Annotated in this window: 57 protein-coding genes (1 of these 57 running past the window's edge); 40 read left to right on the top strand and 17 right to left on the bottom strand. The window is 43.1% G+C overall.

Annotated features, from left to right (window positions below; all coding sequences use genetic code 11):
- Window positions 1–74, top strand: the end of a protein-coding gene (locus G541_RS0101260) for a DeoR/GlpR family DNA-binding transcription regulator (RefSeq protein ID WP_051012840.1). It extends 694 nt beyond the left edge of the window; the window shows 74 of its 768 coding nt (coding positions 695–768); its start codon lies beyond the left edge, outside the window; it ends in the stop codon at window positions 72–74.
- Window positions 71–700, top strand: coding sequence for an HAD family hydrolase (locus tag G541_RS0101255; RefSeq protein WP_027826218.1), 630 nt, complete (start codon window positions 71–73; stop codon window positions 698–700). The genes G541_RS0101260 and G541_RS0101255 overlap by 4 nt, the downstream gene beginning before the upstream one ends.
- Before the next feature lie 72 nt (window positions 701–772).
- On the opposite strand, the gene G541_RS0101250 is transcribed toward G541_RS0101255, so the two are convergent.
- The 7 genes from G541_RS0101250 to rpmH form a co-directional block, all read right to left on the bottom strand.
- The gene (locus G541_RS0101250; RefSeq protein WP_009552621.1) at window positions 773–1,036 is read right to left on the bottom strand and encodes a hypothetical protein; all 264 of its coding nucleotides are present in this window, start codon (window positions 1,034–1,036) and stop codon (window positions 773–775) included.
- Window positions 1,037–1,047: 11 nt separating this feature from the next.
- Window positions 1,048–1,314 carry a hypothetical protein gene (locus G541_RS0101245; protein ID WP_027826217.1) on the bottom strand — a complete coding sequence of 89 codons (267 nt, stop codon included), beginning with the start codon at window positions 1,312–1,314 and terminating at the stop codon, window positions 1,048–1,050.
- 65 nt (window positions 1,315–1,379) lie between these two features.
- Window positions 1,380–2,540, bottom strand: coding sequence for an MFS transporter (locus tag G541_RS0101240; protein ID WP_081654754.1), 1,161 nt, complete (start codon window positions 2,538–2,540; stop codon window positions 1,380–1,382).
- Window positions 2,541–2,970: 430 nt separating this feature from the next.
- Window positions 2,971–3,864 carry an alpha/beta hydrolase gene (locus G541_RS0101235; protein ID WP_027826215.1) on the bottom strand — a complete coding sequence of 298 codons (894 nt, stop codon included), beginning with the start codon at window positions 3,862–3,864 and terminating at the stop codon, window positions 2,971–2,973.
- A gap of 145 nt (window positions 3,865–4,009) precedes the next feature.
- Complete coding sequence (gene yidC, locus G541_RS0101230) at window positions 4,010–4,843, bottom strand: membrane protein insertase YidC (RefSeq protein ID WP_009552628.1); 834 nt, start codon at window positions 4,841–4,843, stop codon at window positions 4,010–4,012.
- A gap of 21 nt (window positions 4,844–4,864) precedes the next feature.
- The gene (gene rnpA / locus G541_RS0101225) at window positions 4,865–5,209 is read right to left on the bottom strand and encodes a ribonuclease P protein component (RefSeq protein WP_009552630.1); all 345 of its coding nucleotides are present in this window, start codon (window positions 5,207–5,209) and stop codon (window positions 4,865–4,867) included.
- Window positions 5,210–5,297: 88 nt separating this feature from the next.
- Window positions 5,298–5,435, bottom strand: a complete 138-nt coding sequence (gene rpmH / locus G541_RS0101220; protein ID WP_009552632.1) for a 50S ribosomal protein L34 — start codon at window positions 5,433–5,435, stop codon at window positions 5,298–5,300.
- A gap of 523 nt (window positions 5,436–5,958) precedes the next feature.
- Between rpmH and dnaA the strand changes: the two genes are divergently transcribed.
- The 16 genes from dnaA to gyrA all read left to right on the top strand — a co-directional run bounded on the left by dnaA (window position 5,959) and on the right by gyrA (window position 23,149).
- Window positions 5,959–7,314 (top strand): chromosomal replication initiator protein DnaA, encoded by a 1,356-nt coding sequence (gene dnaA, locus G541_RS0101210; protein WP_009552635.1) that lies wholly within the window; start codon window positions 5,959–5,961, stop codon window positions 7,312–7,314.
- Between the two features lie 190 nt (window positions 7,315–7,504).
- Window positions 7,505–8,647, top strand: a complete 1,143-nt coding sequence (gene dnaN / locus G541_RS0101205) for a DNA polymerase III subunit beta (protein ID WP_027826213.1) — start codon at window positions 7,505–7,507, stop codon at window positions 8,645–8,647.
- Between the two features lie 298 nt (window positions 8,648–8,945).
- Window positions 8,946–9,509 carry a hypothetical protein gene (locus tag G541_RS0101200; RefSeq protein ID WP_027826212.1) on the top strand — a complete coding sequence of 188 codons (564 nt, stop codon included), beginning with the start codon at window positions 8,946–8,948 and terminating at the stop codon, window positions 9,507–9,509.
- 20 nt (window positions 9,510–9,529) lie between these two features.
- A complete protein-coding gene (locus G541_RS0101195; RefSeq protein WP_027826211.1) occupies window positions 9,530–10,117 on the top strand; it encodes a GGDEF domain-containing protein in 588 nt (195 codons plus the stop codon).
- The gene (locus G541_RS09100) at window positions 10,114–10,920 is read left to right on the top strand and encodes a Firmicu-CTERM sorting domain-containing protein (protein ID WP_009552641.1); all 807 of its coding nucleotides are present in this window, start codon (window positions 10,114–10,116) and stop codon (window positions 10,918–10,920) included. Before G541_RS0101195 ends, G541_RS09100 begins: the two co-directional genes overlap by 4 nt.
- A 31-nt stretch (window positions 10,921–10,951) precedes the next feature.
- Window positions 10,952–11,728 carry a Firmicu-CTERM sorting domain-containing protein gene (locus G541_RS09095; protein WP_056941535.1) on the top strand — a complete coding sequence of 259 codons (777 nt, stop codon included), beginning with the start codon at window positions 10,952–10,954 and terminating at the stop codon, window positions 11,726–11,728.
- Window positions 11,718–13,265 carry a TIGR03766 family XrtG-associated glycosyltransferase gene (locus G541_RS0101180; RefSeq protein ID WP_027826210.1) on the top strand — a complete coding sequence of 516 codons (1,548 nt, stop codon included), beginning with the start codon at window positions 11,718–11,720 and terminating at the stop codon, window positions 13,263–13,265. The genes G541_RS09095 and G541_RS0101180 overlap by 11 nt, the downstream gene beginning before the upstream one ends.
- Window positions 13,262–13,864 carry an exosortase family protein XrtG gene (gene xrtG, locus G541_RS0101175; protein ID WP_009552647.1) on the top strand — a complete coding sequence of 201 codons (603 nt, stop codon included), beginning with the start codon at window positions 13,262–13,264 and terminating at the stop codon, window positions 13,862–13,864. Before G541_RS0101180 ends, xrtG begins: the two co-directional genes overlap by 4 nt.
- Window positions 13,857–15,194, top strand: a complete 1,338-nt coding sequence (locus tag G541_RS0101170; RefSeq protein ID WP_027826209.1) for a TIGR03111 family XrtG-associated glycosyltransferase — start codon at window positions 13,857–13,859, stop codon at window positions 15,192–15,194. The genes xrtG and G541_RS0101170 overlap by 8 nt, the downstream gene beginning before the upstream one ends.
- Window positions 15,194–15,568 (top strand): 6-carboxytetrahydropterin synthase, encoded by a 375-nt coding sequence (locus G541_RS0101165; RefSeq protein ID WP_009552651.1) that lies wholly within the window; start codon window positions 15,194–15,196, stop codon window positions 15,566–15,568. Before G541_RS0101170 ends, G541_RS0101165 begins: the two co-directional genes overlap by 1 nt.
- On the top strand, window positions 15,565–16,284 hold the full coding sequence (locus G541_RS0101160; protein ID WP_027826208.1) for an EAL domain-containing protein: 720 nt from the start codon (window positions 15,565–15,567) through the stop codon (window positions 16,282–16,284). The genes G541_RS0101165 and G541_RS0101160 overlap by 4 nt, the downstream gene beginning before the upstream one ends.
- Before the next feature lie 180 nt (window positions 16,285–16,464).
- The gene (locus G541_RS0101155) at window positions 16,465–16,725 is read left to right on the top strand and encodes a hypothetical protein (protein ID WP_009552655.1); all 261 of its coding nucleotides are present in this window, start codon (window positions 16,465–16,467) and stop codon (window positions 16,723–16,725) included.
- Window positions 16,726–16,986: 261 nt separating this feature from the next.
- Complete coding sequence (yaaA, locus tag G541_RS0101150) at window positions 16,987–17,208, top strand: S4 domain-containing protein YaaA (RefSeq protein ID WP_027826207.1); 222 nt, start codon at window positions 16,987–16,989, stop codon at window positions 17,206–17,208.
- A gap of 15 nt (window positions 17,209–17,223) precedes the next feature.
- Complete coding sequence (recF, locus tag G541_RS0101145; protein ID WP_027826206.1) at window positions 17,224–18,501, top strand: DNA replication/repair protein RecF; 1,278 nt, start codon at window positions 17,224–17,226, stop codon at window positions 18,499–18,501.
- Between the two features lie 55 nt (window positions 18,502–18,556).
- The gene (gene gyrB / locus G541_RS0101140) at window positions 18,557–20,521 is read left to right on the top strand and encodes a DNA topoisomerase (ATP-hydrolyzing) subunit B (protein WP_009552661.1); all 1,965 of its coding nucleotides are present in this window, start codon (window positions 18,557–18,559) and stop codon (window positions 20,519–20,521) included.
- Between the two features lie 51 nt (window positions 20,522–20,572).
- Complete coding sequence (gene gyrA / locus G541_RS0101135; RefSeq protein ID WP_027826205.1) at window positions 20,573–23,149, top strand: DNA gyrase subunit A; 2,577 nt, start codon at window positions 20,573–20,575, stop codon at window positions 23,147–23,149.
- A 117-nt stretch (window positions 23,150–23,266) separates the two neighbouring features.
- On the opposite strand, the gene G541_RS0101130 is transcribed toward gyrA, so the two are convergent.
- Together G541_RS0101130 and G541_RS0101125 are read right to left on the bottom strand one after the other, a co-directional pair.
- Window positions 23,267–24,253 carry a LacI family DNA-binding transcriptional regulator gene (locus G541_RS0101130; RefSeq protein ID WP_027826204.1) on the bottom strand — a complete coding sequence of 329 codons (987 nt, stop codon included), beginning with the start codon at window positions 24,251–24,253 and terminating at the stop codon, window positions 23,267–23,269.
- Between the two features lie 18 nt (window positions 24,254–24,271).
- Entirely contained in the window at window positions 24,272–25,762 is a 1,491-nt protein-coding gene (locus G541_RS0101125) for a sucrose-6-phosphate hydrolase (protein ID WP_027826203.1), read from the bottom strand.
- 242 nt (window positions 25,763–26,004) lie between these two features.
- Between G541_RS0101125 and G541_RS0101120 the strand changes: the two genes are divergently transcribed.
- Both G541_RS0101120 and G541_RS0101115 read left to right on the top strand, forming a co-directional pair.
- Window positions 26,005–27,936 (top strand): sucrose-specific PTS transporter subunit IIBC, encoded by a 1,932-nt coding sequence (locus G541_RS0101120; RefSeq protein WP_027826202.1) that lies wholly within the window; start codon window positions 26,005–26,007, stop codon window positions 27,934–27,936.
- Between the two features lie 190 nt (window positions 27,937–28,126).
- Window positions 28,127–28,831 carry a B3/B4 domain-containing protein gene (locus G541_RS0101115; protein WP_027826201.1) on the top strand — a complete coding sequence of 235 codons (705 nt, stop codon included), beginning with the start codon at window positions 28,127–28,129 and terminating at the stop codon, window positions 28,829–28,831.
- A gap of 47 nt (window positions 28,832–28,878) precedes the next feature.
- Here G541_RS0101115 and G541_RS09090 read toward each other — a convergent pair whose 3' ends face one another.
- Window positions 28,879–29,433 carry an NUDIX hydrolase gene (locus tag G541_RS09090; protein ID WP_009552673.1) on the bottom strand — a complete coding sequence of 185 codons (555 nt, stop codon included), beginning with the start codon at window positions 29,431–29,433 and terminating at the stop codon, window positions 28,879–28,881.
- A gap of 161 nt (window positions 29,434–29,594) precedes the next feature.
- Between G541_RS09090 and G541_RS0101105 the strand changes: the two genes are divergently transcribed.
- The 10 genes from G541_RS0101105 (at window position 29,595) to G541_RS0101060 (ending at window position 36,798) form a co-directional block, all read left to right on the top strand.
- Window positions 29,595–30,683, top strand: coding sequence for a DUF4767 domain-containing protein (locus tag G541_RS0101105; protein WP_027826200.1), 1,089 nt, complete (start codon window positions 29,595–29,597; stop codon window positions 30,681–30,683).
- Between the two features lie 137 nt (window positions 30,684–30,820).
- Complete coding sequence (locus G541_RS0101100) at window positions 30,821–31,906, top strand: DUF4767 domain-containing protein (protein WP_027826199.1); 1,086 nt, start codon at window positions 30,821–30,823, stop codon at window positions 31,904–31,906.
- A 170-nt stretch (window positions 31,907–32,076) separates the two neighbouring features.
- Window positions 32,077–33,030, top strand: coding sequence for an AEC family transporter (locus G541_RS0101095; protein ID WP_027826198.1), 954 nt, complete (start codon window positions 32,077–32,079; stop codon window positions 33,028–33,030).
- Between the two features lie 442 nt (window positions 33,031–33,472).
- The gene (locus G541_RS0101090) at window positions 33,473–34,183 is read left to right on the top strand and encodes an AzlC family ABC transporter permease (protein ID WP_009552682.1); all 711 of its coding nucleotides are present in this window, start codon (window positions 33,473–33,475) and stop codon (window positions 34,181–34,183) included.
- Between the two features lie 5 nt (window positions 34,184–34,188).
- Entirely contained in the window at window positions 34,189–34,515 is a 327-nt protein-coding gene (locus G541_RS0101085; RefSeq protein ID WP_331250865.1) for a branched-chain amino acid transporter permease, read from the top strand.
- A gap of 217 nt (window positions 34,516–34,732) precedes the next feature.
- On the top strand, window positions 34,733–35,020 hold the full coding sequence (gene rpsF, locus G541_RS0101080) for a 30S ribosomal protein S6 (RefSeq protein ID WP_009552686.1): 288 nt from the start codon (window positions 34,733–34,735) through the stop codon (window positions 35,018–35,020).
- A 35-nt stretch (window positions 35,021–35,055) separates the two neighbouring features.
- Window positions 35,056–35,643, top strand: coding sequence for a single-stranded DNA-binding protein (ssb, locus tag G541_RS0101075; protein ID WP_009552687.1), 588 nt, complete (start codon window positions 35,056–35,058; stop codon window positions 35,641–35,643).
- A 17-nt stretch (window positions 35,644–35,660) separates the two neighbouring features.
- Entirely contained in the window at window positions 35,661–35,897 is a 237-nt protein-coding gene (gene rpsR, locus G541_RS0101070; protein WP_009552689.1) for a 30S ribosomal protein S18, read from the top strand.
- 164 nt (window positions 35,898–36,061) lie between these two features.
- Window positions 36,062–36,265 (top strand): helix-turn-helix transcriptional regulator, encoded by a 204-nt coding sequence (locus tag G541_RS0101065; protein ID WP_027826197.1) that lies wholly within the window; start codon window positions 36,062–36,064, stop codon window positions 36,263–36,265.
- Window positions 36,262–36,798, top strand: coding sequence for a DUF3278 domain-containing protein (locus G541_RS0101060; protein WP_009552693.1), 537 nt, complete (start codon window positions 36,262–36,264; stop codon window positions 36,796–36,798). The genes G541_RS0101065 and G541_RS0101060 overlap by 4 nt, the downstream gene beginning before the upstream one ends.
- Before the next feature lie 75 nt (window positions 36,799–36,873).
- Here the strand turns inward: G541_RS0101060 and G541_RS0101055 are convergent, their stop codons facing one another.
- The gene (locus tag G541_RS0101055; protein ID WP_027826196.1) at window positions 36,874–37,740 is read right to left on the bottom strand and encodes an aldo/keto reductase; all 867 of its coding nucleotides are present in this window, start codon (window positions 37,738–37,740) and stop codon (window positions 36,874–36,876) included.
- Window positions 37,741–37,921: 181 nt separating this feature from the next.
- Here G541_RS0101055 and G541_RS0101050 point away from each other — a divergent pair, with 181 nt between their 5' ends.
- The 7 genes from G541_RS0101050 (at window position 37,922) to G541_RS0101020 (ending at window position 46,245) form a co-directional block, all read left to right on the top strand.
- A complete protein-coding gene (locus G541_RS0101050) occupies window positions 37,922–38,356 on the top strand; it encodes a hypothetical protein (RefSeq protein WP_009552697.1) in 435 nt (144 codons plus the stop codon).
- A 152-nt stretch (window positions 38,357–38,508) separates the two neighbouring features.
- Window positions 38,509–40,992, top strand: a complete 2,484-nt coding sequence (locus G541_RS0101045) for an excinuclease ABC subunit UvrA (protein ID WP_027826195.1) — start codon at window positions 38,509–38,511, stop codon at window positions 40,990–40,992.
- Window positions 40,993–41,005: 13 nt separating this feature from the next.
- Complete coding sequence (locus tag G541_RS0101040; protein WP_027826194.1) at window positions 41,006–41,857, top strand: aldo/keto reductase; 852 nt, start codon at window positions 41,006–41,008, stop codon at window positions 41,855–41,857.
- A gap of 130 nt (window positions 41,858–41,987) precedes the next feature.
- Complete coding sequence (locus G541_RS0101035) at window positions 41,988–42,845, top strand: GRP family sugar transporter (RefSeq protein ID WP_027826193.1); 858 nt, start codon at window positions 41,988–41,990, stop codon at window positions 42,843–42,845.
- 472 nt (window positions 42,846–43,317) lie between these two features.
- The gene (locus G541_RS0101030; RefSeq protein ID WP_027826192.1) at window positions 43,318–44,793 is read left to right on the top strand and encodes an MFS transporter; all 1,476 of its coding nucleotides are present in this window, start codon (window positions 43,318–43,320) and stop codon (window positions 44,791–44,793) included.
- Window positions 44,794–44,882: 89 nt separating this feature from the next.
- Complete coding sequence (locus tag G541_RS0101025; RefSeq protein WP_009552707.1) at window positions 44,883–45,551, top strand: NAD(P)H-binding protein; 669 nt, start codon at window positions 44,883–44,885, stop codon at window positions 45,549–45,551.
- Window positions 45,552–45,594: 43 nt separating this feature from the next.
- Window positions 45,595–46,245: an NAD(P)H-binding protein gene (locus G541_RS0101020; RefSeq protein ID WP_027826191.1), complete on the top strand. Its 651-nt coding sequence runs from the start codon at window positions 45,595–45,597 to the stop codon at window positions 46,243–46,245.
- Window positions 46,246–46,278: 33 nt separating this feature from the next.
- Here G541_RS0101020 and G541_RS09085 read toward each other — a convergent pair whose 3' ends face one another.
- The 3 genes from G541_RS09085 to rbsK form a co-directional block, all read right to left on the bottom strand.
- Window positions 46,279–46,635 carry a helix-turn-helix domain-containing protein gene (locus G541_RS09085; protein WP_009552712.1) on the bottom strand — a complete coding sequence of 119 codons (357 nt, stop codon included), beginning with the start codon at window positions 46,633–46,635 and terminating at the stop codon, window positions 46,279–46,281.
- A gap of 962 nt (window positions 46,636–47,597) precedes the next feature.
- Complete coding sequence (locus tag G541_RS0101010; RefSeq protein WP_081654752.1) at window positions 47,598–48,659, bottom strand: DUF1002 domain-containing protein; 1,062 nt, start codon at window positions 48,657–48,659, stop codon at window positions 47,598–47,600.
- Window positions 48,660–48,724: 65 nt separating this feature from the next.
- A complete protein-coding gene (gene rbsK / locus G541_RS0101005; RefSeq protein WP_027826189.1) occupies window positions 48,725–49,672 on the bottom strand; it encodes a ribokinase in 948 nt (315 codons plus the stop codon).
- 346 nt (window positions 49,673–50,018) lie between these two features.
- Here rbsK and G541_RS0101000 point away from each other — a divergent pair, with 346 nt between their 5' ends.
- Both G541_RS0101000 and rplI read left to right on the top strand, forming a co-directional pair.
- A complete protein-coding gene (locus G541_RS0101000; RefSeq protein ID WP_009552717.1) occupies window positions 50,019–52,073 on the top strand; it encodes a DHH family phosphoesterase in 2,055 nt (684 codons plus the stop codon).
- Window positions 52,074–52,091: 18 nt separating this feature from the next.
- On the top strand, window positions 52,092–52,541 hold the full coding sequence (gene rplI, locus G541_RS0100995) for a 50S ribosomal protein L9 (RefSeq protein WP_009552719.1): 450 nt from the start codon (window positions 52,092–52,094) through the stop codon (window positions 52,539–52,541).
- A 72-nt stretch (window positions 52,542–52,613) separates the two neighbouring features.
- Here the strand turns inward: rplI and dnaB are convergent, their stop codons facing one another.
- The gene (gene dnaB / locus G541_RS0100990) at window positions 52,614–54,047 is read right to left on the bottom strand and encodes a replicative DNA helicase (protein WP_027826188.1); all 1,434 of its coding nucleotides are present in this window, start codon (window positions 54,045–54,047) and stop codon (window positions 52,614–52,616) included.
- A 149-nt stretch (window positions 54,048–54,196) separates the two neighbouring features.
- On the bottom strand, window positions 54,197–55,105 hold the full coding sequence (locus tag G541_RS0100985) for an L-lactate dehydrogenase (protein WP_009552723.1): 909 nt from the start codon (window positions 55,103–55,105) through the stop codon (window positions 54,197–54,199).
- A 737-nt stretch (window positions 55,106–55,842) separates the two neighbouring features.
- Here G541_RS0100985 and G541_RS0100980 point away from each other — a divergent pair.
- The gene (locus G541_RS0100980; RefSeq protein ID WP_027826187.1) at window positions 55,843–57,135 is read left to right on the top strand and encodes an adenylosuccinate synthase; all 1,293 of its coding nucleotides are present in this window, start codon (window positions 55,843–55,845) and stop codon (window positions 57,133–57,135) included.
- Window positions 57,136–57,363: 228 nt separating this feature from the next.
- On the opposite strand, the gene G541_RS09080 is transcribed toward G541_RS0100980, so the two are convergent.
- Window positions 57,364–57,671 (bottom strand): IS30 family transposase (locus tag G541_RS09080; protein ID WP_027826262.1); only part of this gene is annotated, 308 nt, incomplete at its 5' end.

Here is a 57,671-nt window from a genome sequence, read left to right as displayed (position 1 = left end):
AGATCGTGAACGTTGCTAACCAAAATAACGTTGAAATTTTTTATACCAACAATGACGGAGGCGACTGGCTATGACTAAAGCATTAATTTTTGATATTGATGGCACTTTAGTTGACTCGGACCAAGCCATGATCGGCTCAATCCAGTTGGCGCTCAAACAAGAGTTAGGACTCGATTTATCTTTCACTGATCTTGCTTTCACTAAGGGCCTTCCTACGCAAGTTTCTTTACAACGTTTTATTGATGATCCTGCTGAGATTGATCGTGTTGAAGAAGTGGTTAATCACTTCATTGGGAAATTAGTCCATACCGAAGAGCTTTTTCCTGGGGTAGCTTCTACCCTCCGACAGTTGGCTCCAGATATTCAGTTAGGGATTGTTACCTCCAAAACATCTGAAGAATTCAACAATGAGTTTGTTCCTATGGGCTTAATGCCGTTGTTTGATACTGTTATCACAGCTTCTGACACCGACCGCCACAAACCTCATCCTGCCCCGCTTGAATTAGCCCTCTCACGGTTGGAGATTCCCGCTACTGAGGCTATCTATGTGGGTGATACTAAATATGATTTGGAGATGACTCATGCTGCTGGCGCGCAATTTGCTTTAGCCCGTTGGGGGACTGCCGGAACAACTGCTTGGCAGCAAGAAGCAGATATTGTTTTAGCCCAACCAACAGATATTGCTCATCTGGTTCGCTAAATTATTCAAACTACGACATACAAAAAGCATGGGAAAAAATTCCCATGCTTTTTATCTTATTTCAAAAATTCTCTAGCTTCGACGGTTGGCACTCACATTCAAGACGCGGACTGTATTTAAACTCGTTATAATAATCGTTAATACTGATAACCAACTTGGAAAATACACTGTATGGGCATAGAGCGTGACATAGAGCAATGCTACATCCAAAATCGCTAGCAGCAAGCTAAATCCCAGTAAAAAAAGTTGCGGTCGGTACCGCATGTTATCCCAGATGATCACTATTTCATTCAGCAGTAACGCTACCAACATCCCCGTCTGCATCCAAAAACTCATTATTATTCCTCCTATTTGCTCATCTTTTTTAATGTCTTGAATGAGCTAGTTGCCACAATCATCCAACCTAAGAACGAGAATATCCCCGGGATAATTTCGACTGTTTGTTGGATCATAGCTACAACCAACCATAACAACATTAAGATGAACACGATGTGAAAACCGATCGCATAGTTTTTGATACGTTGCGGTTGTTTTTGTTTTATTACCCGGGCAATAGTGAGTACTTCATCCATCAACATTGCCACAGCAAATGCCATTTGTAACCAAAAATCCATCGTTTTTCGACTCACTTTCCTTCTCAGTTTCCAGTTCTAATTTATCACGTAACCCCACTTTTAGACTAAGTCACCTGACGATGAGCCCGTAACGCTAATAATAATGGGATGACCAATACGTGTAAAGCAAAGATCACCACAAAGGTCAGCTGATAATCAATCAGTGAAATTAACCAGCCCCCAAAAACTGGCCCCACAGCGCTGGCTAAAGATGTAGCCATACTATTTAGTGACTGCAACGTTGCACGGTTCTCATCAGTAGCAAACCGGTTCAAAAAGACCGGCGCAGTCGAAAAGAGGATCATTTCCCCAAAAGTTTGACAGGTGATCCCAATTACAAAGAAACTGTATGTATTTCCGTAAATAATAGGCAGATAGGAAGCCATATAAAAGATCGTTCCCATAATCAAACGCATCTTCTCATTGTGATAAGTATTACGAAAAGTCCGTGCCACTAATGGTTGTAAAAGGACGATTTCACCTGTCGAAATAGTAAATAACAAACTATAATGTTGTACTGGAATCCCATTAGCAATCATATAGATCGACATATTTGAGCCCCATTGTTCATAACCCAACCACGTAATAAATAAGGCCCAGCATACAGCTAGAATACTAAAAACAGTTTGACGGTCCGCACTAAAAAGATGATATTGTGGTCGTTTCGCTGGTTGTACGGGTGAAATTGTTACTTCTTTGAAAGTAATTTTGACCATAACTAAAGCTACTACTACCAATAAGGTGGTCAAAATGAGTACCCACCGAACACTGACCGCATACAATATTCCGGAGAGTCCGGTTGAGAGGGCAAAACCGATGTTACGCATCCAGTAAGCATCGTTGAATATTTCTTTATCTTCTTTTTGCAAATGGGCCAAATACCCATTAATTGCAGAGATTAATATTCCTAGACCTAACCCATACAGGGCTAGTGCTCCAGCGTATAGGGGCCACTCTGGCCATAGGGACATTAAAAGTCCCGCAAAAATAGCAATACTTCCCCCAATATAGTATGTAGGTTGTTGGCGCCACTCATCAAACATTCGGCCACCCCAATAATTTCCCAGCATCATTGCCAACGCCCAAACCATCAGGACCAAGCCTGCCGTAGTCAATGATTTGTGTAAACTTTGATGGACATATAGGGTTGTGATTGGGAGAGCCAGTCCTTGTCCCATATTAGCCAAAGTATTTGTCATTAATACCGCACCATTTTTTGTCCGCACTTATTTCGCCCCTTTCCCGTACTATTGTTCGGTTATGCTCCAGAGGAGCATATTTTTCCGCAGTAAGATTTACTTTTTGCTATTTTATATTCATAGATTCACAAAAATGAAACCGATTTCTATCTATTGTAGCTCTATTCCCCGTTAACGAGAAATCAAAGCATTTACTTCCTTTAATTTAGAACTCTTTCTCCCTTATACTTTAAGTGATTAGGGGGAGCAACACCTAACTTTCTAGAAAATCATACCTCGCACCCTATTTATGTTGCTTCATCCTAGCCATAGTACTCACTGAGATTAATCATAATCATTAGTCTCAGTGGGTATTTTTTATCTTTTTTGCAAGTTTTGAAAGCACTCCACTATAACCAAGTTGAATTTTCATGATGATGCAAATGGTACAAAACGTTTTCAGAAAAGTTGTTCTGACTCACTCGGCTAAAAACTTATTCATTGCTTGATATACTTTGCGGTGGTCCTTTTCAAAGAGGACTTCGTGTTTCATATGTGGCATTAGTATTGTTTGAATATTGTGATATCCGCTCTGCTTTAAGCGCGCCACTGTATCCGCAATTCCTTTTTTCCCCCCGGTGATCTGATGATCGTCTGCTCCCACTAAATTTAAAATTGGCAAATGTGGTTGTCGACACTGCCATTGAGCAGGATCTTTGAGACGAAGATCAGCCTCAACCAAAGTCTTCATACTCCCTAGTGGATAGCGTTTGATCATCATTGGGTCTTGCCGCACACGGGCAATATTGTCCTGATTATAGCTTAACCAACTGTAACCGTTAATCTGGTTACCACACACGCGCGCCACCAAATTCGATACTTCATCATCTTTTTTCACCCGTTGTACCAGTCTGATTAGACGCATTCCCAATGGAGCCAACACATTATAGTTAGGCGTACCGGTCATTATTAATTTACTCAACAAGTGATCATGGCGTTGCAGGTATAGGCGGGCAATAAGGGACCCCATAGAGTGCCCGTAAATAACTACCTCACTCTGCGGATAATGCTCTTTGATCCAGTTAGTTATCTGAACCTGATCAGCAACCAACTGGTCAACACTCTTCATTAATCCAAAGGGATCATCAGCAGAAACCGAATGACCATGCCCCCGATTGTCTGAAAGTACCACTGCATACCCACTCTCTTGTAAATACGTTGCTAGTGGCAAATAACGCTCTTTATATTCCATGGCCCCATGAATAATCTGTACCACCGCCCGGGGCTGCGTATAATACAGTGGTGGCAATTCTAATACTGCCAACCGTGTAGCGTTGTGCGTCGCGAGTGTATGGGCAATTCTTTTTTCCATGTAATGGACTCCTTCCTATTCGGACCAGATTCTCCCTTTCTCCTTACTAGGATAGCAGATCCTTAGCAATTTTTACCAATCGCCAATAGCCCATAAATTATTAAAAAAATAGCAAACTGAAATTTCAGCTTGCTATCTCTTGCTATTATCGTTTTTTATACGCTTTACGTTTAGCTTTCGCTATCTTTTTAGCATGTTCTTTCTTAGCGCGTTCCTTTGCTTCTCTTTCAGCGCGAATCTTGTATGGATTGTTAAACAAGAGTGTTTGCAATGCAGAAAAAGCATTAGAAACTACCCAGTACAGCACTAAGGCTGATGAGAAATTGAGCGCCATCACAAAAATCATAATTGGCATCCCATACGTCATCGTTGTTGTCATAGTGTTGCTTTCCGGTTGACTCATCATGCTGAGTTTGGAAGTCAAATATGTAAATAACGCAGCTAAAATTGGCAAGATAAAGTATGGATCCCGATGTCCTAGTTGTGTCCACAAGAATGTTCCGCTCTTAAGAACATCAGACCGATAAATTGCTTGATATAATGCAAATAATACCGGCATCTGAACAACTAATGGCAAACATCCTGCCATCGGGTTAACTCCTGCTTCAGAATATAACCGTTGCTGTGCAGCAGCCAACGCTTGACGCGATTCAACGTCCTTCCCAGGATACATCATTTGCAATTCCTTTAACTTAGGTTGCAATTCCATCGTTTTCCGGGTAGAGCGAATTTGCACAATCATCAGCGGCAAGATCACAATCCGGACAATAATGGTGAAAATAATGATCCCCCAGCCGTAACGGTCACCAAACACATGGCTAAGACCTTGAATGGCCCGCACAACGTTCCAAACAATATAATGATCCCAAAAACCAGTTGAGTGAGCGGTAATTGGAGCTTGCTTGCTAGCACAACCGGATAGTAAGACCAACAGTGGCAATACTCCGGCTAACGCCAACATTCTTTTCTTATTTTTCATTTGTTGCCGTTGACCTCACTTTTATTCCTCATCTAGCACCTGAGCCATCTTTAAAACATGTACCAAGTGCCCTTTGAGTTCTTTCATTTCCATCCAGGAGACGGTAGGACGAGCAATCACTAAGAAATCACAATCCTGCTTTAATTGGGGTTTGAGTTCAGTCAAACTTTGCCGGATCCGCCGTTTAACCCAATTACGAGCAACTGCATTCCCGATCTTTTTGCCAACAGACAACCCCACCCGGAAATGTTCCTGGTTTGGTTTTTCTAAAACATAAACCACAAACTGCCGATTTGCATAGGATTTCCCCTGGGTAAAGACTGTTTGAAATTCCGCTTCTTTCTTTACGCGGTATGATTTTCTCATTAGATCTATCTCCATTCCCTGCGCTTAACTCAGCACAGGTACAACTCTGTCTTTACATAATAAAAAAGACCACTGACGGTCCAGTGGCCTATGCAGATAAAACTTTTCTGCCTTTACGGCGGCGACGTGCTAAAACCTTGCGACCGTTGCTTGTGCTCATACGCTTACGGAAACCGTGCACACGTTGACGGTGACGCTTCTTAGGTTGGAATGTTCTCTTAGTCATGAAATACACCTCCATTCCTGTTCTGTACTTTAGACATACTTGTAATCTTACTAAACAAGTGCGTTTATGTCAAATTCAAACTTACCGAATAATATTAACATACCTCGCCTTAAAAGCAAAGGCGAATTGCCGTCATACCACTAATAATTATCCACAATAACCTCTCTTCTCCTGTGTCCCTTTGTGGATTACTCCCCAAACTCTAATCTTTAAATTCACACCTTCATCCACTTTCTTATCCCCAAATCACATCTTGGTGATAAAGTTATCAACACCCCTGTGGATAGATTATATAAATCAAAACCATCCCTGTCATATAAGGGTTTTAAATTAACTACATGCTTGTGGAAAACGACGGTTATCAACAGGGTGTTTTTAATGCCCTCGCCACTTGTGGATAACATTATTTACATCCTGTTCACACTGTTTTTATTTTTTGCACAACCTTGTGGAAAAGTTTTTTTGCTAATGCTAAAATATTTACGTGTCATTTATTATTATTTTATAGAAAGGAGGAAGTTTAGTGCATAATGATGAACTAACTGCCCTCTGGCAGATCATTTCTGATTATTATCAGGACAAGATGAAAAAACATGCTTATACTACCTGGATCAAAAACGCTAAACCGGTGGCTCTGACTAATAACACCCTTATCGTTGATGTTCCAACTAGATTGCATGTCGATTATTGGCAGTCTAATCTTTACGACGAAATTGCCGAACTTCTTGCCGATATTATGGATATCAAGGTTTCTGTTATTGCCAAACTGCCTGGGACCAAAATTCCCGTTCAAGCAGAAGCAAACTCCCTGACTAGGGGAGATACCCGCCGTAAAGCAGATCATGGGTATACAACTGAAGCGCAACTCAATAGCAAATATACCTTTGACAACTTCATTGTGGGAAAAGGAAACCAGTTAGCTCATGCAGCAGCCCTCGCTGTTTCCGAAGAACCCGGGACCTTTTATAATCCATTATTCTTCTATGGTGGTGTTGGTTTAGGTAAAACACACTTGATGCAGGCCATTGGCCACCAGGTTTTACAAAATACTCCCAACGCCAAAGTCAAGTACGTTACTAGCGAGACGTTTGCTAATGATTTTATCAATTCTATCCAGAATCACCGCCAAGAAGAATTTCGCCAAGAATACCGGAGTGTTGACCTCTTATTAGTTGACGATATCCAGTTCTTTGCCGATAAGGATGGGACACAAGAGGAATTTTTCCATACTTTTAATGCCTTATATGACAACAAAAAGCAAATCGTCCTGACCTCTGATCGTCTTCCTAATGAGATTCCTAAGTTGCAAGCACGTCTTGTCTCGCGCTTTAAATGGGGGCTATCAGTCGATATTACCCCACCTGATTTTGAAACGCGGATCGCGATCCTGAAAAACAAGGCTGAAGCTGAACAACTCCGGATCCCAGATGATTCCTACAGTTACATCGCTGGCCAAATTGATTCCAATATTCGGGAACTAGAAGGCGCATTGATGCGGGTCAAGGCTTATGCTTCCATGATGCACCGTCCTGTTTCTACCAGTTTGGCCGCTGATGCCCTAAAGGACCTCAACTTAAACGGTAATACTAGTGAATTGACTATTCCATTAATTCAAAATAAAGTTGCCAAGTACTACCACATCACTATTGCTGATCTTAAAGGTAAAAAACGGGTCAAACAAATTGTAGTCCCCCGACAAATTGCAATGTATTTAAGTCGTGAATTGACTGATGCTTCTTTACCAAAGATTGGTGATGAGTTCGGGGGCAAAGATCACACAACCGTGATCCATGCGCATGAAAAAATAGCCAACCAGCTCGATACTGACGCTGAACTCCAGCGGGAAATTGCAGACCTCAAGGCGGAACTGCAAGACTAATGTTAGAGTATGGATTTGGCTCCTGTGGATATTTGTGGATAAAAATAGAGAATTGCCCACAAACAATTCACAAGGCATTTCTTGTGGATAATTGCCTTTGTTGAGGTTTTCCACAGGATTAACACCCCCTACTACTATTACTAACTAAAGTAATATATAAATATATATAGAAAGGCTAGGTTTACAGAGAATGAAGTTTACAGTTAACCGCTTAGCTTTCATCAGCTACTTGAATGATGTGCAACGCGCAATTTCATCCAAAGTCGCCATTGAAGTGCTAAAGGGAATCAAGTTAACCTTGTCTGCTGATGCCCTCAAATTAACGGGGAGTGATGTTGACATCACAATTGAAACAATTATTTCAATTGGCGATGACAACGCAGCATTACAAGTCGAAGAAGAAGGGAGCGTTATTCTTCCAGCTAACTTCTTTATCAACATCGTTAAGAAGTTACCTGAAGCAACGTTAACCTTAGAAGTCAATGAACGTTTCCAAGCTACGATTACATCTGGGGTATCTGAATTTAAGATCAACGGGTTAAATCCAGAAGATTTCCCACAATTACCAGAAATTGATACCGATGATCAATTTATTTTGCCAGCAGACACGCTCAAACAAGTTATTAGTCAAACAGTGGTCGCTGTATCTAATCAAGAAATGCGACCAATTTTAACCGGGGTCCACTTAGTTATTCGGGACCAACAGTTATTAGCGGTGGCCACGGATTCCCACCGTCTAAGCCAACGGAAAATTAGTTTAGCTAATATTGGTGCGCATCTTGCCTATGATGTCATCATTCCCGGGCGGTCATTAGGCGAATTGGGGAAGATGCTGGCTGATGATGAGGAAGAAGTGGTAATTCAAATTTCGCAAAACCAAGTCCTCTTTACCTTTGGGCACACTTCTTATTACAGCCGGTTGTTAGAAGGGATGTATCCAGATACAGAACAACTAATTCCGCAAACTTCGAATACCGATATCCTATTTGATGCGGTAGAAATGTTACGTTCGATTGAACGGGCATCCTTGTTATCACATGCAGGACATAATAATGTTGTTAAACTTTCATTAAAGGTTGCTGAACAAAAAGCAACCCTTTCCGGAAATTCCCCAGAAATTGGGATGGTGGAAGAAGATTTAGCTTTCAATTCCTTGACTGGAAATGATTTGGAAATTTCTTTCAATCCGGATTACATGAAGGATGCGCTCCGTTCCTTTGGGAAAGCGGAAATCAAGATGTCATTTACCCAGCCGTTACGGCCATTTACTCTGGTACCAAGTGAAGATGAAAATGATTTTGTCCAGTTAATTACTCCAGTGAGAACATTCTAAAAAAGATGAAAAACAAAAGTCGTTGGATAAGTTCCAGCGGCTTTTTTCTAATAGAATGATAAGTTGTGAAAAGACTTGTGATATACTACTTATGCTTTAATGGGCAGATAGGCAATAATAGTTATTATTGCAAACATATTAACGTTTACCAAGCATATTGAAAATGGTTTTCATTGGATATATAATCAATATGCTTAAATATAAGTGATCAACGGAGGCAGCCTAAATTTTTGCAAATTTAGGTTGTTTGCGTATGTACGTAATTTTTTAATTTAGTTAAGGAGAAACAGTAGCAATTATGTTGGGATATCTGACGATTGTGGGAATTATTCCGTTAGTTGTAGCAACCTTTGTTTTCGGTAACTATACGTTGTATGAACGCACTTTGCCTCACTACCAGTGGTGGCAACGGTATGTCATCATTGCAATTATCTTTTTTGTCCAAGAATATACAATTATCACACTTTCATATAATGCAACTGGTGCGGTGTACTTTCACTATGTGATTCCACTCCTGGCCTATAATCTGCATATGACTTATTATGGTGATTTCATGGCTATTTTAACGCCGGTTGTCATTAATACTTATCTGGTTTTACAAGGACAAACAGAATTTATTCCTAGTTTATGGATCGGACTGGTAGTATATTTTGTTATTTCCAAGATAGGTATGATTATTTTTCAAAAGAGCATTCTGCACCGAATGGTTAGCGGAATTCTAGTGATAAATATCATGTTGCCTTTTGCATATGGTGTTCTAAGCCAGTGGGGAGATTCAATATATTTTATGAGCTATATTTTCAATCCGAGTGACTTTATTAGCCTGTGTTGCGGGACTATGGTGCTCTTACTGGCCTACTAAACTTCTTTTTACGAGAAGAATTGGAAAATATCAATGAATATAACTTGGTATACCGGCAGAGTCGGTATGATGAACTGACAGGATTGGGTAACTATCGCTCGATGCTGGATTACGCAGAAAAAGAATTTTCTGCATCCACGACGGGAGTGATTTGTGTAGTTGATATGGATCATTTTAAACGGGTCAACGATCAGTGGGGCCACGAAAGTGGAAACCGGGCTTTAAAAATTTTTGCTGATTACTTGTTGACTTCCTGGCACCAAGTTTTTGAAGGCGAGGCACGAGTATTTCGCTATGGTGGAGAAGAATTTTGTATTCTAATCAAAGATATTGATGACAGTGAGTTTGATAAGGTAATTCAAAAGATTCGCTATTATCAATATCAATTTATGCAACTGCCAATTTATATCCAGCGTGATCACATGGTGTCGCTGACATTTTCGGTTGGGGTAGCGCGGTGGCATAAAGGCGACGATCTTAAATCTGCCTTTGAACGGGCAGACGAGGCCTTATATGTCGCTAAGAATAGTGGTCGGAGCCAAGTGTGGGTCTACTCTGACATTGTAGGAAAAATAAAGAATGACAATCTAGAAAGGAAAGCGGAATGAAAAAGATTTATAGCAGAATTTTCGCTGCCATTGTAATGTTGGGAATGATAGGGTTAACTACCACTCCGGTTCAGGCAGCGCGCTGGGGTGAAGAGCGTTATAAAAATGAGGGCGCTTGGCAAGCATATATCGGTGATTTCACTCCACATGAGGACGATGTTATCCATATTGGAAAAGACCACTTTAAAGATTGGCAGTCATATCCAGCTGATACATGGAAAAAGCGGTGGGACAATTATAATATTCGTGAGGCACGCTTTACGGTTGATGACCGCAATATCTATGGGTATGTTGCCATGAATCCTAAAAATATAACTAATGCCTGGAGTGACCTGATCATGAGTGGCTATGAGATTAAGGTTAATGGCAAGTTAGTTGCAGAAATTAGAATAGCTGATCCGGATATTAGAAAAGCGGCGTTAAACAATAGTATGTTTGAACAATCATACCTAAAGCCAGGACAAGGGACTTACGTCAATATTGAAGTGGTCGATTCAAGTTGGAAACATGGTTACTATCGGAATTATGTGACGCATGCTGGTTACATGTACAAGGATGAGCACAACAACATGATGATGGAGTTTGCGGTCCCATTTGCAGCAATTGGATACGATGGGGTTGATCCTACACCATCAACGCTATGGAACTTTAACCAACCTGGAGCTTTGAATGATGGTAAGGGAATTACCTATGAAGGGACTAGTACCGGATGGATTGTACCGGTACTCAGTGCGGTCATCTTCGTTGGAATTGGTTTGGGAATAGTGAAATGGCGGAGGACACGGCAACCAGAATGCAGCTAGCTACTATTACTGGGTTAGAAAGGACACTAAAGTGCAAAAACTTTATCAAAAAATACTTATTACTGTATTGGTGATGTGTGCGACATGGTTGTTTACCCTCCCAGTACATGCCCAAGTATGGGGGTATCCGTATAAAAATGTTCAGGATACATACGTGGATGATTTTACTCCCAATGATGACGACGCCATCACCATTGGTGGTGGGTTCCGCGAGTGGGCCGATTATCCGGCCGCTGATTGGTCATTAGATAGTGACTTATACCATGAGGCGCGGTTTACAGTGGATGATCGGAATATCTATGGGTTTATCACGTTAGACTCACGTCATATTAGTGGGGGCTGGAAGAATCCGATGGGGGAAGGTTATCGGATCAAAGTCAATGGTAAAGATGTTGCAGAAGTTGTCTTAACAGACTTGAATCTCAATAAGGCAGTGCATAGTGATCAGCCCTTCAATCCTAACCGTTTAAAACGCGGGGAAGGAACCTACGTTAACGTAAAAGTGATCGATACTTCTCATGGATATTACTATCGTAATTTTGTAGCTTATGGGGGCTATGTTTACAAAGGGCGGTATGAAACTTATATGGAATTTGCAGTGCCGTTTGCTGCCTTGGGACGAGAGGGAGTGGATAGTAGTCCATCAACAACATGGAATTTTAACCGAACAGATAGTGATGGCCCGGGGATTACCTATGAAGGCACCAGTACCGGCTGGTTAGTTCCCGTAGTTTGTGCAGTTATTTTAGTAATGATCGGGTTTATCGTACTGAATAAACGCAAGAGGAGTAGGATAAGTGAGAAATAAGGAATGGTGGCCCTGGATGGGGCGAGCAATTACAGGGATTTTCTCCGTGATGTTAGCGGTAAGTCTGTATTTTGCTTTGACTTCAGAAAACCTATTGTTGCAAGCAGAAAGTACAACATGGCTAACTTTAGTAGGATTAGCCGTACTGGCAAGTTTGGGAGCAATGTTATTGACGGATAATAGGGTCCGGCGCCAACTGATCTGGCTGATCAAAAACAGTGGCTGGTGGGGAATCAGCGTCAGTGCCGCAATTGTTATCCTAGTTCAGGTTAGCCTCGTGTCGGCTACACATCCTGCAATTGGTTTTGATGCAGGCATGGTCCATCGGGCCTTGCTCCACCCAACTGATGTTGATGTTCGGGGATATTTTAGCCAAAACTATAACAACATTCCCCTGGTATTGCTACAACATATGTTAGGACAATGGTTACATAGTAATAGCTGGCTAACAATGGACTGGTTAACCCTCATTGCAGTTGATAGTGCAGCGTTGATCAATTTACTTACTGCGCGTCTTTTAGGAGAACAGTATGTCCGCACCTTATGGTTTATCCAAGCACTAGGATTATTAATCTTCCCAATGATTATCGTCCCATATACTGACACGTGGGTTTTACCAGCAGTGGCAAGCGGCTTGTTGGGAACAGCGATGCTTCTTAGTAAGAATAGGCCTTGGTGGCTGCGGATCCTTGGGGCAGTGGTGACAGGTGTTGCTACCGTTGCTGCGGGAATCTTAAAACCATCAGCAATTATTCCGATGGTGGCAATTGTTGCCTTGGCAGCTGCTAGCGGTCTGCGTTATTTTAAGTGGCGGAAGCTGATGATTGGTGCTGGTTTAGCGCTTATTTTGGCCACTAGTAGTAGCTTGACCTATGTCGGCTTGCAAGGAGCCGTCAAGCAGCAACACTTTTTGGCGGTTAATCCAGCACTCAAGATCCCGGCAATTCATTTCATCAATATGGGGATGTCCGGGCGTGATGGTAGTTACAACCCAGATGATGCGCTCAAGATGGCAGAACTACCCGCTAAAAAAGATAAGATAGTCTATTCACAAAAAATGATTAAAAAGAGACTCAAAGAGCGGGGGATTGGCGGGTACGCAACTTTTCTGGTGCGTAAGCAAGGTTACAACATGGAAGCAGGCTCCTTTGGTTGGTTAGGCGAAGGAACATTCATGCACGTAGGGCAACCGGACCGGGGCTGGCGATGGATTTATCAGACCCTCTTATATCCGACAGGCGCTAACACTAAGCTCTTTTTCTTTGTAAGCCAACTAGTGTGGATCGGGATGTTGAGTGTTACATTATGTGGGTGGCAGCGTCGTGACTTCTGGGCCAACGCTTTACGGTTGGCTCTAATTGGCGCCTGGCTATTCCTCTTGATTTTTGAAGGGGGACGGAGTCGCTATATGATTCAGTTCCTGCCAGCAATGCTATTGTTAACCACAATTACGTGGGAGCAGGCAGTGCAAGTGATCACACGGGCTTTGATTAATATTGGTTTTAAACAAGAGAAAGGAGCGGTTATCCAGCAATGATTACAGGAACAATAATCTTGGGAACAATTATCTGGCTATACGCGCTCTCAGTTCTGCATCGGGCCCATTTAGATGCTATTCATTTCTGGGTCGGCAGTGTCGGACTCTTTATTATTCTGGCATTTGTTTGTCGGGCGTACTTTGTCTGGCTCCTATCTGCACTAGTGACAGAAGTGACCGGTTGGTGGGGGCACTTAACAGGGATTTATACGAGTTCGTACCTTCATAACTTGATCAGCATCAAGAATAATCACGGCTTGGTACTACTGTTTGTTGACTATGAATGTTCAGGGATCATTGAGACGTTAGCTTATCTCAGTTTGTTGTGGTTCTATCCGTTTTATCGGGGAATGGCCAAAGTTAAATGGACAGTCCTGGGTGTTGGTTGGATTTTTATTGCCAATGTTTTTCGCTTATCGTTGATCGCAACGATTCTTTATTACACTGGTAACGGCAGTTTCTTCTGGGTCCATACAGTCTTTGGGCGTATTTTGTTCTATGTGATGGTAATTGGATTGTATTACCATGTATTTACACGGTCACAGTTGGGGCAAGCCGGTCACCAACAATTTCAAATGAGGGAGGAAACTAATGGTTAAGCAAACAATGTTACAGATGGGCTTTTGGACTGCATGGTTAGTTATCCCGGCCTTGTTTGAATTAATTCCGGCTGCAGTTGCATGGTGGCGGAATCGGCGGACGTTGCGCCGAGAAAGAAAAACGCCTATGCCAGGACGGATGCCGGAACTGACGGTAATTATGCCAGTATATAATTCAGCGGATACTTTGTTTGCTGCGATTGCGTCGGTTGCCAATTCAACGTATCCGAACGAATTGGTTACAGTTATCTGTGCCAACAATATGAGTACAGATAACAGTTTTGCAGTGTTTCAGGAAGCACAAAGCACATTTCCTAAGTTACGGCTGCAGTGGCTTTCAATGCAACAAGGAAAAGCCCGCGCTTTAAACTCGGCTATCTATAATAGTTTAGGTGACTATGTAATCACAATGGATAGCGACGGAACATTGGAACCTAGAGCATTGATGAATATGGTACTAAACTTTATTGCCCATCCAGATGTGCAAGCACAAACGGGGACAATTTTGAGTAACCGAAATTTGATCGCACAACAGCCAAAACACCGGTTACTGCACCTAAATGAATATATGGAATATGCCATTACGTTCCTGGCGGGGCGGACGATTGAATCACAAGATGATGAAATTTTCACAATGTCTGGAGCTTTCTCAGCATTTCGACGGTCAGCGCTTATGCAGTCACGATTGTATAACGTTGATACCGTGGGTGAAGATACTGATATGACTTTCCAGATTAGATATTATCTGCAAGGAAAGATTCGTCTCTGTCCGGATGCAGTATTTTACGTTGAACCGGTCTCTGGCTGGGACCAACTATATGTGCAAAGGCAGCGGTGGCAGCGCGGGGAGATCGAAGTTATTCGCGCCTTTTTGGCACAGCATATTAGTCTAAAGGAGCTCTGGTCAAATTTCATTGTGCGCCGGCTGATTGTTGATCATACAGTAAACTTTTTGAAAATTGTTTGGCTCTTCGCCATCTTTATTTTGGTACCATTCGGTTATTCAGCAGCGATGATTGCATTGTCATTTGTGGCAATGTATTTGCTGTATCTGTTTATTGGAATATTAAACTGGAGCAATGTGCTAGTATATTTGAAGTTTGATCGGGACGAGCAACGTTATTGTCGACGTCATGGTTGGATCTTATTAACTTTGCCATTCTACAATGTGATTGTCAGTTTCTTCCGGGGAATTGGGGTGATCAATACCTCCTTCCGTCAAGCAAGCTGGCGCACTACCGATATGACAACTGAACGGCACGAAGTATGGCAAGTGATCAAGGACGATTGGCACCGTCTTTGGCATAGTAAGGAAGGGGAGAAAAATTAATGAAGAAAACATATGGTTACCGATTGCGGACGTATCTCAATGCTACTCATGCAATGCGGTGGGAAAACAGTGATGGAGCTACCCATCCGCACACGTGGGAAATTATCTGTAAGGTACGGCAAAACAACGATGATGAATTTCTACGTTTTAATGAAATCGAAGCAGCAATTCAAGAAGTCGTTACCCCACTTCAAGGACGGTTACTGAATAATGTAGCTCCCTTTACAGAAATCAACCCATCACTGGAGAATCTAGGTGATTATTTCTTTGATGAAATTGATGCGCACCTGCAAAAGTTAGATTGTTACTTGGAGCAATTAGAGATTGGGGAGTCACCGACACGATTCTTCCGCGTAACGCGAGGTGAACAATGAGCGTAGCAGAGGTAAAAGACTTGATCTTATATTGTCAACCCATCTACCGTGTGACTGGAGTTGATCAGGCACAGGTAGTAGATTACGAGTTGCTACTACGGCAAGCCAACGGGCAGGCGGTAGCAGTTGAACAGTTAAACCACTGGATGAGTGTTACTGAGCGCCGCAAGCAGATGCGCGCGTGGGTAATCAGCGAACTGGAGACTTTTTTTGATGCGCATCCGGAAATTATTCTAAATCTTAATATTGATCCATGGCAGTTTATTTATCCGGATAGCTGGGATTATTTGAACGAGTTACAACGTTTGAACAAGCAGCTGCATCTGGAGATCACAGAACGCAATTCTACCGGGACAAAATTACCGCATTTTACAGATCTGCTAGATAATTTAAAGCAGCGGGAATTTGTGGTGAGTTTGGATGATGTAGGTTCAGGGTATAACAGTTTACAGACTGTTTTGAATAACTCGCAGTACCTTGATCGGATCAAGTTTTCCCTCTTGATTTTTGGTCAAAAAGATCATTCTAGTGAAGTATTATTTGCTCAAGCATGGCAAGACTTAGCTTGTCGGCGGGGCCTAGAAATGGTAGTTGAAGGGGTCGAATGCCCGTGTTTGGTAGAGGAATTAATTCAGTGCCATTGTCAGCTACAACAGGGTTTTTATTGGCAAAAGCCCCTGCCACTGCGAGCAATTACAAGCAAGATACATAGTTAGTTAGGTCGATTTTTGTCCCTTGTTCACCCCATGGGGCATAAGGCTTTGACCCAAATATTACATTTTTGCGAAAATAACAAAAAAGGCTTGCAATTGAGAGCAGATTAGTTTATTTTTTAAGCAATCAAAAATAAAAAAATCAAATAAACCTCTGATTTTTCTTGGCGGGAGGACTGCTCTATGAACATCAATGCAAGTGCATTTTGCAACTTTAAGATTGAAGCGGCATTCTCTAAGAGTGTCAGCGAACTAAATTCGACTATCATGGGCGTCAGCTTTGATAGTCACGCCAGTTTTTTGGAAGCACGCGATATGATCCGGGATAATATTTTCCGTGGTGTATACCCATCGTATGAAGATGTGGTCGCATTAGAGAAGAAATTAGATCACCATGACAACCTAGCAGTCGTTGTGGATCATCGTGTCGCATTAAGTGTCTAAAGAAAACGAGTAAAACCGTGAAAAGAGTCGTGTTGAAAAACACGGCTCTTTTTGTATGCACTAACGGAGAATTAAATTCTAAAAATAATATCAAAAACGAAATAAACGCCCTATGAGCGTTTTAAATCTATATCTAGTATGACTACATTAAAAGTAGTTAAAAAGCGTCCAAGGCTTTCTAATCACTCTAAAAATTGTTTTTTACGTTAAAAAAAGGTATAATTTAGAAGTGAAAATCTGCTGAAAAAGGGAGGAATTACGGTGAAAGAAATTCAATTACAAACTGAATATATTACGCTGGGACAGTTGTTAAAGATCGCTGGTGTGATTCAAACCGGTGGCCAAGCTAAGTGGTTTTTACAAGAACATGCAGCAGCAATCACCGTGAATGGGGTGACAGAAAACCGACGGGGTAAAAAGTTATATCCTGCCGATGTCGTTGTGATCGCAGATGTTGGTGAATTTAAGTTAGTTGCTGCTTAACGGAGATCATAGGTTATGTATTTGAAAAATATCGACCTACGACATTTCCGCAACTATGAGAAATTGACGCTGGCATTTTCACCCCGGATCAATGTCCTCTTAGGGCGTAATGCTCAGGGCAAGACCAACCTGTTAGAGGCGATTTATTTTTTGGCAATGACCAAGAGTCACCGCACTAGCAATGACCATGAATTACTTCAGTTTAAGGCCCACCATGGACAAGTCAAAGGTGAGGTCCAGCGGGAACAAGGTCCAGTGAAGCTCCAACTAGACTTAAGTGCTCAAGGAAAAAAAGCGTTGATCAATCATATCGAACAAGCACGTTTATCGCAGTATGTAGGCCAGATGAACGTGATTTTATTTGCTCCAGAAGACCTCGATTTGGTAAAAGGAGCGCCTAGTGTGCGCCGCCGCTTTATTGATATGGAGTTTGGACAGATTGATCCCCAGTACCTGTATGCCCTTACCAAATACCATGCCGTTCTCAAGCAACGGAACCAGTATTTGAAGCTGTTAGCCCATAAGGAAGCACATGATCGGCTGTATCTGGACGTATTATCTGAGCAGTTGGCGGAGTGGGGAAGTCAAGTAATAGTGATGCGCCAGCGTTTTATAACCAAGTTGGAACACTACGCACAAGAGGTACATGAGCAAATAAGTCAGCATAATGAAAAACTAACATTTGATTACAAATGTTCTGTGAAAGATTTTTCAGATATGAGTGTAACTGAATTGAAAGAAAAAATGGTAGCTGAATACCATGACTTACAGACGAATGAACTCAAGCGGGGAGTAACATTGCTAGGTCCGCACCGTGACGATTTGCGGTTTTTGGTCAATGGTCAAAGCGTTCATACATATGGCTCACAGGGACAGCAACGGACGACGGCACTAGCAGTCAAGCTGGCTGAGATTGATGTGATGAAAGATCAGACGGGAGAATACCCCCTACTACTTTTGGATGACGTTCTCTCAGAATTAGATGGGCAAAGACAAACCCATTTATTGAAGGCGATCCAAGATCGCGTGCAGACATTTTTAACAACACCTGATATGTCGAGTATTGCCAAGAAGTTGATCAAGCAACCACGTGTTTTACGGATTGAAGATGGGCAAGTAACAGTCGAAGAGGAAGGGCAAAAAGTTGAGTTGACGGCCGCTCAACAAGCGCGAGTAGCACGGAAAAATCAACGTGATGCGGAATTAAATGCCTTTTTGGGATTGGACGCTCAGGGCAAGACTCAGCCAACGTTACCAACACAAGTTTTTTATCCAACAAAAAATAAACATTAATTACAAAGATAAGCGATAGCGCAAGACGCTGGTTTTAATTTAAGGAGGAATTAGAGTGACCGAAGAGGAGAAAAAAGAAGCCCTTATTCAAAAAGAAAAAGCGGCTGAAGCATATGATGCGAGTCAAATTCAAGTCCTCAAAGGGTTAGAGGCGGTTAGAAAACGGCCGGGAATGTATATTGGTTCTACCAGCTCGCAGGGGTTGCACCACCTCGTTTGGGAAATTATTGATAACGGGATCGATGAAGCCTTAGCGGGGTTTGCAACGGAAATCAATGTAACTGTTGAAAAAGATAACAGTATTACCGTAATCGATGACGGGCGGGGAATTCCAGTCGATATCCAAAAAACTACGGGCAAACCAGCCGTTGAAACAGTCTTCACTGTTCTCCATGCCGGCGGGAAATTCGGCGGTGGCGGTTATAAAGTTTCCGGAGGACTCCACGGGGTGGGGGCTTCGGTAGTTAATGCCTTATCAACTGAACTGGATGTTGAAGTTAAACGAGAAGGCGATACTAATATTTATGCGATGTCCTTTGACCTAGGAAAGGTTAAGGAGCCAATGCATGTTATTGGTCAGTGCGGTGTTCATGAGCATGGGACTCGGGTTCACTTCAAACCAGATCCGGATGTATTCAAGGAAACTACTACGTATGATATCAAGATTTTAACGACACGGATTCGAGAATTAGCCTTCTTGAATAAGGGGTTACGCTTGACGATTGACGATCAACGTTTAGCAGAACCGACGCATGAAGAATTTCACTATGCTGGTGGGATTAAGCATTATGTAGAGTACCTCAACGAAGGAAAAGAAGCATTATTTGCTGAACCGATTTATGTTGAAGGGGAACAAGACGGAATCACGGTTGAAGTCGCCCTCCAATACACTGATGACTATCATTCTCAACTTTTGTCCTTTACTAATAACATTCATACGTATGAAGGTGGGACACATGAAGCGGGCTTCAAGACGGCATTAACCCGGGTAATTAACGACTATGCTCGTAAAGCTAAATTGCTCAAAGAAAACGAAGACAACCTTTCCGGTGAAGATGTTCGTGAAGGGTTGACAGCTGTTGTATCGATCAAACACCCTGATCCGCAGTTTGAAGGGCAGACAAAGACTAAGTTGGGGAATTCAGATGCGCGTAAAGTGACTGATCACATGTTTGCTGAAACATTCTCTAAATTCTTGCTGGAAAACCCTGATGTTGCTAAGCGAATCGTTGAAAAGGGGACTATTGCAGCCAAGGCGCGTGTAGCTGCTAAGCGGGCACGCGAAGTGACGCGGAAGAAGAATGGGTTAGAGATCTCCAACTTACCAGGAAAGTTGGCTGACAATACCAGCAAAGATCCGGAAATCTCAGAATTGTTTATCGTCGAGGGGGATTCAGCTGGGGGTTCCGCTAAGCAAGGGCGGTCGCGGTTGACACAAGCAATCTTGCCAATTAGGGGGAAGATTTTGAACGTCGAAAAAGCTAGCATGGACCGTATTTTAGCTAACGAAGAAATTCGTTCCCTCTTTACTGCCTTAGGGACAGGCTTTGGGAAAGACTTTGACGTTGAAAAAGCTAATTATCACAAGTTGATTATCATGACGGATGCCGATGTTGACGGGGCCCACATTCGGACGTTGCTGTTGACATTATTCTATCGGTACATGCGGCCAATGATTGAAAAAGGTTACGTGTATATTGCCCAACCACCACTGTATCAAGTGCGGCAGGGAAAGATGATCCAATATATCGATTCAGATGAAGAATTGGAAGACGTACTTGGACAACTACCACCTAGTCCGAAGCCAGTTATTCAGCGGTACAAAGGTTTAGGGGAAATGGATGCGGAACAGTTATGGGAAACAACTATGGATCCTGACAACCGCCGGTTACTGCGGGTTGATCTCTCTAATGCGGAAGAGGCTAATAGCGTCTTTGAGATGTTAATGGGGGACGATGTTCGACCACGGCGGCAATTTATTGAAGACAACGCAACCTTTGTTGAAAACCTGGATATTTAATATTTCCTGGGAAATAAGTTACAAAAATATGCGATTTAGGAGGACAAAAACGTGGTAGAAGTACCTAAACGAATAAAAGATGTTGACCTTTCACACGTTATGCGGACCTCATTTCTAGACTACGCCATGAGTGTTATCGTGGCTCGGGCTTTGCCCGATGTTCGGGATGGGTTAAAACCTGTGCACCGGCGAATCCTATATGGAATGCATGAATTGGGGGTAACACCGGATAAACCTTACAAGAAATCAGCCCGGATTGTTGGGGATGTTATGGGGAAGTTCCACCCCCACGGGGACTCAGCTATTTATGAATCTATGGTGCGTATGGCACAAGACTTCTCATACCGTTACCTGTTAGTTGATGGGCACGGGAACTTTGGCTCGGTTGACGGTGATGGCGCTGCAGCCATGCGGTATACTGAGTCGCGGATGTCTAAAATTGCGCTGGAAATGTTACGTGATATTAATAAAGACACGATAGATTTTCAGCCCAACTATGATGGAACTGAGCGGGAACCAGTCGTTTTGCCATCGCGTTTCCCTAACTTGCTAGTTAATGGGGCAACGGGGATTGCGGTCGGGATGACGACTAATATTCCTCCGCATAACTTGGCTGAAGTAATTTCAGGGTTACACGTTTTGATGAATAATCCGGATGCTACTACGGCTGACTTGATGGAAGCAATTCCAGGTCCAGACTTCCCAACTGGTGGGATCGTTATGGGTAAATCAGGGATTAGAAAAGCCTATGAAACTGGACGTGGGACAGTAACGTTGCGGGCTAAAGTTGATATTGAAGAAGAAAAGAATGGTAAGCAGACAATTGTTGTCCACGAATTACCATATATGGTTAATAAGGCCAAACTGATTGAACGGATTGCTGAATTAGCACGGGAAAAGAAGATCGAAGGCATTACCGATATTCGGGATGAATCTGACCGTGAAGGAATGCGGATCATCATTAAAGTGCGGCGCGATTATAGCGCATCAGTAGTCTTGAATAATTTGTACAAGTTAACCTTGATGCAAACGGGCTTCACTTTCAACATGCTTGCAATCGTTAATGGAACGCCAAAGATTCTAAGCTTGAAGGAAATCTTACAACATTATCTCAAGCATCAAGAAGAAGTTATTCGGCGGCGGACTGAATTTGACCTCAAGAAGGCTAAAGCACGGGCCCACATTTTAGAGGGGTTACGGATTGCGTTAGACCATATTGATGCAATTATCAATATCATCCGTAATTCTGAAAGTGGTGAAATTGCCAAGGACCGACTGATGAATGAATATAGTTTATCAGCCAAGCAAGCCCAAGCCATTTTAGATATGCGCCTAGTGCGGTTGACAGGTTTGGAACGGGACAAGGTAGAAAATGAGTACGACAAGACTATGAAGGCAATTGCTGACTATGAAGATATCTTGGCGCACGAATCGCGGATTCACAACATTATCTATCAAGAACTGTTGCAAATTCAGGAGAAGTTCGGAGACGAGCGGCGAACAGAATTGATGGTTGGCGAAGTTACTTCTTTAGAGGACGAAGACCTAATTGAGGAAGAAAACGTGGTAATCACTGTGACCCATAATGGGTATGTCAAGCGGATGCCAACCAGCGAATTTAAGGCGCAAAATCGTGGCGGACGTGGAATTCAAGGAATGAATGTCCATGATGATGACTTTATTGAACACCTGATCACTGCTTCAACCCATGATGTATTGTTATTCTTTACTAATGTTGGTAAAGTTTACCGGATGAAAGGATACGAAATTCCTGAATATGGGCGCGCAGCAAAGGGAATTCCAATTATCAACTTGCTGGATATTGATTCTGAAGAAAAGATCCAAGCGGTAATTAAAGTAACAGCAGAGCAACATCAACAGGATCAAGATGCAGCGCACTATCTTTTCTTTACCACGCTTCACGGGCGTGTCAAGCGGACGGCAGTGGAAGAGTTTGCTAATGTACGCCGTAACGGCTTGAAAGCAATCAATCTGCGTGATGGTGACGAGTTGATCAAAGTGGTAATTACTGATGGTAAGCAGAACATTATCATCGGGACCCACAATGGTTATGCCGTCAGCTTTGCGGAAGCCGATGTCCGGTCGATGGGACGGACTGCTAGTGGTGTGCTGGGGGTTCGTTTACGGGATGATGATTATGTCATTGGTTCTGCTATTCTCGATCCTAAGAGCAATGTGCTGGTTGTATCTGAAAAAGGTTATGGCAAGCAGACACCGGCATCTGAATATGGCATTAAAAATCGTGGTGTTATGGGGGTCAAGACCTTAAACATTACCGACAAGAATGGTGCGTTAGCTGGATTAACTACGGTAAAGGGCGACGAAGATATTCTGGTTATCACTACTGGCGGAGTAATGATCCGCTTTAAAGTGGCAGATGTTTCCCAAACGGGACGGGCAACTCTTGGTGTTCGGTTGATGAAACTTGATGATGATGCACAAGTTTCAACAATGACCAAAGTTGAACCAGAAGAAGATGAAGAATTAGCAGAAGTTAGCCAACCAGAAGCAACACCTGCAACACCGTATCAAACGGTAACGGGTGACAAAGAACGTGACTTGGAACGGTTATTAGATCGGGCAGAAAAGCCAACTGATGCAGAATAATTACAAGCAAAAAAGAGCTAGAAATTGAATTTTCTAGCTCTTTTTTGTCGTCTTCACTAAATAAGGTACTCAATTATTTATATGATATGTTTAATTGCATATTTCCCAGGAAATATTTTACCGACTAGAAGAACGACGGAGAAGAGTTACCGGCAAAGTGTAGTTTTTTGGCACAATCGCTTGTTTAGGTTCCTTGATTCGTCGCTGCAACAGGTCAACTAAAACTTTAGCAATATCGCCGATAGGCTGCACAACGGTCGACAATTCTGGGTGGTATTGCCGGATAAATTGGGTGCCATCGTAACCGATCACTTTAACATCTTCAGGAATACGACGACCTAATTCACGGGCAATATTGATGACCAATAAGGCGGTTAAGTCATCGGTGCAGACAACGCCGTCAACCTTGTGGGTTTGCAAAAGATCGCGAATGAGCATTGCCTTGTAAGTAGTGGTTTCAGCAAAAGTTACTGAATGGATATGACTAGTTAGGTTATATTTTTTGATAACTTCTTGGTAACCAGCAAGGCGGTTATCGGTAGGGTGAACGCGGGAATTGGGGTTACCGACAAAATAAATTGAGCGGCAGCCAGCTTGATAAAGTTCCTCGGTAGCGAGGACTCCACCCTGGTAATTATCAGAACTAACGATTGGTACTTGGTCTGATAGTTGGCGGTCAAAAGCAACGATTGGCAGGCCAGCTTGATTATATTCTTCGATCCCGATGTTATGGGCGCCAGCAATTACACCGTCAACTTGATTGGCTAAAAGCATGCGCAGATATTCACGTTCTTTTTCCTTGTCATCCCCAGCATTACAGAGGATAGTTTTGTAGCCAGCGGCGAATAATTCCTCTTCGATTTTTTCGATTAGCTCTCCAAAGAAAGGATGGGATGCTCCTGGAAAGATCAAGCCCACTAACTTGGTATGCTTACCGTGAAGAGAACGTGCCAAGGAGTTGGGTTGATAGTTAAGTTCACGCATTGCTTGGTGAACTTTGTTACGTGTTTTGTCACTAATATAGCCATAATCGTTGATTACCCGTGATACAGTTGTTGGTGAAACACCGGCGAGTTTGGCTACATCGCTAAGTTTTACTGCCATAGAAGATAAATCACTCCTTTATTTTTTTAAAGGCCAGTAGGTACCCGTGAAGTCGATAGCTTGTTCGGCCACGAAAGCTACTGTTTGGTGCGAAGGATTAGCAAAGAAACGGGCGGTCATGACATTATGCCCATCGTTAACAAAGACTTCACAGAGCGAACCATCGATGAAGATGTCGAGTTGGCAATCACGGTGAGCTGGTAGGGTAATAGTGCGTGTTGTCCCGTAATCAGTTGCAACAGCTAACCCTGCTTGACCACGATCAAGGGTCAAAGAAGCATCAGCACCAGTATTGAAATCAAGCCGCAATCCTTGGGAAAGATCTGCTGAAGCTGCTAGATGTAAACTACCGTGTTGGTTCTTGCGAAGGGTCAGTCTGAGCTCATATTGGTTGCCGGATTGGTCTAACAGCTGTTGGCGGTCATTGACGCGCCGTTCAGGCCGAAGTAATGTTCCCTGTTGGCGCAGAGATCCCATGGCAACTACGGGATGTTGGTAAAGATGCCCGTCGCGAAGTTCTAGTTCTTTGACTTGGCTAAGGCAGTTAGCCCAACCTTCTGAATCAGTAGGGTAGGTAGTATCAGGCAGGCCTACCCAAGAAATAAGGTATGCTTTACCATCAGGCGCATTAAATGCTTGGCTAGCATAAACATCAAACCCGTCGTCAAGATTGAGGGGTTGTGGTTGTGCAGGTGTCATCTTGGGACCGTTGAGCCGGATGTCTTCCCCGATAAGGTACATGTTAGGGTAGATATTGTCATAAGAAGCAATATTTTTGTCCAATCCTTGCGGACAGAAGATTAGAACCGGTTGGTCATTAACAAAAACGAGATTAGGGCATTCAATCATATAGCCCATTTCTTGCTCAGTGAAGTCAAGGTAACCAAGATCTTGCCATTGTTTAAGATCGCGCGACTTGTAAACGACAATATGCCCAGTTTTGGTTTCTTGATCTTGGGCCCCTAAGAGAGCGTAGTAAGTATCGTTATAGCGAATAACTTGAGGATCACGGAAATGTTCAGAAACATAATCAGGTGGCATGATTAGAGGATGGTCTAATTTAGTCACGTTTCCTTTTGAATCCATCAGAGCTCCGAGTTGATACGGAGTTCTGATCCAGTCTGCATCCCGGTGGTTGCCGGTATACATCAAAAAGAGGTCGCCACTAGGCAAGGGCAGAGCAGAACCAGAGTAAGCACCATGACTGTCATAAACAGTGTCAGGGATCAATGCAAGGCCTTTGTTCTCCCAGTGAACAAGATCAGGTGAAGTCATATGAAACCATGATTTGAGTCCGTGGACCGGGCCAAAGGGGAAGTTTTGGTAGAAAACATGGAATTCACCATTATAGTAGGAAAAACCATTGGGGTCATTTAATAGTCCAGATTGAGGACGGATGTGGTAATGCATTTGATAAGGGGAATTAGCTGCTTGTGCTTGAAGCTGTAATAGGGTAGCAGCATCCCAGTTATCATAATTCTGATAACGTTTTTCTGTTGTCCATTTCATAAGAGAAAACTCCTTTACTAAGGCGTGTAACCGTATTCTATATTTAAGTAAAATTTTACCCGGATTGTCAAATTATGTCAAACGTGTGTCAATTATTGGAATACAATTTCATAGTCTATTTTTTACGATGTAAAAATTTTATTAACAAAAATGTGATAAACGATTGACATAGAAAAAGAATGCGTTATCATAAGATACAGATAAAAGAAAACCGCTTACATAATTTTAGAGGAGTGAGATCGATGGATCATAGAAAAGTTGCTCAAGAGGTTATTCAGGCCGTTGGGCGCGACAACCTCGTAGCTGCGGCACACTGTGCTACACGGTTACGGTTAGTGCTCAAAGATGATGGAAAAGTTAACCAAGCTGCTCTGGATGCTAATCCAGATGTAAAGGGGACTTTTAAAACTAATGGCCAGTATCAGGTAATTATCGGACCTGGTGATGTAAATAATGTTTATGCAGAGATGATCAAGGAAACAGGCCTGTCTGAACTTTCGACAGAAGACCTAAAGAAAGTTGTGGAGAAAGACCAAAAGTTCAATCCAGTAATGGCATTTATCAAACTATTGTCTGATATTTTTGTGCCAATCATTCCAGCGTTAGTAGCTGGTGGTTTGCTGATGGCTTTAAACAACTTCTTGACGTCACCGGGGCTCTTTGGACCTAAGTCAGTAGTAGAAATGGCGCCTGGGATTGCTGGAGCATCTGAGATGATCCAAGTGATGTCGGCAGCTCCATTCATCTTTATGCCGATCTTAGTAGGGATGTCAGCTGCTAAGCGGTTTGGGGCCAACCAGTTCTTGGGAGCTGCTATTGGGATGATCATGACCACCCCGGGTTTACTTCCAGGACATCACTGGGTATTGTTTGGATTGAAGGTTTCCCAAAATAATTACTACTATCAAGTAATTCCTGTTTTGGCAGCTGTTTGGATCCTGTCAGTGTTAGAAAAGTGGTTCCATAAGCGATTGCCAGCTGCCGTGGACTTTACGTTCACACCGTTGCTTTCAGTAATTATTACTGGTTTCTTAACCTTCATCGTTGTTGGACCAGTGATGCGTGAAGTTTCTGATTTAATCACTAATGTTATTGTATGGTTGTATAACACTACTGGCTTTATTGGTATGGGGCTCTTCGGGGCAGTTTACTCACCAATCGTATTAACGGGGTTACACCAAAGTTTCCCAGCTATCGAAACCCAGCTGATTTCTGCATTTAGAAATGGAACTGGCTTTGGGGACTTTATCTTTGTTGTAGCATCTATGGCGAACGTTGCTCAAGGGGCAGCCACCTTTGCAGTGTGGACATTAACTAAGGATAAGAAGATGAAGGGCTTGTCTTCATCCGCTGGTGTTTCGGCTCTCTTGGGGATTACAGAACCAGCATTGTTTGGGGTTAACTTGAAGCTCAAATTCCCATTCTTCTGTGCCTTGGCTGGTTCTTGTGTGGCAGCTGCTTTTGCAGGATTAACACGAGTGATCGCTGTTTCCCTGGGTTCAGCAGGGTTCTTAGGCTTCTTGTCCATCAACGCAAAGTCAATCCCAATGTACGTGGTTGCCGAATTGATTAGTTTTGCAGTTGCTTTTGCTTTGACATACATGTACGGTAAGCGTCATAGTGAATTGGTTGATCCACAACCAGTGATGGCAGCGGCTGATCAAGTTGCACAAGATGCAGCGGCAGCGCAAGTAGTGGCTGATATGGCTTTAAATGATGAAGTGGTGACAGCACCTGTTGCTGGTCAGGCGGAAAGTTTGACGGCAGTTAATGATCCGGTTTTTTCAACTAAAGCAATGGGTAACGGAGCGGCAATCATTCCAAGCTCTAACCAAATTGTTGCTCCAGTTGATGGTGAAATTACTGTTGCGTATGAAACAAAGCATGCATACGGACTCAAGTCAGATGACGGGGCGGAAGTTTTGATTCATATCGGAATTGACACTGTTAACCTGAAGGGCGACCACTTCACTAGTGCGGTTCAACAAGGTCAACATGTCAAGCAGGGTGATGTACTAGGGACAGCAGACATTGATGCTATCAAGCAAGCCGGCTATGATCCGACAGTCATGGTCGTAATTACCAACACCAATAACTACGCCAATGTTGAGCGGATTGACGCCACTGCAGTTCAAGCAGGGGATAGCTTAATCGCCCTGACTAAGCGGAATTAAGTAGTTACACAAGTAAAGTCTTGAAAAAATAATCGTGTTTCACGTGAAACATAATAAACAAAAAATGGTAAACTAAAAAATATAAATAGTAACCATCCATCGGAGGGTTTGCACATTGTGCGGGCTGGATAAGATGTCGCAATTATTGCGGTAATTCTTATCCGGCTTTTTTACTAAAGGAGGGATTTTGATGAAATTTGTTGTTGCACCGGAAATATTTGCAAAATTACCGGAAATGTATGTTGGGGTAGTTGTAGCCAAGGGTATTAATAATGCAATTTCGTATGATACTATTACAACGATGTTGAAACAAAGTAATGAGCAGGTTCAGGTTAAATATCGAAACGTTAACGTACGTGAACAGCCAGAAGTCATTCCATACCGGGAGGCCTTTCGGGCACTAGGAATCAACCCCAACCGGTTTCCGTGTTCGGTTGAAGCACTGTTTAAGCGGATTGCTAAGGGACATGCAATTCCGTCGATTAATCCATTAGTAGATCTCAATAATGCACTCTCACTCAAATATGCATTACCAATGGGAACCCATACTCTAGATGGAGTGGCTGAACCGGTGACAATGAGATTAGCTCAGGCTGGTGATCAATTTGTTCCCTTAGGAACGGACCATGCAGAAGAACCACCAGTTGGGGAAGTGGTTTATGCAGTTGGTTCCCAAGTACGCACAAGGAGGTGGACTTGGCGTCAGAGTGAACATGGAAAAATTACTGCGACCACCCATGACGTGTTTTTCCCGATTGATGGGTTTGCAGATATCAACAAAGATCGCGTTGACCAAGCCCGAATGGAACTGCAAGAGCAACTAGAAACAATTTTTGGAGTAAAAACACAAACCGGTGTAGTTGATCGCAAACATCCAGAATTTGAATGGGGATAAAATGTCGACACAAACAAAAACTGCTGTCCTTTGCGGGCAGCAGTTTTTTAATCATATAAACGATATTGGGATGTGTAATTAAGGTTAACTTCTTGGAAAGGAAGCAGGTTGGTTGTGGTTTGTGCACGGTGGATGATTTCACGGGTAAGCCCAGCAACATCCATTGAGGCCATCTCAGCAAGTGAGAAAAAGCCGGCGTTCATCAATTCATTCGACTGGATGTTTATTTGGCCGGAAACATAGTCCAATAAGAAGTTAACATAGATTGTATGCAGGGATGACAAAGGGCGTTCCCCAATCAAAAAAACTCCTCGGGGGCGGGTGATGATCCCAGTTTCTTCCTGGATTTCGCGGACGATGGCCTTATCTAAAGTTTCGGTTTGTTCAACAAACCCCCCAGGATTAGTCCAATGACCGCGTCCCGGATTATTGGCTCTTTGGGTCAGGAGGTAGCGCCCATCCTTAACTACAACGCCTCCAACGCTGATTACATTATCATTCCAATGAATGTAACGACAATGCGGACAGACTTGGCGTTGTTTGAAGTCAACAGTCTGGGTAACTAGTTTAGTGCCACATTGCGGGCAAAAATTAAAAGTCATTTGGGTCACATTCTTTCTCTAAATATGCACTGATTAGTGTATCACGAAAGAGAAATACAGGCAGGTGAAATGCAATAAACTGGGCATTGTAGGGAAGTTTCATAATAGTTTAAAATATAGTTGTAGTAGATAGTAGAATGGAGATATTGTGAGGTTATTTTATGAAAAAAATACTTACTGTCAGTGTTGCTACCTTGAGTTTAGTTACTTTAATGGCAGGATGCGGGCGTAACAAGCAGTCGCAACCGCGGGTGGTTAAAGAAACAACCAAAAAAGCGGATGTTGCTTTATGGTCTAAGAAAAAGGATCAGAAGCTTGTCCAATTTATCACCAAGTGGGAAAAGACAATGAACCAAGAATATACCAAATATGATGGGCACCATGCTTTAAAAACAGCTGCAGGGATGACCTATCCAGCAGACCTGAAGACTGCTACTGTCAAAGGGAAAACAGGTCATATGACCTGGTATAAAAAAGGAAAGGGAACTAGAGGCTACAATGTAGTTGCCTTATACAATTATGATCAGTCAGATTCCAGTAGTATTACATACGCATTTACGATCAAAAATGGTGAACCAATCGTCTTGGTAAACCAAGGACAAGAAAACGATTGGGTCCCAACCAAGAATGATAATTTGCAAGATAATTTTGCCAATATAGTTGAAGGACGTGCAACTAAGCTTAAAAAAGTAGAAAAAGAAGAAGCTGTCAGTGAAGAAGATAGTTCCAGTAGCAAGAGTTCGCAAACTAGTGCAAGTGCGAATAGTTCTAAAGGCGATGATGCCCATGATGATGAGCGTGACGGCTATGTGACGACTCCAGTAGCTATGCGGGGAACCTGGTACGCTAAGAATGAATATGGTTCAGCAAAAATTGTAGTAACTGATCACCAAATTACGCTCACTGACGGCGATGGCAAGACGTATGATTACGTTCTCTACCGTCGCAAAGGGCAGATGCCAGATCCAGGTACTGTCACTAGTGCAGATATCGAACGAACAAAGAGTTGGGCATCTGCAATGGCTGGCCAGGTTCACGGGATGGACACAATCAATATTCGGGGTTGGTACCAAAGTGCGGGAGCCGGGTCATATTATTCGGCCCATACCGAGGAAGTTAATGGACAAAAGGTTCCGGTAGTTGTCAGTGGTAGTGGTGCCGGCGCCTGGGTTGATGCAGTCTTTTATCCAAGTGAAGCCATGGCTAATAGTCAGGGAGCAACACAGTATAGTGACCTGCAGCATCGTTGATGAATAATAAAGTAGGATGCAGCTGGGTGCATCCTATTTTTATTGATGAGGATAGAAAATGGCGTAGAAACTGCAATTAAGTTAAAATAAAAATATAAATAATGTGATGCATGGTCAGAAGTGATGAGGTTATTGTTATGAAAAAATTACTTACAGTGGGAATTGCTTTATTTGGTATGGCATCATTGATGACTGGTTGTGGTAATGGTAAACAATCACATCCCAAAGTTGTCACAGAGACACATAAGCGTGAAGCCAATCGATGGTCAAAGAAAAAAGACCAGACGTTATCACGCTTCATGAAAGAATGGGGTCGCAAGCGAGGTCAAAAATATACTAAGTATGATGGTCACCACGATATTAAAACAGCTTTAGGAATGAAATTTCCGACAGCACTTAAATATGCGACTGTGAATGGTAACCGGCCCAAGATTGGGTGGTCTCCCAATGGGAAAGCCATTAAGGGATACAACGTGGTTGCTTTATATAATTATGATCTGCCCAAAGGGACAGATTGTATAACGTATGCCTTTACCTTGAAAAATGGGGAGCCGATTGTGTTATCTAACGAGGGACAGAGTAACAACTGGGTTCCAGCTGCTGATGAAAACCTTCAAGATAACTTTGCTAACGTGATCGAAGATCGCCCAACTAAGCTAAAAAAAGTGGAAAAAGCAGAGGAAGCGACGAGTAAGGTTGAAAGCTCAAGTGCCAAGAGTGAAAGTTCATCTGCTAAAAGTGATGACGCTCACGATGATGACCGGGATGGATACGTTATTACTCCAAAGGCGATGCGCGGGACTTGGTATGCCAAGACTGAATATGGGTCATATAGGTTAGTTGTGACAGATCACCAGATTACTGAGATATCTAGTGATGGTGATGAGGACAATACGATTCTTTACAGGCGTAAGAGACCAACTCCTGAACCAGGGAGTTATTCTGAAGAAGAGGTTGAACGAGCTAAAAACTGGGCGGATGCGACAAACCGTCAGCTTGAGGGAAAAGATACGATTATTATCCGTGGATGGTTCCAAAATGATGGCTCTAACAGATATTATTCATATCACACTGAAGAGATTGACGGAAAAAAGGTTCCAATAATCATCAATATGGATAACTCTGCTGGTTTGGTGGATACTATTTTCTATCCAAGTGAAGATATGGCTAATCAGCAAGAAACGGCGCGTTACGATGACCTCCGTTATCGGGATGATGAGTAGTTGGAATACCTCCCTATAAAATGATGTGAGATAACGCTATATTATGCTTTTTAGGCTAGTATAGCGTTATTTATATTTTTAATTAAAAAAAGAGAAATCTGGCATTTAGATGTGAAATAGGCATACAATGAAAATTATTAAAATGATTTATTAGGGAAGAAGGCAACAAGATGGAGAGAGTCATTGTAGCTGCCCTATCAGGAGTCAGTATTATTCTGATCATGGTGGCGCTAGGGTATTTAATGAATGAGAGAAAATGGTTTTCATCAGAATCGCCGCGCATTATTTCGCGGCTGGTCACCCAGGTGGCACTTCCTGCCTATATGGTAGCCACCGTTACCAAGCGGTTTACTGCGTCAGAGCTACGGCAGTTACTCCCGGATTTGCGCTATCCGGTATTATCGATGACAATTCTATTTGCCTTAGCAGCTGCAATTGCACGGATCTGTGCTGTTAGGAAAAATCATCGGGGCTTATTTACTTCGATGTTTTTTAATTCAAATACGGTTTTTATCGGTCTTCCCCTCAACATGGCTTTGTTTGGGAGTGCTTCGGTGCCGTATGTATTGGTATACTACATGGCCAACACCACCTTCTTTTGGACATTGGGAGTATGGCTGATCCAGCATGATGGAAAGCATAAAGCAGGGGTGAACTGGCGCCAGGTGGTAAGCAAGATTTTTTCACCGCCGTTGTTGGGTTTTATCTTGGCAGTGATCTTGATCATCCTTCATATCCATGTGCCTGCATTTATTATGCAGACTTGTGGTTACCTGGGGGGATTAACCGTTCCACTTTCGATGTTATTTATTGGCATTGCAATTTCCAACGCTGGGCTGTGCCGGTTACGCTTTGATCGGGATGCAGTTTTAATTATGTTGGGGAGATTTGTGGTGGCACCGTTACTGATGATCTTGCTGGTAATGCCAGCTTCAATGCCCTTATTGATGAAACAGGTTTTCGTGATTCAAGCGGCAATGCCGGTTATGACCAATGCTCCAATCGTGGCTAAATTGTATCAGGCGGATGCGGACTATGCAGCGGTGATGGTTACGGAAACAACGCTGATGGCAGCTGTTACGGTGCCTTTATGGATGGTAGTTGTGCAGATGGTGGTTAAATAGAAGTGTGAACCAGCTCGGGTAAAAGGCGTAGGATAACGGAACCCCGGTGAGATGATAAAGTCATCCATTGGGGTGTTGTTATCCATAGGCTTTTGAGCTGGTGAACACGTTAAGGAATAGAAGTGCTGAGCATTGCGGGTAAGAGGCGTGCTGTAAGGAGCAACTGATGGTGATGATTTTATCATCGCCGAAATTGCTATTTACAGACGAGCCGCTTGCAATGTGGGGCACGACAATAGAAGTGCTGAGTAGTGCAGGTAGAAAGTGTGATCTAACCTAGGGTAACGAATGATGAATATCATCAGAGGCACCCGTAGTTAGTTTAAAGAGAATATCACCATTAAGTGAAGGTAGACCTAATCTGCCTCCACATTTTTATAGGTTTCTTCATTGAAAAAGTAGAATTTCTGGTACACTAGAACGAAACTAAGAGGGGATCGGGATGGATTCAAGGACAAATTTGCCAAATAATTTCAAGTATGCACTGCGAACATCACTGCCGGTTTTGTTTGGCTTTATGTTTTTGGGGATCGGATATGGACTTTACATGCATAACTTAGGCTTTTCATTTCTTTTTCCCACTTTGATGGCAGCGACAATTTATGGTGGATCAGTAGAGTTTTTCATCGCCAACATGCTTTTGCAGCAGTTTAACCCGGTTAGTGTCTTGCTATTGACAGCCGTGTTAGGTTTTCGCCAGTTTTTTTATGGAGTGTCAATGTTGACCAAATATCCGCTGCAAGGATGGCGGAAGCGGGTCTTGATCTACGGGTTGGCGGATGAAACTTTCGTTTTGAATTACTATGTCAAAGTCCCCCAAGGCTATGATGAGACTGCAGTGCATGTCTGGATTACCATTTTGAATTATTTCTATTGGGTAACCGGGGCGTGCCTAGGTGGTCTACTAGGCAGCGCCTTGGGAATGGAAATCAAGGGACTAGATTTTATTATGACCGCACTCTTTATTTGCCTAGCTGTCGACCAAGTGCGGAAAGAAAAAAGCCATTTAAGTTCGCTTAGTGGCATGGTAATTACCCTAGTTTCCTTAGTATTGATTGGACAGAGATACTTCTTGGTTGTGACGCTTTTATTATTGGTGGCAGAATTTGCAGTGAAGTATTGGCATGAGCAGCAAAAGGAGGAACAGCGGTGACTTTAATGGAACAGGTGTTAACGATTGCGCTTGCAGCCGTGGTTAATTTTTTAACACGGTATCTTCCGTTTGTACTCTTTACTCGCCGAGATAATCAGCGACCAGCACCTTTTATTGTCCAATTAGGAAAGTTCCTTCCACCCGCAATCATGACAATGTTGGTAGTGTACTGTTACCGCGGAATTGACCTTTTTCAGGGTAACCATGGGCTTCCCGAACTTATTGCTGGTTTGATTACAGCTGGCCTCCATTGGTGGCGGCGGCAGATGGTCTTTTCTTTGCTGGGAGGAACACTGGTGTACATATTATTAGTGAATTACGTTTTTAACTGACAAAAAAAGCTACTATAACGTATGTATAGAATGGGGAGAAAATTAGCATAAAAGTTGTTTTAAAGAGGATTATACGCTGATTTCAGGCTTGCGTGTCGGAGTGCTTCATGTTATAATTCTACTTCGTGAGTATCTAAGTCGCACAAAGCATTAGATTACTCTCCTTGTTCTTATTTAAAATATAGAACCAATAGTCCATAAGGAGGTGCAAACAGTCGTGAAGTACGAAATTACTTATATCATCAACCCATCACTTGATGAAGAAGCAAAGAATGCTTTGGTAGAACGTTTTGACAACATTCTTAAGAATGATGGTGCTGAAATCGTAGATTCAAAAGACTGGTCTAAGCGTCGTTTTGCTTACGAAATCGGTGGTTACAGTGAAGGTACTTACCACATTGTTAACTTAACTGCTGACAACGCTGAAGCAATCAACGAATTTGACCGTCTTGCAAAGATCAATGATGGTATCTTACGTCACATGATCGTAAAGCGTGAAGATTAATCAACTCTTTTTAAAATCATAAAGGAGGATGCACCTTGATCAATAGAGTCGTTATTACAGGTCGTTTGACCCGGGACGCAGAATTGCGTTATACCCAAAGTGGAGTAGCGGTGGCAAGTTTTACGGTGGCAGTTGATCGGCAATTCCGGACCCAAGCAGGGGAACGGGAAGCTGATTTCATTAATTGCGTAATCTGGCGGAAGTCAGCCGAAAACTTTGTCAACTTTACCCATAAAGGTTCAATGGTGGGAATCGATGGGCGGTTGCAAACGAGAAACTACGAAAACCAACAAGGTCAACGGGTTTACGTGACTGAAGTGGTGGTAGATTCCTTTGCCCTGATGGAAAGTCGTTCCCAATCGGAACAGTACCGACAAACACATGGTGGTAACGGCATGGGTCAAGGTGGTGCTCCAAATAACGGTTTCACATCCGGAAATAACGGATATGCTGGGGGAAATAATGCTCCAGCCGGTGGTTATAGCAACCCGAGCCAGGGTTACTCCAACAATGCCGCTCCGATGTCGGGGAACACTGGTAATCAAAACCAAGATCTTAACCAAGATCCATTTAGTGATGACCAGAACGGCAAAGTTATTTCTGATGATGACCTACCATTCTAATTAAGGAGGAACTACCAATGGCACAAAACCGTCGTGGCGGCCGTCGTCGTCGTAAAGTCGACTTTATTGCTGCAAACCACATCGAATACATCGATTACAAAGACACTGACTTGTTACGCCGTTTCATTTCAGAACGTGGTAAGATCTTACCTCGTCGGGTAACTGGTACTAGTGCTAAGAACCAACGTCGTGTTACTATCGCTATCAAGCGTGCACGTATCATGGGGTTGCTTCCATTTGTCAACGAAGACTAATTCTGTGGCAATACGCTAACTATATTATTGATAAATAACCCGGAGATGAATTTCATCTCCGGTTTTTTTGTGTGCACATTGTCATTTATATTTGATATTGATGAAACTTTGGTGTACATTATAAGCGACAAAAGGTCATATATAAATGACAAGGAGGGGGATGGATGAACCGGGTACGAGAATATCGGCGTCAGCATACGGATTATTCCCAGCAGGCGCTGGCACAACAAGTAGGAGTAGCACGGCAGACAATCAACTTGATTGAAAATGATAAGTACAATCCATCGTTAGATCTGTGCTTAAAAATAGTGTGGGCGTTGGGGACAGATCTCAATACCCTATTTTGGGAGGAGCGTGACAAGAAATGACACAAACAACACTTTTCACACGGATAATCAAGCACTTCTACGGGATTGCAGGTCCGCTGGATGAATACCGATTAAAGGAATTGAACCGAATTGGGAATACAGCTTTGCTCCCACTATTATTTTTACAAATGGCAGGAGCGTTTGGTACAATCTTGGCTACTGCTTGGCAATTGCGCACAGAAACGGTGCTGTTAACCTATATTTGGTTTAACATGATAGTTTTCTTAACTGTGATGGCTTACCTAGGATGGGCAGTTGGACGCTTGCACCTGACAGAACGGGAGGTTACTCCAGCAGAAAAGAAGCGGGTTCAATTGTGGGCATTAATCCGTACTTTGATAGCCGGTCTGTGGTTTACAGTTTCGTTTCATTTACTTAGCACCCTGATTGATTGGGTTGGCAGTGGTCAAACTTACAGTAGTATTCTTCTTCAGGGAAGAAACTTACTAGGTTCGTTGGTTGCTGGTGGTGGCTGGACAGTCATAATGCTGATTATTGCTTTACGGCGGATTAAAGAAGTTAATGAAGAATGAATAAACAAATAAGGAGCAAATACAACGTACGCTGTATATGCTCCTTTGCTTTATCTTTATAATGATTTTTGAGATTTAGAAATCAACATCGTCAGGGTCCTTGCATTGACCACCGAGGTTTGGCAAGGCAGAAATTGTTGCCATTTCGGTAGGAGATAACTCAAAGTCAAAGATATCCATATTTTGCTTCATCCGGTCTACATGGACAGACTTTGGTAAAGGCAAGACTCCTTGTTGAAGAACCCAGCGTAGGCTGACTTGGGCAGTTGACTTGTTGTGAGCAGTGGCGATTTCCTGCATAGTTGGGTTGGTTAAAACCGTTGCCCCCTGACCGCCGAGAGGTCCCCATGCTTCAACAACAATATCCATTGCTTGTAGTTCTTTAATTTCATCAGCATGGGTCCAACCAGGATGAACTTCGATTTGGTCAACCATTGGCTTAACAGTCGCTGTTTCTAGTAGCTTTTTAACGTGGTGGGGCATGAAATTACTCAGTCCGATAGCACGAATCTTTCCTGCATGATAGAGTTCTTCCATAGCCCGCCATGTTTCGGCATTGATTTTAGCTGCTTCAGCACCAAATTGTTTTTCGTTAGCTGGCCAGTGAATTAAGTAGAGATCAAGATAGTCTAAGCCTAGACGGTCTAAAGTCTTTTGAAAAGCAACTTTGGTAGCTTCATAACCCCGGTCAGTATTCCAGAGTTTGCTAGTGATGAATAATTCTGTCCGATCCACGCCGGCAGCTTTGATCCCTTGGCCTACGCCTTCTTCGTTGCGGTAAACCATGGCAGTATCAATATGACGGTAACCTGCTTGGATGGCGGCTGTTACAGCCGTAGCCGTGGCAGCCGGATCAGTTTTGTATGTACCGTAACCAACACATGGAATTTCAACTCCATTATTTAAGGTCAGTGGTGAGTTGACGTTAGTGAATGTCATCATAATATCCTCCTTATTAATTGGTATTACCTTACTTATTATAAGTGTTATTAGAACGGAGGGGAATTAATCTGCTTTGGGTGCTATGTGAGATAAAAATAATTTGACTATTATTCTGGTGAGGAAAACAGATATAATGGGTGCAGAGTGAGCATGCTCGAGACTATTATTGTAGGGGATTGTTATGTCAGAGAAGACACCACATTGGTTCAAGCTGTGGTATACCATCGGGTATATCATTCGCCACGGGGTGTTGGTAGAGTTAGACCAACAAGATGCACAAACTTTGGTGCAACAATTATGCCGGTTGTTGGAGATTTCTCCCACAGTGAAAATTACTTTTGTTTCACATTCGAATGGCACCCTGGCAATTGAGCAGATTGACCAGGGGCAGGCTACTTCTTATGATATTTGTCGCTTGGTGGTGGCTTTGTTTGATTTGTCATATGCTGCGGGTGACTTTGACCCAAGTGGTCCACCAATGGGGCTAGTATGGTGCCCGTTTAAAAAGGTAGTGGATTATTACCATGACGGGTTTACAGAGTTGCAGTACCGATCGTTGAATCTGTATGATGCAGCAATGATGTTGGCTAGTGCTATTAAGATTGTGCAACAGTAATTATTTAATGCGAAACATAAAAAATTAAAACAATAGAAGCAACGAATGATATGAAGTGCTATAGTGGTTATTGATAAGATAACTTGCTACGGACTTTGGCATACGTTGCTTTTTTGTATTGCCATCATCAATGATAGTTGGAGAGAGATCTAATGAAAAATAAAGAAATTGAAGTTCGCGGGGCCCGGGTTAATAACTTACAGAATATTGACCTCAATCTTCCTTTAGGAAAATTCATTGCGATTAGTGGTTTATCTGGTTCAGGAAAGTCTTCTTTAGCCATGGGGGTTCTCTATGCAGAAGGGGCTCGGCGGTATTTGGATGCTTTATCGACATATACACGCCGGCGTATTAGTCAAGACTCCAAGGCAGATGTTACTACTATTCGTCATTTGCCAGCAGCTTTGGCTCTGCGTCAAAGACCGACCGTTCCTAATAAGCGCAGTACGGTGGGAACAATGACTGAAAGTGCGAACGTTTTGCGCCTCCTATTTTCCCGACTGGGTTCACATGTCCATCCGCAAACGTTCAGTCGGGCTGAACCTACGTTGCGAGTGGCAGAAGGGTTGGATGTCCAAGCAGCTGACGGGAAGTGTTTTATGCCCCCAGCAGCCGAGGATTTTGCTTTTAATTCACGGGGTGCTTGTCCCACTTGTCAGGGTTTGGGCGAAATTAAACAGTTGGTAGAGAGCCGGATAGTTCCCGACGATAGTTTATCAATTCGTGCTGGAGCTATTGCGACCTGGCGGCTTCCGGGGCGTAATTTTATGCCAGCGATGGTTGAACAACTAGGGATTGATATTGACCGACCTTTCCGTGAGTTAAGTCCAACAGATCAGGAATTTGTCCTCCATGGGCCTAAGCGTAAATACGAAGTAAACCTTCCAACTAAGACGGGCCGGGTTTTTCATACTAATGCGCTTTATGAGAGTGCTTATGCAGCGGTGGAAGATAGTATGCAAACCAGCAGCAACGAAAAGACTCTGCAAAAGCTCAACAAGTTCTATGATTTCACGGAATGTCCGACTTGCCACGGGACTCGGCTTAAGCCTTGGGTTTTAAAGAGCTTGGTAGCTGGATGTGATATTGCTACAGTTAGTCGGATGGAAATTAAGGACCTGCCGACCTGGGCGGCTAAAATTGAACCTAGCCTGCCCCCAACTATGGCAAAGTTAGCACATAATTTGGTGACCGAATTTTGCCAAAGCTTGCAGCCGTTGATCGACCTTGGGCTAGATTATTTGACGCTTGATCGGGCAGGAGACAGTTTATCAACTGGCGAGTTGCAAAGGATCCAACTTAGCCGGACGTTGCGAACTGCAACCACCGGGGTACTCTACGTGCTGGATGAGCCTTCGATTGGTTTGCATCCGGCTAATGTCGTTGGTTTAATCAAAATATTACGTGCATTAGTAGCTCAAGGAAATACAGTTCTAGTGGTAGATCACAACTCAGCGGTGATCGGGGCGGCTGACTGGGTGGTTGAACTTGGGCCCGGGGCTGGGCATAGTGGAGGTCAAGTCATAGCTCAGGGAACGGTTGAGCAGATCAAGGAGGACTCGGCGTCATTGATTGGTCCGTTCCTGGCAGGGACGGCACGACTACGGGTTCGCTCCACAACCCCAGTAGTGCTGAGTGTTCCCCAAATCACCTGGCATGTCACTGATAAATATAATTTGCATAACGTGCGTGTTCAGATTCCTGAAAATAGGCTGACAGCAGTGACAGGATTTTCTGGTGCTGGCAAGACTACTTTGTTTATGGAAAGTCTTGAACCAGCACTTAAAGCCCAGCTGACGGGGCAGGAATTACCCAACCACGTAGATTTCTTGGATGCCCCCAATATCAAACGAGTTGTGGAAATCAATGCAACACCGGTAGGAAAGAACGTTCGCTCAACGGTTGCCACATACACCGGAATTTTGGATATATTGCGACAAAAATTCACCAGTACACGAGCGGCCAAAGAAAAGAAATGGACAGTGAGTCACTTTTCATACAATACTAGGCAAGGAGCATGTCCTACTTGCAAAGGAACCGGAGTTTTAAACTTAGACATCCAGTATCTTCCAGATATGGTCCAACCATGCCCTACTTGCCACGGTCAACGGTATAATGCAGAAACACTGACAGTTACTTGGCATGGGTTCAATCTGGCACAGATTTTAGCGATGACGGTTAGTGAAGCTCATGACCACTTTGCTGATACTACAAAGTTAGGAACAGTTCTGGCAGGCTTAAAAGAAATGGGGTTAGGTTACCTACATCTTGGTGAAGCTACTCCGGCCCTTTCTGGGGGTGAAGCCCAGCGCTTGAAATTGGCTGTTGATATGAGTAAAGACCAGCATGGGACATTGTATTTATTCGATGAACCATCAATTGGTTTGCATCCCTTGGATGAACGACTTCTTCTGGCCGTTTTTGATCGGTTGCTAGAGCAGGGGGCAACAATTGTTGTGATCGAACATGATCTAGACCTGATTGCAAACGCAGATTATATAGTGGATCTGGGGCCTCGGGGTGGACATGCAGGTGGACAGGTTGTTGCTACTGGGACGCCAGCTGCCGTTGCGCACCAAGAACAAAGTTTAACTGGCAAGTATTTACGTGCTCATTTAACACATTTTAATGATTAAGGAGTGAAGGGGCATGAAAACTGTAACCATTGGGAAAACAGTTCTTCCGGCAATCGGGCTGGGGACATGGCACATGGGTGATGATCCCCGCCGAGAAAAGCAAGAAATTGCTGCTATTCGAGCAGGTTTGACGGCGGGGGCGCAACTGATTGATACCGCTGAGATGTATGGCGATGGGCGAGCTGAACGACTGGTAGGGAAAGCACTTCAGGGCTATACACGTGAGCAGGTGTACCTAGTTGATAAAGTTTTACCGGCTAATGCTAATGCAGTACGAATGGAAGCCAGCTTAGACCAGAGCCTACGCAATGTTGGAACAGATTATTTTGACTTATACCTGTATCATTGGCGCGGATCAACACCGTTGGAAGAAACAGTATCCGAGTTGAATCGGCTCCAAGCAACCGGCAAAATTCGCCATTGGGGAGTATCAAATTTTGATCGCGCTGACTTGGAGGAATTGTGGCAGACGCCTGGCGGTGACCAGTGTGTTGTCAATCAAGACCTTTACAATATTGGCGAACGCGGGATTGAGTACGATGTGTTACCCTGGCAACAAGCCCAGAAAATGCCGCTGATGGCATATTCACCAGTAGCTCAGGGTGATACTTTGGGAACCCAAAGGTTGACTAACAACCGTGTTTTACGCGCAATTGCTCAAGCGCACCAAGTGTCAGTATTTCAAGTGATGTTGGCCTGGGTTATTCGGCAACCGGGAGTTATTGCGATTCCCCAGACAAGTCAACCTGAACATGCACAGCAAAATGTTCAAGCCGGCGATCTATATTTGACAGAACAAGAGTTAATACAACTACAACAAGAGTTCCCAACCCCGACCCAAAAGCAACCGTTAGCGATGATTTAAAATGATAACGTTTTAATTTTTCTTGCAATCAACCAATAAAAAATGGATAATGGAGAAAGCACTTGCAAAAAAGAGAGAGTTTGCAAGGAAACATTTAAGAGAGAATTTATTGGCATAAGGAGAATTACAAATGAATATTTTGATTGCGTTGGTCCCAGCCTTGGGGTGGGGACTCATGCCGTTGGTTGCTAGCAAGACGGGGGGCAAACCTGCCAACCAGATCTTTGGAACTGGGTTAGGTGCCACCATCGTGGGGGTTTTGGTGCTATTAGTAGCCCGTCCAAGTTTGGATATTCGGACGTTCTTATTTGCATTATTCTGTGGTGCTTTTTGGACAATTGGTCAAATTGGTCAGTTTGTTTCTTTCCGCAGCATTGGTGTTGCCAAAACGATGCCGATCTCAACGGGCTTACAGCTGGTAGGGAACTCCTTAGTGGGGGTAATGATTTTCGGTGATTGGCCAGGCGCTAGCGCCCGCATCATTGGTTTTGTTGCTTTATTGATCGTAGTGCTGGGGGTTGTCTTGACGTCAGTGAACGATCAAAATGATGATACTGACCGCGTAGCCCTGCAAAACCTAGTCTTTTTAGTAGTTACGACTGTTGGCTACTGGTTTTATAGTGCTTTCCCACAAATTGTACCGCACGCTGATGGGCAAGCCCTCTTCTTCCCACAAATGTTAGGGATTTTATTAGGTGCGATGATCTATGCATTGGCATCTGGCCAGGTACAGATTTTTGCAGAAAAAGAAAGTTGGCTAGGAGCAGTTGCAGGCCTATTCTTCGGGGTAGCAGCCTTAGCTTACATCTTCTCTGCGCGGGAAAATGGGGTGGCTCCAGCCTTTATTTACACCCAATTAAGCGTAGTACTGGCTACTTTAGGTGGGGTATTGTTCCTTAAGGAAAAGAAAACTCGCCGGGAAATGGTCTTTACCCTTTTGGGCTTGGTGTTAATTGTCGCTGGTAGTGTCATGACTAGTTTCGCTTAATAATCTAAAAGTTATCTTAAAAGCAGGCGTCTGAGGACATAGGTTCTTAGGCGCCTTTTGGATTGTTCTTTTTTTATCCATTTTAAAGAAGAAAAAGATAAGTAATGTTTGCTTTCTATAAAATTAGAAAATGATGATAATTTAGGGAATGGACAGGCGATTTTATTCATGGGAGATCTGTAAATCCTATTTTTTCGGTAGAAAAAGGAAAAAAAGATGAAATCCCCCTTAAAAAAAACTCATAAAAATTGTATTTTTAATGCATAAGCGATTTACCAATCAATCGTGTTTACTAATAATGACTATTGGCACATCTAACTATTAGTTTTTTCATTTTGTTTCTCAATAGTTAGTACTGTAACTCCCATAACACAGTCGAGGTAGTCATTATTTGGAGGGATGTGACCTTGTGTCGCATCTTTTTTTATGCACAAATGGAATGGAATATGGAGAGTGACGAGGGGGAAAGACAATGACAAGAAAACAAATCACTTGGGTGACGGTTGCCCTCTTATTAGCCAATGTTGTTTCAGGGATGGATGCAACAATCATCACGACTGCACTGCCAGCTATTGTTAGTGACCTGCATGGGATCCAATATATGGGATGGATTGTAGCAGTTTTTCTGCTGGGAATGGCAGTTTTTTCGCCTTTGTGGGGTAAGCTGGGAGAAAGAACTAGTAATAAACTAGCATTTCAGCTCGGCTTGGTGTTATTTATTGTGAGTTCTGCTTTTGAAGGAATGGCTAGTAACATTTATTATTTTCTACTAGCGCGCTTTTTCATGGGGATTGGCGCTGGGGGAATAGGTTCTTTACCCTATATTATTATTGGCGAAATTTTTCCCAAGTATTATCAAAGGGCTAAAGCTTTAGGTTATATTTCAGCTAGTTGGAGTACGGCAACTGTCCTGGGACCATTAGTTGGCGGTTGGATTGTTGACTCTTTGAGCTGGCACTGGATTTTTTACATCAATATTCCGTTAGGCGTGGTAACGATTCTGATTGTTCAACGGTTTTATCAAACCCAGTCCAATAAAGTGACCAGCCAGTTCGATTATGCTGGTGCGGTATTGATGACAGGTGGTTTGGCACTAATTTTGTTGGGGATTCAACTGATTGGGATGGCACCATTGTTGTGGACGGTTATCTTAGTTGGCTTAGGTGGGGTGTGTTTATTAGCGATGAAGCGCGTCGAGCGCGCGGCAGTTGACCCAATTGTTCCGGGGCGCATTCTTAAAAATAAACTCCTATTAGCTGATTTCATTCTTTTTTCCCTAGCTTGGGGTGGAGGGATCGCGATCGCTAATTATGTTCCAACCTGGGCTCAAGGTTTACTAGCCACCACTGCGTTAATAGGCGGATTGACGCAGATTCCCAATGCTTTATCCAATATGGGCATTGCCCAAGTTAGCCCCTATTTGCAAACGCGTTACCAAGCGGGAACTTTAATCTTTTGGGGTTTATTTGCAACTTTGGTAAGTTTAGTCGTTTTGGTTGTTAGTGGGTTTGCGGCCCCATTTTGGGTCTTGTTAATTGCATGTTTCTTTAGCGGTCTAGGCTCCGGCTTGATTTTTGTGATTTTGCAGGTGAAAGTTCAACAAGATGCTCCGCCGGCAGACATGGCAATTGCTACTTCACTATCTTATTTGGTCCGAATCTTGGCCCAAACGTTTATGTCATCCCTGTATGGGGTCATTATGAACGTGATGATGTTTAGAGAAGTTCAAGCAACCCATGGGCGGGTAACGATGGCAATGATGAATAAGATTAGTAATGTGCAGGCCAGTCGGACTTTACCGCCAGCATTGGTGCCGACGATGCGACGGATCTTGCATAGTGGTTTACATGCAATTATGGTGGTCGCAAGCTTAGTGATTTTGCTGGGGATTGGCTACAATTGGTGGGTTAGCCGCCACTACCAATCACAGGTAACTGAGCAAGAATAAGTTTAGAGTCTTGTAATAAATATAGTAATGTCCCGGCTGAAAGCGGTAAAATAGATAAGGTAATAGTTGCTCAGAAGGGAAGAGTTAGTATGACAAAAGTATTGATTTTAGGTGACACCAATCCAATCACCGCTGGTTTGCGGGATAGCATCTTGGTTAATACCACTGATGATGTCGTGATCTATGATCACCTTGTCGCAGCTAAGGTTCAGGTATCAGCACCGGAACGGGAAACCTTAATCGATGGACGTTTGACAGATGAAGCTAAGTTAGTTGAGGCGATGGCTGGGGTTGATGTTGTCTATCTCAACAAGATGTTGCAGCTAAATGAAGTGCGGACAGTGATTGCTGCGATGAAGGCAACGCATGTGAACCGTTTGATTGCCACAACTGTCGTCGGGATCTATGGAGAAACCGGAGGCGATTTTGGTGTATGGAACATCAAACAACTAGGTGCCCCTGCAATTGGCCGTTTGCGGCGGTGTGCTGATGCTGTTGAGCGTTCTGGGTTAGACTATACGATTTTGCGGTACACATGGCTGTATGAAGAATCTGATAATGATAAGTTTGTCATGGTTCCGCAAAACCAAAAGTTCATGTTAGCTCAGCTCAGTCGTGAAGGCTTGATTAAAGGGATCATGGAAGTATTGACTGATACTTCAGGTACTTACATTAAAGCCAATTATGGGATTGGTGAGCCAGGGACCATCCAAGAAAAGCCATTCTTCTATATGGATGATGAAGATACAGAAGAATAATATACTTGGAAAAAAGAAAAACAAAATGAAGAGGTAAGTAATAATGGTGAAAGTGTTAATCTTGGATACAACCAAGAAGTTACCAGCTGCCGTACTGGATGAATTCTTGGAAGAATCTTTTGATGACTTGGTGATGTACGGAGAAAATCTTGATGCCATCCGTGTGACTGCACCGGAACGGGAAGAAAAGATTACTGGGCGGTTGGATGATGAGGATCAACTAGTCCAGGCAATGACGGGAGTCGATTATGTCTTTCTTGATACTAGCGATGCTTCGATCCTGAACCATGTCTTGCACGCAATCAAGCAAGCTCAGGGACCTAAATTGATTTATGCTAGTGCAGTTGGGATCTATGATGAAGTTCCCGGTAAGTTCGGCGAATGGCTCAAAGAGCACCGTGGTGAGGAATTCTTGAACCAAATGAAGCAGTTAACCGATACGGTGGAGCAATCGGGAGTTACCTATACTATCCTGCGGTTGCCACCAACATACACCAACAGTATGAATGATAATTACCAAGCACGGACACGGAACCAACAGTTCATGTTTACACAGGTATCGCGGGAAGCCGTTGGTCGGGCAATCACACAAATCGTTCGGGATCAACGTGGTGAATATGACAATTTAAATATAGCTTTGGGTGAGCCGGGCAGTGAAGGTGATGCGCCAATCTTCGATCCTAGCCGAGCCTAAAGAATACAAAAAACCAGCTTTTAAGCTGGTTTTTTAGTTGGCACTTTCCTTGGTGAAATATGTCAAAATTTGTGAAAAATATTTGCTGATTTTGTTTGCATCTTCGTAATCAAGCTTTTTCAATTGCCGAAATAACATTGCAGTATATGGTGGCATCTCATTTTCGCTACTAGTATCTTTTTCAGTGAAGAAATCAGCAATATCAACCCCTAATGCATCTGCGATATTTCCTAATTTCTGAAAACTGATATTTTGACCTTCAGTTCGCTCAATCTTAGAAATAAAGTTAACAGAAAGTCCACTGTACTCAGCTAGCTTTTCTTGTGTTAGGCCAGCGCGATGACGTTGCTTGCGAATGGCACTCCCGATGTCGTTATATGAATGTTGCACGCCAATCCCTCCTGAAATGCAAATGTCGGCACCGCCTAAATGTATTATTAACCACTTTTTGTATACAAGAGACACTAAAACCCCGCTAAATCAATGATGAAAGCGGTAAATGTGTGGAATGCCAACGTTTATTGTAATAACATTTAATATAAAATTATTCTTGCAAATTCATTATGTTTAAAAGCTCTACAATAGTCAAGGCTTGATTCTTGCCAAATGTCGCAGTATTAGAAAAAACGTTAGATTAGCTGCATTACAAAAAAATCCCAGTCAAACAGACCGGGGTTTATGTAAATGGTCGCTTACTATAATCATAATATGGGGGTATTGTGAGCAGAGAAGATGTAAGTTTCATTTACAAGTCAATCGTACCACAAGACGATAAAATAAGAACAATAAAACAGGTGGATGTAAATAAAATAAGATAAAGATTATATTTTTTAGTTTGTTTTTTTAAAAAATGCTTTTAAGTTTGAAGTATGATAAAATGAATTGCGGGTAAGGCAGACATGTAATGCCATAAGAAGATAATCTTTATTTTGGTCAAAAAGGGTCGACTTTAGAGGGTTATTTTATGACTCTTGCCAGGATTAAAGACGGTCCACCCTGTCATTTTTGAAGTGAAAATAATGATTATGACCCATATCTATCCACCGTCTGGCTACACGGTGGGTATTTTTTTACTTAAATTCACATTTTTTTGCCAAAATATTCATAATTTCTTCACATAATATGATTATAGTAATGATATACCTTAATTGAGGTACAAATTTACTCCCCCTAAAAGTAAATTTAATACCATCCAAGTTTTTCCCCTAAAAGAACTTGGAAACCCTTTTTGTCCCTATCGTTCCACGGTAGGGTTTTTGTTTGCCAGCCAGAGCTAGGTCTGGCAAGAGAAGAACGCAATAAGGCGGGCTAGCTGTTATCAAACAAACAGTTAGTCCGCCTTTTATAGTCGCTTAATTAAACAAACTTTTCAGCCAAGCCACAAACTTGTCCCACCAGCCTTCTGCTTGCTGGGAGGTTTGCGCTACAGTTTTCTTTGTAGTAGCGCTGTTAAACCAGTTTTTAGCTTTGTTCATGAGGTTGCCAGATGATGTTTTAATGTTATTGATTGTATTGGTTACATTACTTACGTATGATTTGCTATTAGCAATAGGAGCTTTTTGGAAATTAATCAAAGCATTGATAATCAGTGTCCGTTGGTTGTTATTGATGGTATTGCTGATCCCTTGTTTGGCTAAATATTTATCCAAGAGGGCGGCAATTTCCTGTTCGGTAAGGGCGCCAGAAGCTTGTTTTTCTTGTGCAATGGCCTTGGTGGTATCCCCTACCGCTGTCATCAATTTACTTGGGTAAGCAGTATCATCCTTATTGGCATCGATTGCTGTTTGGGTGGCGTCTAGGAGTTGGTTGGCTGAAGCAGTATTAGTAGTGTTCAATGGTGCACCATCAGTGGCCAGAGCTTTATAGACTCCGGTAAGAGCGGATTCCCCAGAAACAGCACGGTTGGCTGTAACTGTGATGGTAATGTCAGTAACTCCAGCCATTTGGGCTACGAGAGCATACTGCTGAGCAGTTACCTTAGTAATATTGTCAGCACCATTATACGGTTTGATATTAACCTTAACCCCAGAGCCAGGATCACCAGGAGCGATTGCGACGGATGAGATCATCGCAGCATCGGTAGTTGCGTCATTGTTGATGTACTTGTGGTAATCAGCAGCATTTACTGTGAGCTTTTTAAAACTACTATCAATTTGGAAGGCATCGTTGAGCTTAGGATAGACTTCCTGAGCAACGCCAGATCCATAGACAACATAGGGGGAAGTAAGGGTGTGGGTGGTTTGTTGGCTACTGCTACTGTCAGTTGTGTCAGCGTGGACCACGGCTGTGGAGGGAACGGTATGCTGCGATGAACGGAGGGTTGGAGCAGCCAAGATACCTCCGAGAACGAACGCACAGAGACTGCCCGCAACTAGCTTGGTTAATGGATGGTTAGTAATAGCTTTTTTTGGCATGGATTTGAACCCCTTTCAAATAAGTAACAACCATATTTCCCAGTTATTATTTTACCATGAAGGACTTAAGCGTCAGTGGAAGTAAGGTTTTTGGCTTGCGCCACGGCGATTTGAGCCGCTGTTGGGATCGAAGGCATAGCTCCAAGACCTTGCACAGCTAAAGAGGAGGCCGTTTGACCATAGTTGACAGCCTCCTCAAGGTTGGAGAAGTCAGGCTTAAGTTGGGCGGTCATACTCCCGATAAATGTATCGCCAGCACCGGTGGTATCGATGGCTTGGACTTTGTAGGCAGGCAGAACTGTAGCTTGCTTTTCCTGGTAAAGATAGACTCCTTTGGAACCCAGAGTGATCAAAAGGTTGTGAACGCCTAAATGCGCAAAATGGGCTCCTGTCTGGGCCAAGGACTTGGCGTCCGTGATCGTAATTCCAGTCAAAGCTTCACTTTCGGTTTCGTTAGGAACTAAAAGGTCGGTGTAGGCTAGTAATTCAGCCGATACTTCTTTGGCAGGTGCGGGGTTGAGGATGGTTTTGACACCATGTTCCCGAGCAATCTTAAAAGCCGCTAGGGTTGCTGCTTGTGGCGTTTCAAACTGAGCAATCAAAAAGTCGGAGTTCCTAATGGTATCAATCACAGCTGGTTGGTTGATGGTGGCTGGAGTTATTTCGTGGTTGGCGCCACCATACACCATGATACTGTTTTGTCCTTGCTGGTTGAGGATGATTGCGGCTGACCCAGTTCCGATGTCTTTTTGGATAAAAACATTACTGATATCAACATTATTTTCTGCTAGAGCTGTCCGCATAAACTGGCCAGCATCATCACCTCCGACCATACCAATAAAAGCTGTGCTAGCCCCTGATCGAGCCGCGGCCACAGCTTGGTTAGCGCCTTTGCCCCCTGCTGCAGAAGTTTTGTTGCTGGCTGCAATGGTTTCACCTGGTTGTGGCATTCGGTTAACGTGATAGGTGGTATCCAGATTGATACTTCCTAGGACTGTGATGCGATTTGTCATAAAAAACACCCCTCTTGCTTGAGTTACTTCGTAAATTAACTAATCTAATTATACCAGCCACAAAGAAAAACCAGGGCGGCAAGCGGTAAAGTTTTTCCAAACATTGGGCGTGAACTGGGGGTGAATACTGACAAACGCAACGGTTGGGGGTATACTAAAATTAAAACAAACCCATAACACTTTAAGCGGAGCGTTTGCAGTGGCGATCATTCGTTACTCCAAAGGCGCCGCTTTTTGTTAGCGAATAGAAAAAAAGCACTTTCTAAAATGTGGTAGAATACACATATGTAAAGGTTTAAAAATTCTTAATGACTAGATTTTATTAAAGATTGCGAGGTGAATAACCGTGAAGAAATTTTTTTCCAAAGATTTCTGGCGGTTGCCAGAATTCATGAGCAATGATCGGTTGCGGTGGATTGCCTTTTTCTTAGTGGTTATTTCGCTAATTAGTGTCTATTTATCATTGTCCAAAAACATTCTATTTGGGATCGTCATCTTGGCTGTTGTCATTCTGATGTTGGCAATTATTTACATTGAGTTCCAACAGATGACCCAAGATACTAGTGATTATATTTCTGACCTATCTTATCGGATCAAACGGGGCGAACAGGAAGCGCTGATCCGGATGCCTTTGGGGGTTCTGTTACTCGATCAGACGGGTGATATTGAATGGGTCAACCCATACATGCAGCGATATTTTGGTAAAGATGATGTGATTGGCAAAAAAATCGCGACGGTTGATCCTGAGTTGGGCGATTTGATTGCAGAAAATTGGGAAGTTAAAAAACCCATCGAAGTAACTTGGAAAGATCAGCATTTTCAGATGTATATTCAAGCTGATATTGATGCGGTTTACATGATGGATATTACCCATTACTTCGATATCGAAGAACGCTTCCGCAACACGCGGTTGATCATTGGGCAGATTTTCTTGGATAATTATGATGAAGTTTCCAAGACGATGGCTGATGAGACAATTTCCAATATTAATAATTACATTACGACCACCCTATCAGAATGGGCCCACAAGATGGGTGTTTTTCTAAAACAAGTCGATGAAGATCACTTCTTTATCATTGGGTACCGGCAGTCGTTAGTGCGGATGGAGAATCGTAAGTTTAGGGTGTTGGATAAGATTCGCAAGGACACTTCCAAACAAAATAATCCCCTGACCTTGAGTATCGGGATTGCCTACGGGGGAGATGACCTCAATGAGATGTCTAAACAAGCGCAAAGTAATATGGACCTGGCATTAGGCCGGGGTGGAGACCAGGCGGTTATTCGGAAGGTTAATGGACGCCAGCCGCGTTTCTACGGGGGAAAAACAAATCCAATGGAAAAGCGGACCCGGGTCAGAGCGCGGATGATCTCACAGGCCCTCCAAGAGTTGATTCGCCAGTCCGACCAGATTTTTGTGATGGGGCACATGCGGCCTGATATGGATTCGATCGGGGCAGCAATGGGGATCCGGCGTATTGCCCAGATGAATGGGCGCAAGTGTTGGATTGTGATGGACCAGGAGCATTTGCATTCGGATATTCAACGACTAATGGAGGAGGTTCAAAATGAACCTGCTTTGCGGACATGCTTCATTACTCCGGAAGAAGCCCATGAAAAGGTAACTCGTAAGAGTTTGCTAATTATGGTTGACCACTCGAAACCATCCATGACTACGGACCCACAGTTGTATGAACTGATGCAGAACCGGGTGATGGTCATTGACCACCACCGGCGGGGGGAAGAATTTCCTGAAAACCCCATTTTGGTTTATATCGAACCGTATGCTAGTTCAACGTGTGAGTTAATCACTGAATTATTTGAATATCAGGCACCAACCAAAGAACCAATCACGCGGTTGGAAGCCACAGTGATGCTCACGGGGATCACAATTGATACCAAATCCTTTACTCTACGAACGGGGACGCGGACTTTTGATGCCGCTAGTTATTTACGGTCAGTTGGGGCTGATGCAACATTGATGCAACACTTTATGAAAGAAGATGTGCAAAGCTACATGCAGCGTAACCACCTGATTGACCTGGTTGAGTTTGTTGGTCCTGACCGGTCACGGGCCCTCTGTGCGGGCGAGAATGACCGGATCTTTGATGCGGTGGCTGCAGCGCAGGCTGCCGATTCTTTATTGACTGTTAGTGGAGTACAAGCTTCCTACGTTATTTCCCGTCGAGATGAAGATACTATCGGTATTTCTGCCCGGAGTAATGGGAAAGTCAATGTCCAGATTGTTATGGAAAAACTGGGAGGCGGTGGTCACCTCTCCAATGCTGCTACCCAGATTACTGGCAAAACAGTGGCTGAGGTTCGTAAGCAATTACTTGAATTAATTAACGATGAGCAGGAAAATAATAATGATGAGCCAGGCACAGATGCAACTGATGCCTAGTGACAAGGAGGAGTTAACATGAAAGTTATTTTTACACAGGACGTCCGTGGTAAGGGAAAACGCGGTGAAATCAAGGAAATTCCTGATGGGTTTGCTAACTTCCTGATCAAGAGTAACAAGGCTAAGAAAGCTGATGCCCAAGCAATGTCTCAATTACGGGGCCAAAAACGGGCTGAAGCTAAGCGGGAAGCAGAAGAATTGGCTGAAGCTAAAGCTCTTAAGGAGAAGCTAGAATCAGGCAATATGATCGTTGAACTCAAGGCTAAAGCCGGGGTTGATGGGCGCCTCTTTGGTTCTATTACTAGCAAGCAGATTGCCCAAGGCTTGGAAAAGCAACATGGGATCAAGGTTGATAAGCGGAAGATGGACCTGTCCGAACCATTGCGGGCTATGGGTTACCGGAATGTGCCAGTTCGGTTGCACAACGATGTAACAGCGCACGTTCGGGTACATGTTTCAGAAAAATAAAGTACAGTTAGTAAGATAAGTTAAAAAAGACTGTTCAGTCACGAATTTGTGATTGAACAGTCTTTTTTATGTTTATTGATCAGGTGCTTCGAAGTTGGCGATGTTGGTAAACTTATTGTACTGCTTACTGAAAGCCAAATTAACCGTTCCGCGGGCCCCTGCCCGGTTCTTTTCAATAATTAATTCCACAGTACTTGGAACCTCATCTGCCTGATTGCTATCTGTATTCTGGAATGGTTGCTGGTTGTCGCTGTTTTCATCCGCTTTAGGGGTTAAATTCGTACTTTCGTAGTAGTCTTCCCGGTATAAGAAAGCGACGATGTCCGCGTCCTGTTCGATAGACCCAGATTCCCGAATGTCGGAGAGGACGGGACGCTTGTCTTCACGACTTTCTACCCGCCGGGAGAGCTGGGATAGGGCGATGACAGGAACGTTGATTTCCTTGGCCAATTTTTTGAGTTGGCGGGAAATTTCAGAAACTTCTTGTTGCCGGGATTCTTTATTACTACCTTCAATTAGTTGAAGGTAGTCGATTACAACTAAACCAAGAGGCTTATCTTTTTGCCGCTCTTTGGCTAGGCGGAGACACTTGGCCCGGATTTGGGACATCTTGATCCCAGGCGTATCGTCGATATAGATCGAAGCTCGCGAAAGGGACCCAACGGCCATCATTAACTTGCGGTATTCATCCTCATCTAAACTCCCATTCCGCAAGTGATCAGCCCGAATTGTCCCTTCGGCACAGATCATCCGGCTTACCAGAGATTCGGCACTCATTTCAAGGGAGAATAGGGCGACAGTGGTTTCACGACTAGTAGCAATATTTTGTGCCATGTTAAGGGCAAAAGCAGTTTTCCCCACAGCCGGCCGGGCAGCCAAGATGATCAAATTGTCAGGTTGTAGTCCAGAAGTCAGCCGGTCAAAGCCAGTATAGCCGGTTGGCAGACCGGTAATTTCATTACCTTGGGTAGCTAGGCGGTTGATTTCATCGACTGTTTTATCCAAAACTTCATCAATTCGCCGGAAACCACCGCTATTGCGGTTAGAAGAAACGCCCATAATAGACCGTTCGGCGTCATCGAGGATATCAGCAATCTCCATCCCCCCTTCGTTGGTCTGCGTGATGATGCCAGTGGCAGCAGCGATAAGACGGCGGGCAGTAGCCTTGTCAGCAACAATTTTGGCGTAATAAGCAATGTTAGCAGCCGACGGTACAACACTAGCGATCTCACTAATAATCGTGGCCCCTCCTACGTCTTCGAGTTGGTTATTAGACTTCAAAGTGTTGAGCAGGGTCACAGTATCCAAGGGTTGGTCTTTGTCGTTGAGTTCGACCATAGTCTGGAACAAGATTCGGTGGGCATGCTTGTAGAAATCTTCTGGTTGGAGGTATTCCAACGCAGTGGCGATGGCACTATTATTTAAAAGAATCGCCCCTAAAACAGCTCTCTCGGCTTCGATGTTTTGGGGTGGCAAGTAGTTATTAAGGGTATTTTCGCTAGCCACAATGTTCTTCCTTTCGTAAATAATTCTGTTGCCTATTTTAGCATAAGAACGAACAGCCTGGTTATAAATACATATTACACAGTCTTTTATGAAACAATAAAAAAAGGTGGAGAAGCTCCACCTTAATAGTTATTAGTGTTACCAAAAGTTTAGAACAGTTGGTCAACATGTTCTTTAATGATTTGGGCAGATTTGCGGAATTCGGCGTCTTCAGCAGCGGTTAATTCCAATGGAATAACTTCTTCAACCCCATCGGCCCCAATAATAGCAGGGTAACCAACGTAAGTTCCTACACTTGGAACGAAAACAGAAACAGGGGCAAAAAGTTTAGCATCAGCGAAGACAGCCTGGGCTAACCGCACCGCACAAGTAGCGATGGCATAGGAAGTATAACCCTTACCAGCAGCCACAACGAAGGCATTGTCTTTGGTAGCCTGCATTAATTGAGCCCGAGTGGCTTCGTCCAACAAGCTAGTGGCGGGCTTGTTGTTGACACTAACTGTTGACCAAGCTACAAATTGGGAGTTGCCGTGTTCGCCGAGAACGAAACCACTGACGTTGCGTGGGTCTTGGTGTAAATGATCACCTACGGCCCGTTGCATCCGGGCTGTATCAAGGAAAGTCCCTGTCCCGAAAACATGGTTTTGTGGTAAACCTGTCACTTTTTGAAGGATGGTTGTGACAGCGTCACATGGGTTAGCAACGTTGATGATGATTCCGTGGAAGCCAGAATCTTTAATTTGTTGGCCAACTTCTTTAGCAGCATCACTATTAAAACCGAATTCAGCGAACCGGTCGCCGGATTCAACACTAGCTTTGATGTTCCCAAAAGCAGTGATGAGGACATCAAGATCACGAAGATCTGAGAAGTCTTGTGCTTTCAGTTTAACGTGGAAATCATTCCGGGCTAAAGTGTCACTTAGATCGTTAAATTCGGCTTGAGCTTTCTTGGGGTTTTTGTCGATCAGTACTAACTCATCTGCAATCCCGTGGGTGAAAAGAGTGAAGGCAACAGTTGCGCCGACGTGTCCTAAACCGATAATACCAACTTTTCTCATAAATTAAAGACCATCCTTTCCGCATTACAACAAAAATTCATTTACTCAATATAATATCTTATTGTGTGAAAAAAATCACTAACTAAAAAAACGAAGGCTATTTTCAAGATAAATACTCTCTCTAAATAAAATAAGAGCCAGGAGAATTTTCTCCCAGCTCTTAACTGCGATTAAACAACAAGTACGAGGGTGGTATGAGTCAGCGTCAATACAACACTGACAATTAGTTTATAGAAAGGAGTAATAGTGGTGTCGGATTGGATGGACCACCCTCGGGAGGGATTCCCTCCTACCACTTTAACTTTAGCATAAAAGGAGATAATGATTTAAGTAAAAGGCTCACGCCTGGCTGTGTGTCTGTGGAAGTAAAATAAAAATTTATTTGAGTAAGGCTAATTATCCAGTTTAGACCCGACATATAGTGCGAATTTATCCTATATGGTCGTGTCTTTTGGAGAAACAAGTCCCAAGAATGTATGCGCCGGAGTATGTGATGATTGTTAGGGGCATAGATAATAATGCGTAGAAAGAGCCTATAAACATTTTTCTTTTTACAATCTGCTAAGTGGCTAGGTTTTTCTTCAAAAGACGAACATTGAACAGGATTTTAATTTCATAAACGGATTAGATAATGATAATATTCGGTTTTAGCTTGAATAAAAATGTGGTGTTTGTTAGTATATGAAATGGTGTTTTTGCGAATTATCGCATTAAAAATAATATTGAGGTGAATATCTATGTCATCAGTAGTAGTAGTTGGTTCACAGTGGGGCGATGAAGGTAAGGGAAAGATTACTGACTTCTTGAGTCAGAATGCCGAAGTCATTGCTCGTTATTCTGGTGGGGACAATGCCGGGCATACAATCATGTTCAATGGCGAAAAGTTTGCTTTACGGCTAATGCCTTCAGGGATTTTCTTCCCCAAAAAGATCAACGTGATTGGTAATGGGACAGTGCTCAACCCAGAACATCTAGTTGAAGAAATTGATAACTTGACTGCACGGGGGGTTTCCGTAGATAATCTCCGGATCTCTGATCGGGCCCACGTAATTTTGCCTTATCACATTGTTTTGGATCGGCTCCAAGAAGAAGCCAAAAAAGGTGATAAGATTGGGACGACTGGCAAGGGGATTGGCCCAGCTTATATGGACAAGGCGGCTCGGGTTGGGATCCGAATGGCTGACTTACTAGAAAAAGAAACTTTCGAAGCTAAGTTGCGGACTAACTTAGCTGAAAAGAACAGTCTTTTCCAAAACGTGTATGGGGCAGACCCATTGAAGTTTGAAGATATCTTCGAACCATTCTACGAATATGGACAACGGTTAAAAGAATATGTCACTGACACTTCAGTTGTTCTCAATGATGCACTGGATGCAGGTAAGCGTGTTCTCTTTGAAGGGGCACAAGGAAACATGCTGGACATCGACCAGGGAACATACCCATATGTAACATCATCTAACCCAGTTGCTGGTGGGGTAACGATCGGTTCCGGGGTGGGACCAAATAAGATCAACAAAGTAGTTGGTGTTATCAAAGCTTATACTTCACGAGTAGGGGATGGTCCCTTCCCTACGGAATTGCACGATGCTACCGGCGACTTTATTCGGGAAGCTGGTCATGAATACGGAACAGTTACCAAGCGACCACGGCGCATCGGTTGGTTAGATACGGTTGTCTTACGGCATTCCAAGCGGGTTTCGGGATTGACCAACCTGTGCTTGAATTGTGTCGATGTCTTGACTGGTTTAGATGAGATCAAGATCTGTGTTGCCTACGAATTGAATGGAGAACGGATTTACCATTATCCAGCAAGTTTGAAGCAACTTCAGGCCTGCAAGCCAGTTTATGAAACCCTCCCAGGTTGGAAGGAAGACATCACTGGGTGCAAGACGCTGGAAGAATTACCAGAAAATGCCCGTAATTACATTCACCGGATTCAGGACCTAGTTGGGGTTAAGATTTCGACATTCTCGGTTGGACCAGATCGTGACCAAACTAATGTCTTGGATCAAATTTGGGCACAAATTTAATTCACATTTAAACTATTACGCTAAATATATGAGCAGAAAGACAGTGCAAAGGCGCTTCTTTCTGCTCTTTTTATTGCGAAAAAAGCAAGTTTCATTTTTAGTTTAGATAATTTTTTAATTATAGTTATAATAAATAATTATTAGTGATAATATAATAATAGCAATAGGTGTATTTTAATGCACTTGACATTAAAAAAGGGTAGATTGCAATAAATAACTTGAACAAATTTAATGACGCAGATTAAGCAAAAAGATCTCAATTGGAGTTCGCCAGTTCAAACATTTGAGTGGCCGTGAATTCAGATACCAGTTAATCTGAATCAATTCATCATCACTAATCTCTTCAATTGGCTGACCCTTAGGAATAAATCGCCGTAACACTCGATTACGATTCTCATTACTACCACGTTCATGCGGAGAATAAGCATGTGCAAAGTACAACGGCACGCCGGTATTTTTCTCAATTGATTGGTAGTTGGCGAACTCTTTCCCGTGATCAACCGTCAGTGTCTTGAGATTAGTTCCTAATTGATTAG

Origin of the sequence: Ligilactobacillus saerimneri DSM 16049, from assembly GCF_000423265.1 — a bacterium.
GTDB classification, from domain to species: Bacteria; Bacillota; Bacilli; order Lactobacillales; family Lactobacillaceae; genus Ligilactobacillus; species Ligilactobacillus saerimneri.
Note: the sequence above shows the minus strand (reverse complement) of the source record. Positions and strands in the feature narration are given on the sequence as shown.

What these genes read in the sequence shown, in the direction of transcription:
- G541_RS0101090 (WP_009552682.1), top strand. Translation starts at nt 33,473, where the DNA reads ATGGATTCAAGGACAAATTTGCCAAATAATTTCAAGTATGCACTGCGA.
- G541_RS0101035 (WP_027826193.1), top strand. Translation starts at nt 41,988, where the DNA reads ATGAATATTTTGATTGCGTTGGTCCCAGCCTTGGGGTGGGGACTCATG.
- G541_RS0101165 (WP_009552651.1), top strand. Translation starts at nt 15,194, where the DNA reads ATGAAGAAAACATATGGTTACCGATTGCGGACGTATCTCAATGCTACT.
- G541_RS0101105 (WP_027826200.1), top strand. Translation starts at nt 29,595, where the DNA reads ATGAAAAAAATACTTACTGTCAGTGTTGCTACCTTGAGTTTAGTTACT.
- dnaN (WP_027826213.1), top strand. Translation starts at nt 7,505, where the DNA reads ATGAAGTTTACAGTTAACCGCTTAGCTTTCATCAGCTACTTGAATGAT.
- G541_RS0101050 (WP_009552697.1), top strand. Translation starts at nt 37,922, where the DNA reads ATGTCAGAGAAGACACCACATTGGTTCAAGCTGTGGTATACCATCGGG.
- G541_RS0101030 (WP_027826192.1), top strand. Translation starts at nt 43,318, where the DNA reads ATGACAAGAAAACAAATCACTTGGGTGACGGTTGCCCTCTTATTAGCC.
- G541_RS0101245 (WP_027826217.1), bottom strand. Translation starts at nt 1,314, where the DNA reads ATGGATTTTTGGTTACAAATGGCATTTGCTGTGGCAATGTTGATGGAT.
- G541_RS0101125 (WP_027826203.1), bottom strand. Translation starts at nt 25,762, where the DNA reads ATGAAATGGACAACAGAAAAACGTTATCAGAATTATGATAACTGGGAT.
- G541_RS09100 (WP_009552641.1), top strand. Translation starts at nt 10,114, where the DNA reads ATGAAAAAGATTTATAGCAGAATTTTCGCTGCCATTGTAATGTTGGGA.
- G541_RS0101095 (WP_027826198.1), top strand. Translation starts at nt 32,077, where the DNA reads ATGGAGAGAGTCATTGTAGCTGCCCTATCAGGAGTCAGTATTATTCTG.
- G541_RS0101055 (WP_027826196.1), bottom strand. Translation starts at nt 37,740, where the DNA reads ATGATGACATTCACTAACGTCAACTCACCACTGACCTTAAATAATGGA.
- G541_RS0101025 (WP_009552707.1), top strand. Translation starts at nt 44,883, where the DNA reads ATGACAAAAGTATTGATTTTAGGTGACACCAATCCAATCACCGCTGGT.
- rnpA (WP_009552630.1), bottom strand. Translation starts at nt 5,209, where the DNA reads ATGAGAAAATCATACCGCGTAAAGAAAGAAGCGGAATTTCAAACAGTC.
- G541_RS0101250 (WP_009552621.1), bottom strand. Translation starts at nt 1,036, where the DNA reads ATGAGTTTTTGGATGCAGACGGGGATGTTGGTAGCGTTACTGCTGAAT.
- G541_RS0101115 (WP_027826201.1), top strand. Translation starts at nt 28,127, where the DNA reads ATGAAATTTGTTGTTGCACCGGAAATATTTGCAAAATTACCGGAAATG.
- G541_RS0101200 (WP_027826212.1), top strand. Translation starts at nt 8,946, where the DNA reads ATGTTGGGATATCTGACGATTGTGGGAATTATTCCGTTAGTTGTAGCA.
- G541_RS0100980 (WP_027826187.1), top strand. Translation starts at nt 55,843, where the DNA reads ATGTCATCAGTAGTAGTAGTTGGTTCACAGTGGGGCGATGAAGGTAAG.
- G541_RS0101010 (WP_081654752.1), bottom strand. Translation starts at nt 48,659, where the DNA reads ATGCCAAAAAAAGCTATTACTAACCATCCATTAACCAAGCTAGTTGCG.
- G541_RS0101160 (WP_027826208.1), top strand. Translation starts at nt 15,565, where the DNA reads ATGAGCGTAGCAGAGGTAAAAGACTTGATCTTATATTGTCAACCCATC.
- G541_RS0100985 (WP_009552723.1), bottom strand. Translation starts at nt 55,105, where the DNA reads ATGAGAAAAGTTGGTATTATCGGTTTAGGACACGTCGGCGCAACTGTT.
- G541_RS0101130 (WP_027826204.1), bottom strand. Translation starts at nt 24,253, where the DNA reads ATGGCAGTAAAACTTAGCGATGTAGCCAAACTCGCCGGTGTTTCACCA.
- G541_RS0101040 (WP_027826194.1), top strand. Translation starts at nt 41,006, where the DNA reads ATGAAAACTGTAACCATTGGGAAAACAGTTCTTCCGGCAATCGGGCTG.
- G541_RS0101065 (WP_027826197.1), top strand. Translation starts at nt 36,062, where the DNA reads ATGAACCGGGTACGAGAATATCGGCGTCAGCATACGGATTATTCCCAG.
- xrtG (WP_009552647.1), top strand. Translation starts at nt 13,262, where the DNA reads ATGATTACAGGAACAATAATCTTGGGAACAATTATCTGGCTATACGCG.
- G541_RS0101155 (WP_009552655.1), top strand. Translation starts at nt 16,465, where the DNA reads ATGAACATCAATGCAAGTGCATTTTGCAACTTTAAGATTGAAGCGGCA.
- G541_RS0101085 (WP_331250865.1), top strand. Translation starts at nt 34,189, where the DNA reads ATGGAACAGGTGTTAACGATTGCGCTTGCAGCCGTGGTTAATTTTTTA.
- recF (WP_027826206.1), top strand. Translation starts at nt 17,224, where the DNA reads ATGTATTTGAAAAATATCGACCTACGACATTTCCGCAACTATGAGAAA.
- G541_RS0101170 (WP_027826209.1), top strand. Translation starts at nt 13,857, where the DNA reads ATGGTTAAGCAAACAATGTTACAGATGGGCTTTTGGACTGCATGGTTA.
- G541_RS0101100 (WP_027826199.1), top strand. Translation starts at nt 30,821, where the DNA reads ATGAAAAAATTACTTACAGTGGGAATTGCTTTATTTGGTATGGCATCA.
- rpsR (WP_009552689.1), top strand. Translation starts at nt 35,661, where the DNA reads ATGGCACAAAACCGTCGTGGCGGCCGTCGTCGTCGTAAAGTCGACTTT.
- G541_RS09090 (WP_009552673.1), bottom strand. Translation starts at nt 29,433, where the DNA reads ATGACTTTTAATTTTTGCCCGCAATGTGGCACTAAACTAGTTACCCAG.
- G541_RS0101060 (WP_009552693.1), top strand. Translation starts at nt 36,262, where the DNA reads ATGACACAAACAACACTTTTCACACGGATAATCAAGCACTTCTACGGG.
- G541_RS0101235 (WP_027826215.1), bottom strand. Translation starts at nt 3,864, where the DNA reads ATGGAAAAAAGAATTGCCCATACACTCGCGACGCACAACGCTACACGG.
- G541_RS0101120 (WP_027826202.1), top strand. Translation starts at nt 26,005, where the DNA reads ATGGATCATAGAAAAGTTGCTCAAGAGGTTATTCAGGCCGTTGGGCGC.
- G541_RS0101020 (WP_027826191.1), top strand. Translation starts at nt 45,595, where the DNA reads ATGGTGAAAGTGTTAATCTTGGATACAACCAAGAAGTTACCAGCTGCC.
- rbsK (WP_027826189.1), bottom strand. Translation starts at nt 49,672, where the DNA reads ATGACAAATCGCATCACAGTCCTAGGAAGTATCAATCTGGATACCACC.
- yidC (WP_009552628.1), bottom strand. Translation starts at nt 4,843, where the DNA reads ATGAAAAATAAGAAAAGAATGTTGGCGTTAGCCGGAGTATTGCCACTG.
- G541_RS0101045 (WP_027826195.1), top strand. Translation starts at nt 38,509, where the DNA reads ATGAAAAATAAAGAAATTGAAGTTCGCGGGGCCCGGGTTAATAACTTA.
- rpmH (WP_009552632.1), bottom strand. Translation starts at nt 5,435, where the DNA reads ATGACTAAGAGAACATTCCAACCTAAGAAGCGTCACCGTCAACGTGTG.
- G541_RS0101255 (WP_027826218.1), top strand. Translation starts at nt 71, where the DNA reads ATGACTAAAGCATTAATTTTTGATATTGATGGCACTTTAGTTGACTCG.
- rplI (WP_009552719.1), top strand. Translation starts at nt 52,092, where the DNA reads ATGAAAGTTATTTTTACACAGGACGTCCGTGGTAAGGGAAAACGCGGT.